Origin of the sequence: Microcoleus sp. N9_A2, from assembly GCF_036701775.1 — a bacterium.
Lineage (GTDB): Bacteria > Cyanobacteriota > Cyanobacteriia > Cyanobacteriales > Microcoleaceae > Microcoleus.
In genome coordinates this window covers 1-57,671 of the sequence record NZ_JAUBRH010000014.1, presented here as the reverse complement: position 1 = coordinate 57,671, position 57,671 = coordinate 1, and the positions used below count along the sequence as shown (strand labels likewise).

Genomic DNA, 57,671 nt, shown 5'->3' with positions numbered 1-57,671 from the left:
AGATTTTGGTGAAAATCGTTTCCGCGCTTCAACGGAATAATAATTTTCCGATTTCAGTGCGAGCTTAATATCTCGCGACGATGCTCGCACCCTTGGCATTATTCCGAATCTAACCAGATTGGATATAAGTCCTCAAAATAATTGGCCGTTAGTTTTTAACTAATGGCCAATTATTTGGGATTTTTGAAAGTTTAATTGCCGATTAGCCAGATCGATCGCCAAAAACCGGTTCGCCAAAAACCGATACAGATGGCACTGATATCAAATAGCTCAAGAATAGTATAATGCAAGAGATCCGCAAGCGGTGCCTAACAAGTCTGAATGGTAAGAGTGCTAACGCCCAAATCCCAGCCTGAATAGATGAGTTAGCGTCAAAACTTAGAGGTAAAAACAGGTGACTTTGGGATGAACTCAAGGTCTTGGAGGCATACCTCTGCTTAGATTCGTCTAAATGATATGGCTAGTATGATATGACTTAAACAGTCGTGTTATGAAGCATAAATGTATCAGATACTGAAAAGGGATCGCTCTAAACCTCCTATCGATCCTGTTTTGTCATCGGCAAAAATGCACGTTTAAGGCTAGATGATCGTCCCTATTTCGCTACTGGCAGAACTTCTGCGAGCTTTGCCCCAACTGCGGGCACAAATTTATTTCAAATCTTCCATGACAGCCCTCTCTCACGCGATGGAAGACTTAGTTTTGGCGGGTTCTGACGACGAACCGCTAGTCATTGCCAGCTTTCAGCAAGAGCGCTTCTACCGCCATGAAGCTCACCGCTATCGACGAATTGCCGCTCTATCTTCTCAGGTATACGTGCTATCATCACCGGAAACTGAGTTTAAAAACTCCTCAGAACATCACGAAACTGTGGCGTTTGCACCGGAGGACGGATTAAGTAAAGAGTGGCACTTAGTGGTGCTGGGGCAAAACTACTCAACTTGCCTGATTTGTCAAGAAAAAATTGTGCCGATCGACAACCAGGACGCTCGCGGGCCACTGTTGATGGATCAAGCTCGCAGATTTGAAGGAATTTGGACGTTCGATCGCGAGGTAAGCTGCAAGGCTGCCGCATTGTTGCTCGATATAATTGTCAATTATCGCCCGGAATTGGCCGAAAAGATCGATCGAGCCCGAACTACTTACAAGCTAGTCAAAACACCGAAAAAAACGAGGAAATCCGCCACTTCCAAAGCCGCCAAACCCGACATAAGTAGGGGAAAAAACTCAAAAATTCCCAATCCCAAATTGAGCGATGCTTTTACCGAACGCTTAGTAACCTACTTGCAAGCAGGCCAGCACAAACTGCTGAAAGCATACAGCGCCATCGCCGCCCAGGAACGCAAAGAACGCCTCATAAACTTAATTACAACGGCAATGCGGCAGTCTCTCAACCCACAAGAAATCGTCGAAGTCGCAGTGCAAGAACTGGGAACTGCCCTGTCGGCAAGCCGATGTTTGATTTATCGGTGCAAGGCCACAGATATTGCAGTCAAAATCGATCGCGAGTTTTTGGCTCCTGGCGCTAGTTCCGTGCTGGAGCAGACTTGGCTGTTGCAGGAAAATCAAATATGGAGCGACGCGGTGGCGCGGCAAGAGCGTGTTTACATTCAAGACACAGCACAACACCCGTTGATTGTCAATACAAAATTCCTGAAAAAAACTGTAAAAAATTGGCAAATAGTCTCTTGGTTAATGGTGCCAGTGCTTTATCAGGGGCGGGTTTTGGGAATGGTGGAAATGCACCAGTGCCGATCGGTTTTACCTTGGGAAGAAGACGAAATTGCTTTAGTAGAGGCGATCGCCACCCAACTCGGAGCGGCCTTAATTCAAGCAGAAACCTACGCTCATTTAGAAGAACTTAACCAACAATTAGAAGCATTAGACCGCACTCGCAGCAATCTAATTGCCATCACCGGACACGAACTCCGCACCCCTCTTTCTACGATTCAAGTTTGTTTGGAAAGTTTGAACTCCGAACCAGATATGCCCGCAGAAATGCGGCAAATTATGTTAGAAACTGCCCTAGGTGATGCCGATAGAATGCGGAAACTCGTGCAGGATTTCTTAACTCTTTCTCACTTAGAAAGCGGGCGAGTCCAATGGAATGTAGAATCGCTGACGCTGCAAGAATGCGTTGATTTGGCCCTCAGCAGCGTGCGATCGGGCGGCGGACTCGATCGACAGTTACCCGAAATTATCGCCGAAGTGTCCGCAGAATTGCCTTTAGTGCAAGCTGACGGAGAGTGGTTGGTGGAGGTGCTCTCCAAACTGCTAGACAACGCTTGCAAATTCACCACACCTCAAGGAAGCGTGACAGTGCAAGCGAAATACAATGGTTCTCGGATGGTGGAAGTGCTCGTAGCCGATACGGGGAGGGGAATAGAGGCGAACAGTTTAAAAGTAGTGTTCGATCGATTTTATCAAGAAGAAGGAGCTTTGCGCCGCAGCGCCGGCGGTACCGGTTTAGGATTAGCAATTTGCAAACAGATTGTTGCCGGCTGGGGCGGTAAAATTTGGGTTGATTCCGCAGGAAAAGACCGAGGAAGTGAATTTCACTTTACTATTCCGATTGTTTAGATTGATAGGAATTGGGCATTGGGAATTGGAAATGGGGCATTGGGCATTGCGAATTGTTGATTAGAACTCACATCTGTCAAATGTCAACTAAATGGTTTGTAGTGAGGACTTTAGTCCTTAGGAGTCATATCAAGTCCGATTTCATCGGACTTGTATAATGGGGCGATCAGCTAAGACCTTTAAACTAGAAGAGGCCAGAAGCCTCCTGAATCGCCTTGAAATCCACCACACCCCTAAACATGGTTCATGGCTTAATATGGAAATCGAACCTGCTGCCCAAAGGATGATGCTTCTCGCGAATTGCGATGTTATGAATATCGCTATGTTCGTTACCCTGATAGGCATAGCCACCCGGTGCTGGAATATCGACTTTCACAGTATCGACGGTATTCGATGCGCGCAAAACGCTCACCAACTTCCCGGATGCCCCGCCCTGCGTCAACTCAATCACACCGATCCCAGGACAACTCCCTTGCGAGGCATGATTGACTGAAACTGGAATCGGTCCCCGTAATGCCACAACCAAGTATTTATTATCTGGTGTTGCTTGCATCAGATCCGGTGCGGGATCGTTCGATAGGGATCGGGGATAATCCGGCGCTGAAGTCGATGCACAAGGACCGATGCCGTTACCCTTCCCATCAGCGGAGGTGAGGTCATAGGAAGTTATCGCCAAGGTTTTGGTATTGAACACCTGAATCCGATTTTGAATTCGATCGGCGGCATGAACGTAGAGACCTGCCAGGGTCTGGGCCATCCCGTGGGCGTCACGGCGCGTTGAAACACCGGGAAGCTGTCCGGTACTGTTCGAGGCTTGACCACTGCTATTACCACCCGTTGCCGTGTTGTTAGGATCTTTGAAAATCACTCGCGGTGCGGGTGTATTCGGTGCATTCGCGGTTTTGCCGAAGGCCTGAGTATCGATGTCATAAATTGTATAGGTCGATTGGGTTGCACCGGCTGCCGAGGTTCCTACGCCCGTATTCAACCACATCTTCTTACCAACTTGCTCACCGCCACAACCTGCGCCATTGAAGAATTGGTTGCTATATTCACCCACGATCGACATAGGAGTTGTTTTGGCATCAGCCACCATCAACCCGCCCCCTGAAAAACTGACAAATACCTTATCGTTATCGGCAGGAACCGGGCAAATAATCATATTCATCGGACGTCCACCGAGAGGGGCATCTGATCCGGTGCCGCAGCCATTTTCCTTACAGAGTCCGTTGGGTGTGAGGTTGCCTAAAGCTTGCAGATTGTAGTTCCCCGTAATGCTACCGATCATCGCTCGACCCTGGCTGTTCTTGCCGAGGTAAACCTTGGGTTGATCCGAGATTTGTAAATTTTTCCCAACCCCTAATGAAGCCGATTTGTTAAACACAGCGTTTATAATTTTGCCACCACGATCGCGTTGAATGTCTATTCGCTCCAGCACTTTACCGTTCAAGTTAGCAATCAGCAATGCTGAACCATTGGTGTTCCAGAATGACATATGGACCGATCGACCTGCCGAGGTCCCGGAAACCCGAAACAGTGACACAGCTTCTTTTGTCTCGCCATCAATAATCCCAACATAGCCGCCATCTGGGGCAAAAACGCTGGCGTTCAGATAACGATTCTGTGGGTCTGACAAAACCCCATGCAACCGCCCAAAACCTGATACATCAGCGAGCGTATTACCCGTCAGTCCATTGGTATCATACTCTTTCAAACTGGTGGGGAAGACATCGTATAAATTGCACGGACCGGTGCCAGGTCGATTACGACCATCACAACCGATCGGTGCAGCGGGTTTGCCAGTTTTGACTTGTCGATTCAAATCCCGACTGTCCCAAATCCAGATCAAGCTTCCGCTGACGCCAGGAGCGCTAGCTCCTGCTTGAGAATTGGACTGATCCGATGCCCAAACTTCATAGTCCATCGCCGATCGGGCTAATCCATTGGGAATATCAAACGCAAATGCGATACCCAATAGGAGCAAAGCACTGACGAACACGACCAAAAAACGCAATATTTTTCGCATGACAATATCCTGCAATGAAAAGTTCAAAACACATATATAACATGAAAATTTTACTTGTTTAGCCCGGAAAAAGATTTTTGTGACACGTATATTCCCAATAGTTCAAGGCTATTGCGTTACTTACAACCCAGATGAAATCTACTCAACCTATGGCCAAAAAGCCACAACTACAATTAGGTTCTCAAGGTAAAGCGGTATTGGAACTCGAACAACTGCTAACCAAGTTACAACTTTATCGGCATCCTGCTAAAGGAATTTTTAACAAAGCAGTTGATTTTTCTGTGAAACTGTTTCAGTTTCGGGTTTTCTTGTCGCCGGACGGTATTGTCGGGCCGCTGACTTGGCAGGCGCTTTATACTTCTGCTCCAGTTAATATGCCGGTACTCAAATTCGGCAGTTCTGGGGAAGCAGTCGCTACTGTTCAGGAAGTTCTCAAAACTTCCAACCATTATGGTGGTAGAATTGACGGCGACTTTGCTACTTTGACGGACAAAGCTGTTCGCGCATTTCAAAAAAGCTTTGGGATTGAGGCCGACGGGATTGTCGATCAAGAAACTTGGACTGCTTTGAGCCAAATTCCGCGCGGCTATGACCCTAATAGGTTCTTGACTTAGGGTTGGCACGGTAAATTGTTCGATCGTGTGTGGGGGGAAATTGGGGGAATGTGCGATTATTCGGGTGCCCCACAAGCACCAGAATAATTGCTGTTTTTTTTTGATTATTTTTTCGGGATTCGTGCTGCCTAATTTTGTTTTCTAACTTTGGTGGAAATTACCAATTATCAATTATTAATTACTAATTATCAATTATCAGAAGAGATCGATCGCCAAAAAACTGTTAACTTTCCTTACAATTTCGACAGCCGTGTCGCCTCATGATGATACGATGCCGTAAAAATCCTTTGGATATGTTTATGGCAGAAGAACTCACTGGACAACCCCCAATCTTCGGCGGCAGCACCGGCGGCTTGCTGACCAAGGCGCTAGTTGAAGAGAAGTACGCGATCACTTGGACTAGCCCCAAGGAACAGGTGTTTGAAATGCCTACAGGCGGCGCTGCAATCATGCGTCAAGGCGACAACTTGCTGTATCTGCCCCGGAAGGAGCAGTGCATCGCTTTGGGCGGCCAGCAACTGCGGGCGAAATTCAAAATCTCGAACTACAAAATCTACCGCGTATTTCCCGACGGTTCTAATGAGTACCTGCATCCCAAGGATGGCGTGTTCCCTGAGAAGGTGAACGAAGGTCGTCCTTACGTCGGTAAGATTGACCGCAATATTGGTAGCAATCCCAATCCGATTAAGGTCAAGTTCACTGGTAAAAAAACCTACGAAGTTTAGGTTTTGAGCTAATCGCTGAGCTATTTTCGGGTAGTATTTCCTGAAAAGCTCAGCTTGCATTTTATAGTTTGTAGTAGCGCTTGGACGGCAGAAGCTTTTTTTGATCGCCCAATCGCCACTGCAAACTTCAAATGCGATTAAAAATTAATAAAAATTAATAATTAAATTAACCATGAATCTGGTAATCAGGCGAGCAACTCATGAGGATATAGATGTTTGCGCTGGCATTACTTATGAAGCTTTTAAAGATATTTCCGATCGCCATTTCTTCCCTAACACAGATTTTCCGACGCAGGATTTCTCAACTGAGATTATTAGCCTTTTTATCGAAAGTCCGGTTTTTTTTGGCATCGTAGCTGAGAGTGATGGTGCGGTTGTCGGCTGCGGTTTTATGGACGAACGCAACCCGATTCGCGGTATCGGGCCCGTCAGTGTCGATCGAGCTTTTCAGGGCCGCGGCGCGGGACGGGAAATCATGAAAGCCGTGCTAGAACGGGGAAAAGACGCGGCAGGCATCCGTTTGGTTCAGGAATCTTTTAATATGGCTTCGCTGTCGCTGTACGCTTCTCTGGGTTTTGAGGTGAAGGAACCTTTCGTGTTAATGGAGGGGAAGTTTCGCAGCCAGCCGCAGTATGGGTTTGAGGTGCGGCCGCTGACTGGTGAGGATGTGGGCGAATGTCAGGCTTTGTGCGAAAAAGTATGCGGGTGCGATCGAACTTCGGAGATTGAAGACGCCCTGAATTTCTTTTCTCCCTTCGTTACTTGCAAACAAGATAGGATTGTGGCTTATACTTGTGCGGTGTCGGCTTTGGGCCACAGCGTCGCGGAAAATGAAGCGGATATGCAGGCTTTGCTCTTGGGGGCTGCTGCGTACAGTTCCGAAGAATTGCTTTCTTTTCACTTGCCGCTGAGGTACGCAAGTTTGTTTCGTTGGTGTTTGCAATCCGGGCTGCGCGCCGTCAAACCGATGGCGGTGATGGCAGTGGGCGAGTATCGGTCGCCGGAGGGATGTTGGCTTCCGTCTTTTGTTTATTGATTGCAAGTAAAGTTAGTATAGCAACCGCCATTCAAGGTATTGACATAAAGCACCTCATGAAGAAACCCCTGAGATCCCCAAGCGATCGCTCTCCAATTTGATTCCTGTCAACTGTCAACTGTCAACTGTCAACTGCTATATATGATGTTTCCCGACTTCTCACAATTTTCAGAACTGGCTAAACAAGGCAATTTTGTGCCCGTGTATCAAGAATGGGTTGCTGATTTGGATACGCCAGTGTCTGCGTGGTATCGGGTTTGTGCCGGTCAACCCTACAGTTTTCTGCTGGAGTCGGTGGAAGGTGGGGAGAAAATCGGGCGTTATAGTTTCTTAGGGTGCGATCCGCTGTGGATTTTGGAGGCTAGGGGATCTCGCACAACTCAAGTTTACCGCGACGGTTCCCAAAAAGTATTTGCCGGCGATCCGTTTGCAGCATTAAACGAGTGTTTGCAGCCCTACAAACCAGTAAAATTGCCACAATTACCAGCGGGAATTGGCGGGTTATTCGGTTTTTGGGGTTACGAGTTAATTAAGTGGATTGAACCGCGAGTTCCCGTGCATCCGGCTGCAGAAAACGATTTGCCGGATGGGTTGTGGATGCAGGTTGATAATTTGCTGATTTTTGACCAGGTGAAGCGCAAAATTTGGGCCGTCGCCTATGCGGATTTGCGGGAGACTGGCGTTGATTTGGCCGAGGCTTATGGGGCGGCGTGCGATCGCGTTTCTCAGTTAGTAAATAAGCTGCAATCCCCGCTTTCCCAGCAATCTACTCTCATAGAATGGACTCCGCCGAGGGACGAGCAAGATGTCGGCTCCACAAATGAAAATACAGAATTAGCTTACACCAGCAATATCACCCGCGACAAGTATTGTGAAAATGTCTTGAAAGCCAAGGACTATATCACAGCCGGAGATATTTTTCAGGTAGTAATTTCGCAGCGGCTGGAGGCGGAATATAGCGGCGATCCTTTTGCACTTTACCGTTCTTTGCGTCTAATTAATCCTTCTCCGTACATGGCTTATTTCAATTTCGGAGATTGGCAGATTATCGGTTCTAGTCCTGAGATTATGGTGAAGGCAGAAAACACTGCCGACGGCAAAAAGATTGCAACTTTGCGGCCGATTGCCGGCACGCGCCGCCGGGGAAAAACTCCCGAACTAGATGATGCTTTGGCTGCGGAATTGCTGCAAGATCCGAAGGAAATTGCGGAACACGTCATGTTAGTTGATTTGGGTAGAAATGATTTAGGCAGAGTGTGCCGAAATGGTACTGTCAAAGTTGATGAATTAATGGGAATTGAGCGTTATTCTCATGTGATGCACATTGTGAGCAATGTAGTGGGAGAATTGGCCGAGGATAAGACAGCTTGGGATTTGTTGAAAGCTGGTTTTCCTGCGGGTACGGTTAGCGGTGCTCCGAAGATTCGCGCGATGGAAATTGTGCACGAGTTAGAAGGTTGCCGTCGCGGCCCCTATTCTGGGGTTTACGGGTATTATGATTTTGAAGGACAGTTGAATAGCGCGATCGCAATTCGGACTATGGTTGTTCAATCGCAGGGTGGCGATAAACATTCGGTTTCTGTGCAAGCCGGTGCTGGTTTGGTGGCAGATTCTAACCCGGATCTGGAGTACGAAGAAACTCTGAATAAAGCCAGGGGTATGTTGCAGGCAATTCGCTGTTTGAAGTAATTAGAAGGAAGAAGGAAGAAGGAAGAAGTCATTAGTCATTAGTCATCAGTCAGTAGTTATTTGTTATTTGTTATTTGTTATTGGTAACAACTGGCAACTGGCAACTGGCAACTGACTGATGACTAATGACAACTGACAACTGGCAACTGACAACTGACAACTGACAACTGACAACTGACAACTGCTTTCCGTACAACGTCATCAGGAAGATGGAAGAAGGAAGGCTTTGTGAGCGCGTACAACCAAAGAAACCGGGTTTTTTAGATAATTTGAGGGTGAAAACGAAGTATTGTCGTAAAAAACCCGGTTTCTGAAAACTCCTGACTAAAAACTACTGTTGCAAGAGGGAAATATGAATTTTTATATAGTTGATGTGTTTGCCGAGTCAAAATATGCTGGCAATCAGCTAGCTGTATTTTGCGGCGCTGGAGTTGCCGAGCTCTCAGAGGCCGAAATGCTGCTGATAGCGAGGGAAATCAATTATTCTGAAACCACGTTTATTCGATCGCCCGATCGGCGAAATAACGGCTACGACGTGCGGATATTCACGCCCAAGAAGGAATTGCCCTTTGCCGGTCATCCGACGTTGGGCACTGCGTTTGTGTTGCAGCAAGAGATAATTGGCGAAAAGGTCGATCGAGTAATGCTCAATTTAGCGATCGGTCAAATTCCTGTCACCTTTAATTATCATAATCAATCCACAGATATTTTATGGATGCGACAAAACCCGCCAACATTCGGTCAAGTTTTATCAGCCGAAACTATCGCCAGCATCCTGAATTTAGAAGTCGATGAAATTGATTTAAAATTCCCGATTCAAGAAGTTTCCACTGGAGTGCCGTTTATCATTGTACCGTTAAAAACCCTCGCAGCGCTCAAAAAAGCTCAAGTTAACTTAGACAAATATTTTGAACTGATTAATACCACAGAAGCCAAAGAAATTTTAATTTTCTGCCCGGAAACCTACAGCGACATTAATGATTTAAGCGTCCGAGTTTTCGCCCCTTCCCTAGGAATTCCCGAAGACCCGGCGACGGGCAGTGCCAATGGCTGTTTGGCTGGATATTTGGTAGAATATGGTTATTGTGGGGAAGCCAAGATTGATGTGAGAGTCGAACAAGGTTATGAGATTAATAGACCTTCTTTGTTGTTGCTGAAAGCTCAAAAAAATCAGGAAGAAATAGAAGTTTTGGTTGGTGGTAAGGTGGTGATGGTGGCGAAAGGAGAATTTGTTTAGATTTAATGCCAAATTCTTAACCGCAGATGAACGCAGATATACGCAGATATGTATAAATTTTTTCAATAGTTCTTGTCAAGAAATCTACTTTCTGAGAGTCAGTTGATTGTTGTTATACCAATTTCATAAAGTAGCGCTAGATATTCCCCCCCAACCCCCCCGCGAGTTCGGGGGGGCTAAGACTTCATCAGCACATCTTTATAAAATTGGTATTACTCAACAGCAGAGACTTTTATTTGCAAGAGGTGAAGTTGTCAGCACTCAAATAGTTTTGCTTGTTTTTAGTATTGCCGTCGATGAATTGCTAGCCTAAAAAAAATGAGTTCAATTTAATTATTTCCCATCAAAATTGCTGAATATGAGGTAGCTCATATTCAGTGCGGGCTGTTATTGTTACAGTGAAAAAGTCATCCATACCAAATACTTTCCCATGCTGCAAACATTTTCGCGGACTTTAAATGTATCCCCTGAAGATTCAGAAGCGCTGCTTTCGCTTCCATTAACTACCTTGCTGGAATCACCGGAGTTAAATCAAGTTTTGGGGAGTCTCGATACTGCTTTGCTCAAAGAAACTTTACCCACTGCTGGAGCTGTTTTAGCGAAAAAGCTGCCGCCTTTTTACGACTGGTTGCAAACAGAACTAGGAATTAAAAATGTCCCGGACAGTCCCGATCATACTACTAAATGGGTAGTGGGTTTTTTGAAGAATCAAGAAAGTTTAACTCGTTTAGTTGAATTGCACAAATCGATTCCCAGCAAAGCATTAGAAAGATCGATCCCTCGCTTAGTTAGCACTTTTGATGAGGTTGAACCCGCCGCGGTTAAGGAAGAGTGGGAAAAAGCGATAGCGGCACTTTGTCTGGTACTCGCCGCCGCAGCGCGGGAAAATCAGCCCTCTGCTACCTGAAGCAATTTGGTCTGAGTTTAAACAAAGCGACTTTTTCGGAAAGTTTGTAATTGAGCGCGATCGATCTGAACGACTACCGGCTTTTTCTTGTTGAGGACGATCGCATTGTGTCTATTTACCAAAAGCAACTGAGCCAATATTGCCACAATCGCGCGCCTTTTGAGAAACTTGCCTTCAAAACGCGCCATTCGGACGATCGCCTCTTCTAGCTTGTAACAACAGTTTTCCCCTTTCTGGGAAATCACAAAAATTGTTCCCGGTATGTAATCGCCTTCATTTGCCCAGAAAGCATACCTTTCGCCTAAAGTAAAGTAGTGAAAAACATTGTTAGCGGTGGAAGTTTTAGCTAACTTTTCCGAAACCCCCAAAGAATTAAAAATTACAGTGGATCTAATATAATCCGGGTATTTTGCGGCTATTTGCTGAGCAACTTTGCCGCCCAAACTTTCTCCGATGACATCCGGCGGATTTCCGCTGTGAAATTGCTGTTTTATCCAATCAATAGCACCCGCAGTTTTCGCCGATTTTAATTGGCGTTCTAGTTTTGCCATAAATACATCGGGCGTATCTTCCAAAACGCGCTCGAAAGGATACCAAGAACCGTAGCCGCGAATCACGAGCACGGGCGGATTGTTCCCAGAAACGGGAAGGCGACTTTCAGCATAAAAACCAGTACCAGAGTCTTCAAAGACTTTTTCTATGATATAATTTCCATCCACAACTTGCCCTAGCTCGTGCCGAACGTAAATTGACGGATTGCTGGGTTTGAAAGTATCGTGTAGTTGGGGTTTGGCAAACTTTTCGTAGATAGCATCTAGCAAGTGCCTTCCTGTAGGGCGATCGACAAAATCCAATTGTATTGATCCGTACTAAACTAAAAACAATCTAAAAAAGGTTAATAGTCAGGACTAAAGTCCTGACTATTAACCTTGTGGAATTCTTACAAAACTCGCAAGGTACTCGCAATACTATCGACAGCTTCCATCGCCCGAATTTCAGCAAGCGCTTGCTGAAAATTACCTTCCCTCACATCGTGAGTCACCACCACAATTTCTGCTAAATTGCCGTGAATTCCAGTTTGCACAATGGACTCCAAACTAACTTTGTGGTTGCCAAAACAAGTCCCTAGTTTACCAATTACCCCCGGAGAGTCGCGCGTCAGAAAACGGGCGTAAAACCGAGTCACAAGTTCCTGCATTTCAGCAATTTTGCAGTAGTGTTGATGAGTGCAACTCAGCAAAGGATGGGGAATCGGAACAGTTTCGGTTTTCAGGATTGCCGCCACATTCAAAATATCCGATACCACCGCGCTAGCTGTGGGCCCCGCGCCCGCACCGCGCCCGTACAGCATCAATTGCCCGATCGCATCTCCCTCGATTAAAATTGCATTATAAACACCGTTGACACTCGCCAACGGATGAGTCTTCGCCACCAAAGTAGGATGCACTCGAATCGAGAGGAGTTCCGCTTCTTCATCCCCATTTTGCTTGGAACTTTGGGATTTTTCCTCAGCAATAGCCAACAACTTAATCACAAATCCTAGCTTATCGGCATAGTCAATATCCGCCGCACTAACTTGTCTGATACCTTCGCAGTGAACATCGGCTAATTTGATGCGTCCGCCAAAAGCTAGCGAGGCTAAAATAGCAATTTTATCAGCCGCATCTAATCCATCTACATCCGCTGTAGGGTCAGCTTCAGCATAACCTAATTGCTGAGCGTCGGCGAGCACTTCGGCAAAGTCTGCACCTTCACTCTGCATCCGCGTCAGGATGTAATTAGTTGTGCCGTTAACGATGCCGGTCACACTTTTGATGCGGTTTGCACCTAAAGATTGTTTGAGGGTTTGAATGACTGGAATGCCACCGCCTACAGCAGCTTCTAACATCACATAAACGCCTTTTTCGTTAGCCGCGTCGAAGATTTCACTACCGTAGCGGGCGATAACTGCTTTGTTGGCGGTGACTACGTGCTTCCCGTTGGCGATCGCTTGCAGAATGAGCGATCGCGCCGGTTCCAATCCGCCAATCAGTTCTACTACAATATCAATTTCCGGGTCAGTTGCGATCGCCTCTAGGTCAGTTGTCAGCACATTTTCTGGCAATTGTAAAGACCGAGTTCGAGAAATATCGCGCACTCCCACCCGATAGATTTCCAATTCCTGCAACAGCGAATGGCGGCCATCTGGGGAGAGCAAAATCTCTGCTGTTCCCGCGCCAACTGTACCCAAACCTAGCAAACCAATTTTGAAAGCCACGACTTTGACCCGTTGAAACTCAATTAAGCCACAACCATTGTAGGCTATTCCTGTACCGGAGCAATCAAAATAGTATTGTAGGGTACGAATTCCCTACCTTATATCAAATCCGTTAGCATCGGAATAGTAAATTCGAGTTCACTGTTCACTGTTCACTGTTCACTGTTCACTGTCAACCGTCAACAGTCAACATCATTCCGGTGTAACCGGAAATGATATTACAAGTCGGATATAATTGCCCTAAAAACAATTGTAGGGCGAGCCAAGCCCACCCTACAAATCAGATTAAATCAGGTAACACATTAATAAGTTTCAACGTGCCAACGGTGCTCTTTCTTCAACTGTTTCTGATAGCCAGCCCAGTCAACACCGTGCTTGCTAGACGCGGCCGACATTCCCTCATCAATTCCGCCTTCCATCCCCTTCAAACCGCAGATATAAGTGTGAGTATTCGGCTTTTGAACCAATTCCCACAATTGGTCTGCGTTCTCTTTAATCCGGGTTTGAATGTACATCTTGCCGCCGTCAGCACTCTTTTGCTCGCGGCTGATGGCATAAGTCAAGCGGAAATTATCGGGGAACTCGCGCTGCAATTGTTCCAACTCTTCTTTATAGAGAATGTTGGGAGTGTAAGCAACTCCAAAGAACAGCCAAGCTAAACCTTTGAACTTGTAATCGGGATTATTTTCTTTAAACATCCGCCACAAATAAGCGCGGAAAGGAGCAATACCCGTACCGGTAGCCATCATAATCACGGTGGCTTCCTCGTCGTCGGGCAACAGCATTTCCTTGCCTACGGGACCGGTGATTTTGACATCATCTCCAGGTTGCAAACCGGTGAGAAAAGTTGAACAAACACCGAACACTTGTTCGCCAGTTTCTGGGCTTTTGTACTCTAGGCGGCGGACGCACAGAGAGACTGTTTTGTCGTCTACATCGTCTCCGTGACGGGTGGAGGCGATCGAGTAAAGCCGAATTTTGTGAGGTTTGCCGTTTTTATCCGTCCCATCGGGAATAATCCCGATACTTTGACCTTCGAGATAGTGTAACTTGCCTCCAGAAATGTCAAATTTGACGTGGCGGACTGTGCCCTCGCCGCCCTCTCTGACCATTTCTTCTGTAGAAATGCACTTACCAATATAGGGATTGGCCGGCTTGTAGAGGTTAACAGGAACCTGAACTTTTTCCTTGGCTTGAGTCATGGGCTTAGTTTTTTCTCCAGATTTCTGACTCTGTAGCCCTGCTTCTGGTGCGACTTTGCCATTAGTTTCGGGAGCGCCATTTAAAGGACGAATGCTGACTATTTTGCCACCCATGCGAATAATCCTTCGCATTTCTTGATTCATGCGATCGTAGGGCACGGAGATAAATACGCTGCCACTACGGCGAATCGGGTGACTTGTTTGGTCAGTTGCTTGATTCTGACGCATACCCTCCACTTCGTAAACAAAGATGCGGCTGCCTGATTCTGAGTTGGCCGCTACACCAGATATGCTTGGGCTGTACATTTGTTGATTTTCCTTCACGATACAGAGTTATAAAGAAAGAGAATGTGACGTTAGACTCAATTTACTTTTTTCTTAAGGCCATCGGGACTAATTGGCCGCGCCAATTTCTGGGCCTCGCCACGCCGGCAGGAGTGTTGAAGTTGCGATCGCTCGCGTATCAAATCCCTACTAGCCGAACGCCGCGCTCACCGAGCCCTATTGCGTTCGGCTGTTGACCTATAGCTATTGTTGTCTGCGTACTGCCAATATTTTACCCGATCGGGGGATCTGCCCCGATAAGTCATTCTGATTTGGGGAGCGCCCGACCAGAGAAAGGAAGATTCGAGCAGTTTAATGAGGTTGAGCTTGTAGGGGGCGAACGCATTCTGGTAAGATTAACCACTAAAGTTAGTATTAATTACTTGCCTTGAAGATTGCTTGGGTCTGCCCGGGCAGGCAGTCAACTCACTGCTGTATGCTGGTGAGAACTCGATCCTCTCGGGGTAGCACAGCAGCACAAAGCCTGCTTGCCGCTACCTGCGGGCTGAAATTTTGTGGAATCTAGACTTGAGTTAGTTAGTAAACATTGATTTTGTTAGAGGGAAACTATGACCAGTAAGCCGGATCGCGTGGTTTTAATTGGCGTTGCCGGAGATTCCGGATGCGGAAAATCTACTTTTTTACGCCGATTGACAGATTTGTTCGGGGAAGATTTCGTGACTGTAATCTGCCTCGACGACTATCATTGTCTCGATCGCAAGCAGCGCAAGGAAACAGGGATTACAGCCCTTGACCCCAGAGCCAACAATTTTGACCTGATGGCTGAGCAAATGAAGGCTCTCAAAGAAGGTCGGGCGATCGACAAGCCGATTTACAACCACGAAACTGGTCTGCTCGATCCTCCTGAGCGGGTAGAGCCGAATCACGTGATTGTGATTGAGGGGCTGCATCCCCTGTACGACGAGCGAGTTCGATCGCTCCTCGACTTCAGCGTCTACCTCGATATCAGCGACGAGGTAAAAATTGCTTGGAAAATCCAGCGCGACATGGCGGAACGGGGCCACCGTTACGAAGACGTGCTGTTTGCGATCAATGCTCGCAAACCGGATTTTACCGCCTACATCGACCCGCAAAAGCAATATGCTGATGTGGTAATTCAAGTGTTGCCGACCAACTTGATCAAAGATGACAAAGAGCGGAAGGTTCTGCGCGTGCAGATGATCCAGCGCGAAGGCATCGCCAATTTTGAGCCTGCGTATTTGTTTGACGAAGGTTCAACAATTAACTGGGTTCCTTGCGGCCGCAAGCTAACTTGTTCCTATCCCGGAATTAAGATGTACTACGGGCCCGATGCTTTCTACGGTCACGAAGTCTCGATTTTGGAAGTAGATGGTCAATTCGAGAATCTCGAAGAAGTTATTTACATCGAAAGCCATTTGAGCAAGACTTCTGCGAAGTATGAAGGCGAGTTAACTCACCTGTTGCTCCAGCACCGCGAATATCCAGGTTCCAACAATGGAACTGGTTTGTTCCAAGTGTTAGTCGGATTGAAGATGCGGGCGACTTACGAGAAGTTGACTGCAAAAGAAGCGAAAGTGGCTGTTAGTGTTTAGAACGCAGACATGAAAGATTTGGGAGGCGCAATTGCGCCTCTTTTTTTGTGGAAAAATGAACCGCAGAGGGCGCAGAGGGCGCAGAGTAGAGTTAGGGGAAGGTGTTTGGAAGTAGAGAGGTTAAGAAGGTTTTTCCGGCTTCATGGAGGTCGCTATCTAGGGAAAAAGTTAGACTGCGAACTCGGATATCGTCATTTTTTATATCTAGTGGCTGTTTGAGGTTTTGCGGGTAGACGATAATTGCATTTTGGCACTTTAAGGCATTGGCGTAAGCAACTATTTGATGAATGTCATTATTGGCTACTTTATCGGGAGCTTTGTATTTTGTATCGAGGACATACTGGACTTTACTTGTTGCAATATCGCACAGCAGTAAGTCAATCCGATCGAAATAGTTTTGGTCATGTGTGACTCGGTGTTGTTGTTTGACAAAAAAGCCTTTGGGTGTATTTGCTTTGAGCCATTTAGCGACAAATTGTTCATATAACTTAGCCATGTCTATGAGAAAAGGGAGCATTTTGCGATCGCCTGTTTCGTGACTGGGCCCTGTGTTATCTAAAAAGAATCGACATAAGGCGTGTAAAAGTTGATAATCTTGATTCAAACGGTGATAATTTCTATCAATACAAGCTTCTGATTTAAAAGGTTTTAATGTAACAAATCCTTGGAGTGCGTGAAAGGCTTTTCGCACAGTGGATGAAACAGATTCACCGCACAAACCGCTGCGGCCAATGATGAAAAGTGTCCAAGCCAGAATTTGATTATCTTCGATGTCGCCTGTTTGTTCGTTATAGTGGCATTTTAGTTTAACATCCCAAGGTTTTTGCAGGGCTGACCGCAAATCGACGCGACCGCGAATGTAGGCGAGTCTTTGTGTTTTGGATAAGTAATCGCGATATAATCCTTTGCGACAGCGTTCTAGAATTTTTTGGGCAAGAATGTTAGCTAATCTCTCGTAACTTTCTTCTAAAGATTGGCACTGAATCGAGCCTTGGGGAAATTTTATCTTAAGGTTGTAGGCATAGTCAATCATTCCGAAGAGGTTGTTTATGGGAACCTTTGGGCGGATGGCGATGTGAAATTCTGGAGTGATAGGAATGTTGCCAACTCTGCCTTTAGATTTTAAGTGCCATTGATATTTTGTTTTAAAGTTGGGAAATTCTATCTCGATTTCCTTGGCATAATTATGGTATATTTTCTGTCCTACTGATTCGGGGATTGAGTCTTGTTCAAAAGTTGCTAATTGATATTCTGTAAGTTCGATAATTCGGCTGAATTTTGCTTTCATAATTGTGGTGGATGCAGTAACGCCACGGTATCGGCGTTAATGACGGCGTTAGATTGTCAATAGCCAAATTTATTCTTAATATTATCCCAGAGGAACTCATCCATTTTTTCCAGGTTATCAAAGAAGTATTCTTCAAGGTATGGCTCAATTTCCATTTGCCAAATATCTTGGATATCTTGAGCTAAGGTTTTTGTCAAAAAGAAGGAGATGCCTAATTCATAGTGTTTGTTGTTAATTGCGCGATTGACATCTTCTAGAATGCTAGTTAATTTATTAACGGGGAAACCTGTTTCCTCTCTGTGGTGATACTGTCGCAGGACTTCATAATTGGGATAAACGGGAATGAATGCGAAGCGGCGACGGAGTGCGTTATCGACTAAGGCAATAGAACGGTCTGCTGTATTCATTGTGCCGATAATGCGGACATTTGTAGGAATCTTAAAGGGTGTACCGCTGGCTAGTATAATAGAGCGTTTTGTATCTTGCCGGTCATCGAGGAGATACATTAACTCGCCAAAGACTTGAGACAGATTTGCGCGATTAATTTCATCAATAATGAGAACGCAAGTGTCTTCACGGGCTTCCGCTTTTTCGCAGAATTCTAGGAATCTACCGGGAACTATTGAGTAGGTTAATTTTCCGTTTTGAGTTATTGGGCGGATGCCTTCGATAAAGTCTTCGTAGGTGTAGGCGGGGTGAAATTGGATTATGTCTGAGAAACCGTCACCGCCGCCGATTAAGTGTTTGGCAAGTCTTTCTGCTATGAAGGTTTTTCCGGTTCCGGGTGGGCCTTGGATAATAGTTTGGCCTTTGCGGTTAAGGGCGTGTATCCATCGGATTAGTTCTGTTTCGTCAAAGCCAGTTTCTTGGGCACATTGGTTCAAAAGATATTCCGGTTGCAACTCTAGTATTTTAACATCGGTATCTATATTCTCAGCTCGGTTGCCGGTGATTTTGTCCTTGTAGGCAAGTCCCAGATTATTTCGAGTCATTGCCCAATTGTCGGGAAAATCGGCACGGGTGTAGATTTCTAAAGCCAGTTCATAACAACTAATCGCCTCATCTATATTCTCAGCCCGGTTGCCGGTGATTTTGTCCTTGTAGGCAAGTCCCAGATTATATTGAGTCATTGCCCAATTTTTGGGAAAATCGGCACGGGTGTAGACTTCTAAAGCCAGTTGAAAACAACTAATCGCCTCATCTATATTCTCAGCTCGGTTGCCGGTGATTTTGTCCTTGTAGGCAAGTCCCAGATTATTTTGAGTCATTGCCCAATTGGCGGGAAAATCGGCACGGGTGTAGATTTCTAAAGCCAGTTCATAACAACTAATCGCCTCATCTATATTCTCAGCTCGGTTGCCGGTGATTTTGTCCTTGTAGGCAAGTCCCAGATTATTTTGAGTCATTGCCCAATTGGCGGGAAAATCGGCACGGGTGTAGATTTCTAAAGCCAGTTCATAACAACTAATCGCCTCATCTATATTCTCAGCTCGGTTGCCGGTGATTTTGTCCTTGTAGGCAAGTCCCAGCATATTTTGAGTCATTGCCCAATTGTCGGGAAAATCGGCACGGGTGTAGATTTCTAAAGCCAGTTGATAACAACTAATCGCCTCATCTATATTCTCAGCCCGGTTGCCGGTGATTTTGTCCTTGTAGGAAAGTCCCAGATTATATTGAGTGCTTGCCCATTTTTTGGGAAAATCGGCCCGACTGTAGGCTTCTAAAGCGAGTTGACAACAACTAATTGCCTCATCTATATTCTCAGCCCGGTTGCCGGTGATTTTGTCCCTGTAGGCAACTGCCAGATTATTTTGAGTCATTGCCCAATCTTGGGGAAAATCGGCACGGGTGAGGATGGTTAAAGCTAATTCGTAACCAATAATCGCCAGGTCTAGATGACTAGCCCTGTTGCCTAAAGGGAACAACTGGAATAAATCACTGAAATTGACCAAATCTATTGCAACATTTCGAGCTTTTTCTGGTGCGGCTTGGGAGAGAATGTTGTGAGCCCAATTGGGGTACATTGCAACTAAGGTACGATTGAGTTTATCTTGGTTAGCCTCCAGGATGGGATAGACGACTTCTCCATCACCATCACTGTCAGAGGTGGCTTGCCATACTTTACCCAAGAAGGCGATATACTCTGCTGGGAATGCGGTCGATAATTTATCCACAATTTTTTATTTAAGCGACTCCGTTCTCAACATCCACAAGTACCTATAATTTTAAACTTAAAAATGTCAAAAAGCAAGTTCTAAAAAAATCTGTGCTAACCCTTAATTATTGTCTTCTTCCTTTCAATAATATTGACATAACTTACGCACTACGGGTCAAAAACCCGGTTTCTGGGTCAATATCTCTGGGTTTTATCCACAATTTTTCGGAGAAACGAGTTTTTTTTGCCTTAGTCCTAATTGATTAAATTATTGTAGCCGATCGCCCTTTCCGACACCATATCTCTGAGATGCGATCGCACTCACCATCCTTACCCTCATCAATAGCCCTCCCAAACCAGTAACACAGGCAAAACCGCTAACAACAGTTCCCGGAAAATTTAAACTTGTGCCGAGTGACTCAGATTTACCAAATTGTGTCTATACTAGATAATTGAATCCGGCGATCGCGACTAATAACGGGTACATTAAGATACAAAGCAGTAGCAGCAATAATGCGATCAAGCAAATCGGGAATTTGCGATCGGTCAACTTGCCTTAAACTCAAAGCTATATTGCGATCGAAAGGAATTTCAACCAATAAGGCATCATCGCTCTCAACTTCTCTCAATAATAGATCGAGAGTAGTTGAATTAATCCGCCCTCTCTCGCTCAGATAGACAATTTCTGCTAATGTAATTGATGAAAAAGCCACCTGATTTCCCTCGGCAGCTATCTCTTATATTGTCGTTCTAGCAGTCACCGAAAGTCGTGAATCGGCAAAGATATACCAGATTACAGCATGAGTATCCGCTACAGCACGCAGCATTAGAAATCCTCCCTTGGGAAATTCGCCCATTCTTCGCTGCGAACTTCATCTATATCAGCGGCAGAAGGTGCAATTCCCAAGTCAGCACATAAACCCCACAATGATTTGCGGGGAGTCTGCCGAACAACTAATTCTCGTTCTATTTCAGGAACAATCCACTTAATCAATCGTAACTTTTCGGCTAGAGACAAGTGCTTAACAAGATTTAAAACCGCTTCAAAAGTCATGTTTTTTATGTTTAAATTGGTAATTCATGTAATTGTAGCATTTTGGCTGCCAAGGACAGCATCACCAGGTTTGGGTTGAGAAGATTCGTTTACCACAGTTCCCGGAAAATTTAAAACTGTGTCGAAACAATCTAAACGTGCTATATTCAATTCCGTAAACCCTGAACTTCCCTATCAGGTATTGCAAATTTATCCACGAGTCAACTGAATGCTCTCTACTTTCAAGAAACTAGCTTCAATTGCAATCATCTTTGCCGCCCTAAAACTTTTACTGAATTATCCGGCTTTCAGAGAAATAGAAAATTATATCGCAAATAGAAACCCAGCAAGTGCCACCTTAGACAATGGAACTCTGCAGCAAAAATCCAGCAGCCCGCCTCCGGTACCTCCCAAAAAATCACCGGAGCAAACATTCGATGTAGTAGTATATGGTGATGAAGTACCGGGGATATGTGCGGCGATATGGGCTAAGAAAACTTTAGGCGCAAAGGGCAAAGTTGCGATCGTGCGATCGAACTACGCAAGTGCTCCTTTGGGCGGCTTACTCACCCGCGGCGGTTTAGCTTACATCGATGTAGATAAAATCCCCGATTGGTACCGCCAACCTTACGCCCAATGTTTTAAGGAATTCTTAGATAAAGCAAATGCGCCCGAATCTTGCTTAGATCCAAAAAAGGCAGATCGAGCTCTCAAACAGATGCTTTCCGCCGCAGGAGTCAAAGTTATTTCCAACTCAACTCTTACTCCCCGCGTCGTAGACAAAAAAATTGAATATGCCGAAGTAAAAGGCAGCAATCTAATAATTAAAGCCAACTCTTTTATTGACGTAACTCAAGACGCCGAATTGGCAAGAAAAGCAGGATTATCTTATTATACAGGATATCAATCTCAAAATATAAAATCCAAAAATGAAACTTTAGCTGTCTCTGTAGTTCCGAGAATTACAGGGATAACGATGTCCGAGTTCCGCAGCATAGAAGATGAAATTCTATACAATAGGCCTTTGGTAAAAAAAATAAAAGAAAGCATTATGAAATATAAAGATCCGGCTAGTACAAAATTCTGGATGAGAAATTTCTGGAGTACGATTTATCAGCCATATACAGACGGCTACGACATTAGAAGCGTAGCTATAGGTGCAGCGTATCACATAGACAGAAAGCTGCCCTTCAGTCAAAATAAAGGATTCTTTTTTGATAAAGGCAATGTCTGCGTTTATAACAAAAATGTGCTGTCTTGGAACGGGTTTCTGTTTAAATACCAAGTTGACCAAATCATGAAGATGGAAGCTAACGGCAGAAAACCGACTCCTGAAATGATTAGAGAAATGTCATTTCTCCAATACTGGCTACAAAAGAAGTCTGGTAAAGATGTGAGAGTATTTCTTCCAGACGAGATTTATATCAGGCAAACTTTGAACGTTCGCGATGTGGTAGATCCGCTGACGGGCCAGGAGATTATCAAAGGGGGAACAGTACCTGAAAAGTCGATCGGCAGTTTTTCCTACGATTTCGATATGCGGGGCGGAGTCAAGAATTTATCTGCGAGAATTCCGCCGCTGCCAGTGTATAATTTTGGCATAGAAAGCGCTTTGGCTAGCAAAGTCAAGAATTTAGCCATTGTCGGGCGATCGTCCGGTTATGTCGGTATGGCGGTATCTGTCGGGCGAATTGCGACGGTGAATATTTATCAAGGACAAGGTGTAGGCGTGGCGGCTGGCTTGGCTAGCAAGTTAGGCGTGCCGCTGAATTCGATTACTTCGGCTGAAACGAAAAAAACTCTGGAGACTTTAACGGGGAAAACGACGTATTTGTCGGGGAGAGATACGAGTTATGGGGTGGATTATAAGGAGGTGAAATAGAGATTAAGAGGATTTTACCGCAGAGAGCGCAGAGCTCGCAGAGAGGGGAGGGATGAGAAGGTTTGTTAGGAGAGGATGAGGCGGCGGATTCCTTCTTTTAAAAAGCGGACATTGAAGTTGATGAGAAGGGCTAGAGGATAACCAGTCATTTTGAGGTAGGAGATAACTTGAGCCTCATGAATAGAAAGTATAGTTTGGACTGACTTTAATTCAACTACGATAGTGTTGGCAACCAGCATATCGTATCTGCCTTCCCCAACCACAACACCTTTATAAGTTACATTTACTGTAGGTTGAGGTTCAAAAGGAATTCCCCGGCGCGAGAGTTCTTCACGCAACGAATTCTCATATACCGCTTCCAAAAACCCCGGCCCCAACTCTTTATGAACCTCCATCGCCGCCCCAATCACCGCATAAGTCAACTCATTAAGCTCCTCTCCCAACTCTCTTCTCTCCTCTTCTCAAACCAATAATCACAATCATAATCCAAAACCCTCCCCACACTCTTCCCTCTGCGCCCTCTGCGCCCTCTGCGGTTCAAACCTCTTCTCTTCCCCCCGCTATGGCACAATCTTAAATAAGATCAAACTCTCAAGCCACCATGACCGCAAACCTACCCCCGCAATACGACCCCCAAGCCACCGAAGCCAAGTGGCAAAAATACTGGGAAGACAACCAAACCTTCAAAGCTGACCCCGAAAAAGGCGGCGAACCTTACTGCGTAGTTATCCCGCCGCCCAACGTCACCGGCAGCCTCCACATGGGACACGCTTTTGAAGAGACGCTGATTGATGTCCTCGTCCGCTATCACCGCATGACTGGACGCAATACCCTGTGGTTGCCGGGAACGGATCATGCTAGCATTGCAGTTCAAACTATTCTCGAAAAGCAACTCAAAGCAGAAGGCAAAACTCGCCACGATTTAGGCCGAGAAAAATTCTTGGAACGGGCCTGGGAGTGGAAAGCTGAATCGGGCAATACTATTACTAATCAATTACGCAGTTTGGGCGTGTCTGTCGATTGGTCGCGTGAACGCTTTACGATGGATGAAGGCTTATCCGCTGCGGTTTTAGAAGCGTTTGTCCGCCTGTACGATGAGGGGCTGATTTATCGCGGTAATTACCTGGTGAATTGGTGTCCGGCGAGTCAATCTGCTGTGTCGGATTTGGAGGTAGACCAGCAGGAAGTTGAGGGCCATTTGTGGCATTTCCGCTATCCTTTGACGGATGGTTCTGGTTATTTGGAAGTGGCGACGACTCGGCCGGAAACGATGTTGGGCGATACAGGGGTGGCGGTGAATCCACAGGACGATCGCTACAAGCATCTTATCGGTAAAACTGTGACTTTGCCCATTCTCGATCGCGAAATTCCAATTTTTGCCGATGAATTAGTTGACCCAACTTTCGGAACTGGCTGTGTCAAAGTGACTCCCGCCCACGATCCGAATGACTTCGAGATGGGCAAGCGCCACAATTTGCCGTTTATCAACATCATGAACAAGGACGGCACTTTAAATGAAAATGCCGGAGAGTTCCAAGGACAAGACCGATTTGTTGCCAGAAAAAATGTGGTGAAGCGGTTAGAAACTGACGGGTTTTTAGTTAAAATAGAAGATTACAAGCACACACTTCCCTATAGTGAACGCGGCAAAGTTCCCGTCGAACCGTTGATATCTACTCAATGGTTTGTAAAAATAGATCCGCTTTCTCAACGCGCGCTAGAAGCATTAGATAAAAGTAATTCACCTGTATTTGTTCCTGACAGATGGACAAAGGTTTATCGCGATTGGTTGGTGAAATTGAAAGATTGGTGTATTTCCCGCCAATTGTGGTGGGGACACCAGATTCCGGCTTGGTATGCTGTTAGCGAAACTCACGGCGAAATTACTGACACGACTCCTTTTGTGGTGGCGAAAACTGAAGCTGAGGCTAGGGAAAAAGCTGCGGCTAAATTTGGGCAAGATGTTGAGTTGGTCAGAGATCCAGATGTATTGGATACTTGGTTTTCTTCTGGGTTGTGGCCTTTTTCTACTTTGGGATGGCCGGAAAAAACTCAGGATTTCGATTTTTACTATCCCACAACTACTCTGGTGACTGGTTTTGATATCATCTTTTTCTGGGTGGCTAGAATGACTATGATGGCCGGACATTTTACTGAAAAGATGCCTTTTGATACTGTTTACATTCACGGTTTGGTGTTGGATGAAAAAGGTCAAAAAATGTCTAAGAGTAAAAATAACGGTATTGACCCGCTGCTGTTAATTGGTAAGTACGGGACTGATGCTTTGCGCTACACTTTGGTTAAGGAAGTGGTAGGGGCCGGGCAGAATATTCGCATGGAGTACGATCGCAAAACTGATGAATCGAAATCAGTCGAGGCTTCCCGGAATTTCACAAATAAGCTGTGGAATGCGGCCCGGTTTGTGATGATGAATCTGGAGGGACAGACTCCGCAGCAGTTGGGAAGTCCGGCTGTAGAAGGCGGTAGTTTGGAATTGTGCGATCGCTGGATTCTTTCTCGCTATCATCAAGTTGTGCAACAAAGTCGCAATTCTTTGGAAACTTACGGCTTGGGAGAAGCGGCTAAGAATCTTTACGAGTTTATTTGGGGCGATTTTTGCGACTGGTATATTGAGTTAGTCAAATCTCGCTTGCAGGAGGATGCTGAACCCAATTCTAAGAAAGTCGCGCAGCAAACTTTTGCTTTTGTGTTGGAAGGAATTCTGAAATTGCTGCATCCTTTTATGCCGCACATTACTGAGGAAATTTGGCACACTCTGACTCAAACTGGCGAGGATGAATGTCTGGCTTTGCAAGCTTATCCTGAAGCGGATATCTCGCTGATCGATCCAGAATTAGAACAGCAGTTTGAGTTGTTGTTCGGGACAATTCGCACTATTCGTAATTTGCGGGCAGATTCTGATATCAAACCGAGTCTGAAGGTGACGGCGATTTTGCAAAGCGAAAGCGAGAAGGAACGCCAAATTCTCTCGGATGGAAGCGTTTACATCAAAGATTTGGCTAAGGTGGAAAATCTGACTGTTACTGCTAGTTTGGATGGAGATTTGGGACAGACAATTGCTGGGGTTGTCGGTACTGTACAAGTATTGATTCCTCTGGCTGGGGTGGTGGATTTGGTGGCTTTGCGCGGTAAATTAGAGAAGAAGTTGAGCAAGGTGGAAGCTGAAATTAAGCATACTGCGGCGCGTTTGACTAATCAGAAGTTTGTGGATAAGGCTACTCCTGATGTGGTTCAGGGGGCGCGGGATGCTTTGGCTGAAGCGGAGAAACAAGCGGAGATTTTGCGCGATCGGCTAAAGTTGTTTTAATAGTTAACGGTTGATTGTTGACAGTTGAAAGTTGACAGCTAAGTTGAGGCGCATCTAAATTCTACAGTCAAGGTAGTATCAGTCTTCTATCTGAGTCCCCATCCTCTCGATCCCCCCTAATTCCCCTTAAAAATGGGGATGCGAGGGGGATCGAGTCTCGGCCACAAGCGAGATATACAAATAACAAATAACCAATAACCAATAACCAACAACCAACAACCAATAACCAATAACAAATAACCAATAACCAATAACAAACAACCAATAACCAATAACCCCTATGCTATATTTAGCCCAAGTACAAAAGAAGGATATTTTAGGTGAAATAAGTCTGCAATTACTGGCCTGTCAAAATGCTGATGAGACTTGGGCTATTCTTCCCGAACAAACTGTCTTGATAGTGCCGCCAAATTGTAATCAAAATGTGTTAAATGAAGGAATGCTAGTATTAGCAGATATTGGCGAAAATCGCCACATTTTGCAGGTTCAAACAGCTACAAACTGGGTGCTAGAATTAGTTGAAAAGTATTTAACCACAGGCTTTACTCCCGATTTTTGGCAGCAAGAAGCCCAGAAAGCAGAAGAGTGCCGCCAATCTCTCACTTTGCAAAGTCAAGAATTGTCTCGGAGATCGATCGAACTTGAAGCCCGCCGCGAACAAATTCAAAATTTAGAAGCCAAACTCCAGCAGGAAAAACAATTGCTGGAAAGCAAAAATCAGCCCTCCGAAGAGAATTTTGATGCGCCATAACAAAGTCCGCCGGCGCGGACTGATATCGAAGCAATATTGCCGGAGGCTAAAGCACTTTTGACTTTATCCAAGCGGCGGGGAGACACAGCAATTTCTGAGAATTGCTGACATAAGCCCGCTTCTGGAAAACATCGTACTGATTCCGTTCGATCGCATTTAAGATTCTGCTGTACAACATCGTAGCAGCCCAAACTGTCCAGCGGATATCGGGACTCAAAACTTTGATTCCGGGCTCGGCGCTGGCGTATAATTTGCGAGCTCGCTGGATTTGAAACTTCATCAACTCCCGCCAGCGGTTGTCAATCACACCGTTGAATAAATCTTCTTCGGTGTAGTTAAACAGCGCTAAGTCTTCTAAGGGCAGGTAAATGCGGCCGCGGCGGGCATCTTCTCCCACATCGCGCAGAATGTTAGTTAACTGCTTGGCTATACCGAGGGCGATTGCTTCTTCCTTGGGAATTTTATTTCCCCAGTGCCAATTCCAGTTGGCAGCCCGGTTCGATTCGTCTACACCCATCACAGACATCGACATCAGCCCGACAGTACCCGCTACTCGATAACAGTAAAGATTGAGCTCTTCAAAAGTTTCGTAGCGGCTGCGGTACAAGTCCATTTGCTGGCCCGCAATCATCTCTCTAAACGGCTGAATGTCGATCGGGAAACGAGACAAGGTATCCACCAAAGCCACGTCGTAATCGTCGTGGGGATGGCCGGCAAACAATGATTCTAGGCGTTTTTCCCACAGATTTAGAGTTTCAGGGGTTGTGGCCTCAGAACCTGGCCCGTCTACGAGTTCGTCGGTGCGGCGGCACCAAACGTAAATCGCCCAGATAGCCCGACGCTTGGCTTCGGGCATGAGTTGAGTGCCTAAATAAAAATTTTTGGCATAACTCGCTGTGACTTGGCGGCACAATTCGTAGGATTCTTCCAAAGAAGCCAGAGTTCTCATGCACTGGAGTTTTGACAGTTGCAGCATCCGAGAATAAGAAATTTAAAGATTAGAACTGACATTCCCCCGTTGAGACAACGGGAGATTCTTTTACGTCTTTAGGAATGACGCATCCGAACCGAGAAACCTGGTTTTTGAACCGAGATTGAGGGTTTTCAGCAAATATTTTGGCTAAAAACCCGGTTTCACGTCGCCCGCGCGCAAATCCCAGTATTTATGAAAAATTCTTAATTTTTCATTTGTTATTGGCCGTTGAAATAGCCTGCGCTGTCAGCTTACCAGAAAGCACAGCACCTTCCATACTCGCAAGATAACGCTGCATTGTATAATCCCCCGTTAGATAGAAATTGCTAATGGGAGTGGTTTGGGTGGGACGGCACTCTTGACGGCCGGGAGTGGCTTTGTAGACGGAACGTGGGGTTTTGACTACGTGATATTTGAGCAGTTTGGCGGGTTCTGGGATTTGGTCGGGAAAGAGTTTTTCTAACTCGACCATTGTGGCTGCGACGATATCTTCGTCAGATTTGCCTATCCAGTCTTTGGCCGGTGCGAGTACCAGTTCCAGCATGGATTTGTCTGGGTTGGCATATTCGCGGCAGGTGTTGCTCATGTCGGCGTAGACGCTCAGCAAGGGCGATCGCGAGAACAGCAAGTGGTCGATATCTGTTAACTTGCGATCGAACCACAAGTGTACATTAATCACCGGTACACCCTCCAAACCTTCGAGCTTTTTGAAATAACCCATTTCGGCCCAAGGTTTCGGCATCATCAACTTCAGCGGGTCAACCGGCATCGCCGAAACGTAAATATCAGCCGTCAGAACTTCTGACTCTGCCCCCTTGACACCCCGAATCTGGAAACCGCGCACCGTGTTGTCATCATTGAGCAAAAATTCCCCGATGGGTGCATTCAGCCGGACTTCGCCACCGCGCTCAGTTATGTAGTCTACCATCGGCTGACACAACCTCTCTGTAGGGGGGCCGTCTAAAAAAGCCATTTTCGAGCCTTTTGTCTCTTGCAAGAAGCGGTTGAGGGCTGTCAGCAGAATGGTTGCAGATATTTCGTGGGGGTCGATAAAATTCAGCGCCTTGGACATGGCGATGAATACTTCTTTTTCGACTCTGGGGGGGACATTTTGCTTTTTGAGCCACTCGGAAAAGGAGTATTTGTCCATTTCTTCGACGTATTTCTGGCCTTGAAGTATCGCCGGAACCAAACCGAGGCCGAAACTGATTTTTTCGCCCCAGGTGAGCATATCGTTGTTTCTGAGGATAGCCACAAGGCCGTTGAAGGGGGCCGGAATATTCGGAAAGTCAAAGCGCGAATAGGTTCCGGGCGTTTCCGGCTGATTGAAAATCATCGAGTGCTCTTTCCATTGCAGCCGGTCTTCGATGTCTAGTTCTTTGAATAGTTGGAGCATATTTGGGTATGCACCGAAAAATATGTGGAGGCCGGTTTCGTACCAGTCGCCGTCTGCATCTTTCCAAGCGGCTACTTTGCCGCCGAGTACGTCCCGACTTTCTAGGAGGATGGGGGTGTGACCCGCATCGGTGAGATATTTTGCACAGGATAGTCCTGCTAAGCCGGCTCCGGCGATCGCAACTCGCATTTAATACTACTGCCCTCTGTTCGCTTCGCCTTAATTATACGTTACAAGTCGTTACATTTTCTCGGCCACCAACGACGAGTCAGAAACCGGGTTTTTCCGACAATCTTGCGCTTTCATCGAAAAACTTGGCAAAAAACCCGGTTTCTCGGCCACGACGAGCACTGCTGTCTCCTCTTCTCTTCTCTTCGCGCCTTATTAAGTTTTGCTATTATAAATTATCAAAACAATTGCTTAAAAAAGTTAAATTCATGGCACAAACAATTCAAGCTAGAAATGTTGCAATAAATGATTTGGAAGCCCAATTCAAAATTGAGTGGGTTGAGGATGACCAATTCTTTCGGGAGTGGCAAGATGATTTGCCAGAAATAACTGATGCTGAAAAACAGCGACTAGACAGAGTGAAAGCAAGTTACAGGAATTTGCTCAAACATCCGCCACTTCTAGAAAATACAGTCAAAATGGTCGTACTGTCTCCGTTTTTAGATTTAGCTGATTTTTATCTTGCTCCTTTTCACGTTACTTCCGAAAAATCTGTAGAAATTATTGACGAAGATGAAGGACTAATTGTCAGGGGACAAATGGATGTTTTGGCTTTGTTTCAGGAGTTTTGGGTAGTAGTTATCGAATCTAAGAAAGCGGCATTTTCTTTGGAAGTCGGTATTCCGCAGTTATTAGCTTATATGTTAGGTAGTGTGACGGGCGATCGACCTACTTACGGTTTGTTAATGAATGGGGCAGATTTTCTATTTGTCAAATTAGTTAAGGGGGAAACACCGCAGTACGCTTTTTCTCGGAAGTTTTACATTTTCAATCCGGGGAATGATTTGTACACTGTGCTGAGTATTTTGAAGCGTCTCGGTGAGTTGAATGTTGGCAATATAGTTTAGCAAGCGATGCCGCGCAACGATGAATCAGAAACCGGGTTTTTCCGAGAATCTTGCGCTTTCATCGAAAAACTTGGCAAAAAACCCGGTTTCTCGGCCACGCAACGACAACTCAGAAACCGGGTTTTTCCGAGAATCTTGCGCTTTCATCCACAAAGGAGGTTGGTTGGGATTCGGGATCGGGTAGGCCGGGAATAGGGAGATATCTCCAATTACCACTAAACAATAGGTACATCACACCCGCAAGTACGACACCGCTAACCACAGCAGCAGTAATCTTCCAAACACTGTAGGGACGTTCGCCTTGAACTTCGGCGGTGCGAGCATTAACTATTACTTGATATTGCTTGTTTTGATAGCGATAGGCGCACATCCACACTGGTAGCAAAATATGCTTAAAAGTGATAGCATTGTAATCTGTAGAAACGCTGTGAACCCGCTGCTCGTCGCCGCCGATATGTCTACAAACATCCCAGTGAATAGCACCCGCCATGATATTTTTAGCAGAGTCAAATCCTAGAGAGAGAGAAACTTGCGATCGCTGTGCTTCAAACCCAGCTAAATAAGAAGAATTGTAAGGGCGCAATGACTCCTTGAGATGCCAAGGTTCCAGTGCATCCAGACGCGGGCGATCGACTGAAGTTGTCGCCGGAATCAGAATATCGTCAAAAGTGCGATCGACTCTGCCAGAAGCAGGCCACCATCTGGTATGCTGGACTTCGCGAGTTTTAGTTTCAGTTTCGCCGTTAGCATTAGTTTCTGTATAACTCTCAGTCACGTAGTAATGCTCTCCCCGATCGCCCTTATAGTAACTCACCGTATAACAGTCGTAAGTCCAAAACGGCAAATAAACCCCTTGAATTTTCTCCTGTTGCGCCATAGATTTCAAAGCAGAAGGAGCAAACCAGCGCTTGCTGAGCCACTTCTGAATGCTTTCTCTGGCTTGTTTATCAGTAACTTCAAAGGGTATAATTCCCTCTGGTTGCACCCTAGGGCTGGCTTTTACAGGTTGCGTCACAATTGGAGAAGCACAAAACGGGCATCTACCCGCTACTTTCGGCGGTTCAAAAGTAATACTTGCTCCGCAATCATTGCATTTTACTTCTAAGGCTGTTGTGGATAAAGTTGTCAGCGCCGTGCGATCGTTTTTTAGATATTGTTCGTAGGAATTCTCCTTTACTTCTTCCGCAGTTTGGGGAATTGCATCTTCCCAGCCGCAGTAAGCACATTTTAGCTTTCCTGCTTGGGGGTTGAACTCTAAATAAGCCCCGCAGCTAGGACAGGGAAAACGTTTAACACCAGGTTCAGAAGTATTCATAATAGTTTATTGGTGATATATAGCATTTCTCAGAAAGATGAGGTGTCACTGGGTATATGGCAAACAGGTCATTGGCCAAACAGGTCATTGGGCATACCTCACGACGCTTGAGAACCGCTATAACTGGTAATTGGCAATCGGTAATCGGGAAAACCTACCAATTGCCAATTAACTAAAGATCCAAAATTTTAGGCTGCTGCTGGTGGGGGCGGGGGCGGTACTGTTGACAACAAAGAGGCTAATTCCGGCACTTGCGATGCTAATTTCCAGCCGTCCAAACCTGCCCGCCAAACTATTACCTGATGTGTCAAACCATTTTGCAGAAGTTGATGCAATTCAAAGGGCCCTAATTGTTGACCGTTGGGGGCAATGTACCACTGAGTTTGTGTTATTGGCGGCGGTGGCGGCGGTGTTGGCGATGCTGGTGATGCTGGCGGCTGCATCATATTTGTCATTTGTTGACCCATTGCCATTCCCATGCCCAATTCTAATGCTTGATTGCCACCGCTGGGGTTATTGGCTGATGCTTCTATAGCATTAGCAGCTTGATATTGGGTATATTGCTGCATATTTCCCAGAAGTCCGATCGAGGCTCGTTTGTCGAGTGCTGCTTCCACTTCAGCCGGCATCGAGATATTTTCAATTAATATCTGAGTTAATTCTAACCCGAACTGCTGGATATTTGGCTGTAGGGCTATGCGTATTTGTTCGCCCATTTGTGTGTAGTTGGCTGCAAAGTCCAGCAAGGGAACGCGGGAATTACCAACCCAATTGGCAAAAGCGCTGACTATTGTATTGCGGAGTTGTTCGCTAATTTCATCTACTTGAAATAGTCCGTCTGTGCTGATTAATTGCTTTAAAAGTTGTTCGGGATGGGAAACTTTAATGTTGTAGGTTCCAAAAGCCCGCATTCGCACTGGGCCGAGTTCTGGATCGCGGATAATTACAGGGTTAGCGGTTCCCCATTTCAGGTTGGTAAATATCTTGGTGTTAAAAAAGTAGACTTCTGCTTTGAAGGGAGAGTTGAAGCCGTAGGGCCAACCTTTTAAGGTGCTAAGAACGGGTAAGTTGCGGGTGTATAGTTCGTGCATTCCAGGATCGAAGACATCGGCAACTTTGCCTTCGCTGACAAAGACTGCTATTTGTCCTGGTCGTACAGTTAGTTTAGCACCTTGTTTGATTTCGTTTTGGTGGCGCTCGAATCGATAGGCAATGGTATCGTTGGTGTTGTCTAACCATTGGATGATATCGATAAATTCGCCGCGAATTTTGTCAAAGAGTCCCATATATTTGTTTTGAGCTTTTGTTAAATTTTAACTTCAATAGGAGCGATCGCTGTTCCCGATCGCCATTGTAAAGTTTTTAGGTGCGATCGCCGCGCTCTGATGGGGGCGAGATCCCTTGCAGACAATTCACAATTCCGGTTCAATTCCAGCCGATCGCAGTTGAGCGCGCAATTGCTCTAATTGGTCTTCGGCGCGATCGGCTCTTTGGCGCTCTTGTTGAGCTATTTGCTGTTCCCGATCGGCTCTTTCAGAACCCGTTAACAACAGATTACCTTGACTGTCCCACCAGCGAAGCCAAGGTAACTCAGCATTTTGATAAGTACCTTGCCAAATTCCCAATTCCACCCCTAACGGTGCGATCGGATAATGGCCGCGATCGTTTGCCTGGACTAAATGATAGCTATTATCTACTAAATGGTAAACTTCAACACTCGCCTCGGTCACTTCATAAATTCCGTAAAATGCCGGACGGATCACATTTTCATAAATCCAGAATTTCCCCGGTTTAGTTTCCTGTTTACCCGATCGCAATAAAGGCGTTCTGTCCCGTTCTTCTGCACCATTGCCCGATACAAATTCCAACACAATTAACGGCGCTACAAATTCTTGCCACATCACGTAAGAACGGCGCAATTGACCGTCAATAGTTGGCGGCACATTGGGGACATAAAACCAGTCTGGCGCTTCTGCACCTTTTTCTAATGGGTCAGTCAACCGCCAATAAATGCCGCTGTCTTGACCGATGCAATAGTTCCCGTCAGCATGAATTATTTCTAAAATGGGAGTAATTGAATCGGTTAGTAAGATGCTTTGGGGATGTTCTTGAAAGTTTTTCACAAAAGTACCGTCAGATTCGGGTAGTTGAGTATGGTCTGGCCAGCCAGTGGGATTGTTTTCTACATCTAGGGAGAATTTCATGGTGTTATTTTGATTGCAGTCATTGTTGAAAGCGAGCTTTTGATTTTGATTGTAGGCGATCGATTTCATAGTTTCATAGTTTTTGTAAGGTGCGCCACAAGCACCCTACCGAAATATAAATCATAGCAATTCCTCTCGCTCTTCATATTCCCCTTGTTCTCCCCGCACTAAAGGTTCATCCTGAAAGCACCCGAAAGTTCTCTCAAAAAAACCGGGGGGCCAGCCTAAATCTTCCGGGGTTTTAGCCTCAGTTGCTGGTGTTATGGGCTGGAAAATTACAATAACTTCCAACTCTGTATCTTTGATACCACCGGGGATTTGCAAATGCAGCATCCCGTCGGAACCAACGCGCGATCGCACTTTAATACTTTGCATAATAATTAACCCCTTAAATTTACTTTATATTCTAGTTTAAAGAGCTTAGGTTGCGCCCTTGAAACCCAAGCCAACACATAATGCTGATTCGACAAAGCTGCCGGTTCGCGCCAACCCAACCTACACCCACCTGCAACCCGCCGCGCCCCCGTCTCATCGCAGCCTCAGCCACGAGTGAGAGAACCGCCCGCAGCCCCGTGGCTCGACAAGGTACAATAAATGCGATCGTACTTAACGCTTATATTGAAAAAGCTAGACACAACGCCACAGGAGACAACGGACGTATGGGAAAAGTAGTTGGCATTGACCTCGGAACGACAAACTCAGTAGTAGCTGTCATGGAAGGCGGCAAACCGGTTGTGATTGCCAACGCAGAAGGGATGCGGACAACTCCCTCGGTGGTTGCTTTCACCAAGGAAGGAGAACGCCTTGTCGGACAAATGGCCAGACGCCAAAATGTTCTTAACCCCCAAAACACCTTTTACGCCGTCAAACGGTACATCGGACGCAAATATACCGAACTGACTCCAGAAGCAAAGCGCGTCCCTTACACAACTCGCCGCGACGACAACGGAAACATCAAAATCAAATGCCCTCGCCTGAAAAAAGATTTCGCCCCAGAGGAAATTTCGGCGATGGTGTTGCGGAAATTGGCCGATGAAGCTAGCCGCTATCTCGGACAAGAAGTCACGGGGGCTGTAATCACTGTTCCCGCTTATTTCAACGACTCGCAGCGACAGGCGACGCGGGATGCTGGCAGAATTGCCGGACTTGATGTGAAGCGGATTTTAAATGAACCGACAGCGGCTTCTTTGGCCTACGGTTTGGAAAGGCGAGAAAGTCAAACTATTTTAGTTTTTGATTTGGGCGGCGGTACTTTTGATGTATCTATCTTAGACGTGGGAGACGGAGTATTTGAAGTCAAAGCAACTAGCGGCGATACTCAATTGGGTGGCAATGATTTTGACCAGAAAATTGTTGATTGGTTGGCTGAACAATTTTTAGAAAAAGAAGGGGTGGATTTACGCAAAAACCGCCAAGCTTTGCAGCGCTTGATCGAAGCATCTGAGAAAGCTAAAATTGAGCTTTCGGGAGTTGGTGTTACTGAAATTAATTTGCCGTTTATTGATGCTAATGAAGATGGGCCTTTGCATTTGGAAACGCGACTAACTCGCGGTCAATTTGAGGGGCTGTGCACCGATTTGGTGCAGCGGCTGCGGCGGCCGGTGAAACAAGCTTTGGCTGATGCAAATTTGAGTCCTTCTCGGATTGATGAAATTGTGTTGGTTGGCGGTTCGACTCGGATTCCTTTGGTGCAGGAAATTGTTCGCAGTTTGATCGATCGCGAACCGAATCAAAATGTGAATCCCGATGAGGTTGTGGCGGTGGGTGCTGCAATTCAAGCGGGGATTTTGGGCGGGGATGTCCGCGATGTGCTGCTGTTGGATGTGACGCCGCTTTCTCTGGGCTTGGAAACTATCGGCGGGGTGATGAAAAAATTGATTCCTCGCAATACTACTATTCCAGTTAGGCGATCGGACATTTTTTCGACTGCTGAAAACAACCAAACTGTGGTAGAAGTTCACATCATCCAAGGGGAACGGGAATTAGGTAGAGATAATAAGTCTTTGGGAAGGTTTAAACTAACTGGAATTCCGCCGGCACCGCGAGGGATTCCCCAGGTACAAGTTGCTTTTGATATTGATGCTAACGGGATGCTGTTGGTAACTGCTTTAGACAAAACTACCGGCAGGGAACAAAGCATTACTGTGCAAGGTGCTTCGACGCTGAGTCAGCAGGAAGTGAATCAAATGATTCGCGATGCGGAACAGTTTGCTCAAGCTGATAAGTTGCAGCGGGAAAGGGTGGAAAAACGCAATCGTGCTGAAGCTTTGGCTTATCAAGCTGAGCGACAATTGCGGGAAGTTGCACTCGATCGCGGAATGCAGTTTGCTCAAAGAAGCCGCCAGCGCATTGAAACGTTAATTCGGGAATTGCGAGACAGTTTGGAACGCAACGACGAGCGGGGAGTTGACCAAGTTGGTTCGGATTTGCAAGATGCTCTTTACGATTTGAACCGCGAAGTTTCAGCTTTTGCTGAGGATGACGATGATGATGATTTCTTTGAGTCTGTGAAGCGGACTTTTACGGGCGATGGTACGAAGCGACGCAGTGATGACAGCAGCTATTATACGAATGCTAAGCCGTACAGGCGATCGACTGTCGATCCAATTCCCGATCGCCCCTACGATCGCGATCGGATGCCAGATCGCGATCGATCCTACGATCGCACACCCGATCGCAGAACCAGCACTAATCGCCCGACTCGCCCCTATCAAAACCAAAGCGACGACTGGGATGATGATGATGATTGGCTGTAATTGAAGGAAGAAGGAAGAAGGAAGAAGGAAGAAGGAAGAAGTAAGAAGGAAAAGAGCAGGTTTTAATTCTAAGAATATATGACGGCTCTTTTCCTGCAACTTCTCAAAGCTTTTTATTTCCCCACTCTTCTATTCGCCTGCGCCTCTGCGGTTTATGCAAAAAAAAATCATTTACAAATCAAATAGGATTGCTATAAATAGGTCATTGCGAAAAAACAATAGTATCTTGTAGGGGCGGGTTTAGCTAAAAATACATGAAACAAGCTAGTTTATAACGGCTAAACCCGCCCTCCCTCCCCATCGAATGTTTATTGATACTCTTCCTTCTATCCGTTACATCCGTTACATCCGTTACACAATCCGTTGCCGAACTTCCTTCTCCAATTATGCAAAACTTTCGTAATTACTATCAAATTCTGGGAGTACCCAGAGATGCTAAGGCTGATGAGATAAAAAAAGCCTATCGACGACTCGCGAGACAGTTGCACCCTGACGTAAATCCGGGGGACAAATCTTCAGAAGATAGGTTTAAAGATATTAATGAAGCCTACGATATTCTTTCAGACATCGAAAAGCGTGCTCAATACGACCAGTTTAGTAAATTCTGGAAACAAAAGGGATTTCAAGGGAAACAAGGCGTAAAACTTCCCAATTTTACAAGTTGGGGAAACAACAAAGTTAGCCGCAAAAAGCCTGCGGAAGATATCGATTTTAGCGATTACTCAGATTTCAATAAATTTCTCGACCAAGTGCTCGGAAGACGCAGGGAAGTGAGAATGGCGACAGCAAATGATGCACCGCGAGTGTCCACTTCGGAACCGTGGAGTACCGGTTCTAAAAAAACGAGTTATGTTGCTAATTCTCGCGAAGATAGAAGGGATTTGGACGATCGCGAAATGCGACGAGAAACAGTCGATCGCGAAATGCGACGCGAAAGTCGGGAAATGGACGATCGCGAAATTAGAAGAGACATTGAGGCCAGGCTGACTCTGCCTTTGGAAAGAGCTTATTCCGGCGGTACCGAGCGCATTCGTTTGGACGACGGGCGGTGGATCGAGGTAAATATGCCTGGGGCGATGGTATCGGGCCAGCAAATTCGCCTGCGAAATCAAGGTATTGGCGGCGGCGATTTGTACTTAAAAATCACAGTTTCTCCCCATCCATTTTTTAGCTTGGAAATGTCAGATATTTGCTGTGAATTGCTGCTGACACCCTGCGAAGCGGTGCTGGGGGGAGATATTGAAGTGCCGACTTTAGACGGCTTGGTGAAGATGAAACTACCACCTGGAGTCACGTCTGGGAAGCGGTTACGGATGGCGAATAAGGGCTATCCGACTGGAAATGGCGATCGGGGAGATCAGCTAGTAGAAATTCAGGTGTTAATTCCGAAGGAAATTAGTGAAGAGGAACGGGAATTATACGAAAAATTGCGGCAGATTGAGACTTTTAAACCGCGTCAAGATTTGTCGGTTTAATGTCTGGTGCTATAATAGCGCACCTTTAATGATGTAAGGTGCGCTATTATAGCACCTTACTACTAATTATGTTAAGCAATTCTTGATAAAATAAGTAAAATTACTGTTGCAATTATTCCTGAACTGGCTGACAATTAACCCTAAGCTAATTTTCCCACAATCAGGAGCAGTTTGCCGCCATGACTCAAATGCCGCCCCAATGCAACAATCTGCAAGAGCAAGTTGACTCTTTACTGCAACTGCTGCGTCAGGAATCGTCTTTGCGACAACAAGATATCACTGCGGTACAATCTTCTCTGAAAAAAGCAACTTCTCCCCAATTTGAGATTGTGTTTGCGGGTGCTTTCAGTGCGGGAAAATCAATGCTGATCAATGCTTTGCTGGAGCGTGAATTGCTCTACAGTGCTGAAGGACACGCGACAGGTACTGAATGCTACATCGCCTACGCTGAATCGGCCCAAAAAGAGCGCGTTGTTCTCACTTTTTCGAGCGAAGTTGAGATTCGCGCTCAAGTTTATGCTCTGTGCGAACAGTTGAATTTAACTACTGAAATCAATATTAATCAAATAGATGTAGTAAAGATTTTATCTCAGGGATGTTCGATAATTATCGAAAAGGAAGGCGGAGAAAATAAATCGGAGCGGGCTAAACAAGCGAAGGCTTTGACTCTGCTTTTAGAAGGATTTGAAGCGAATCGCGAGCGCATTCAAACTGTCGAAAATGCCACGTATTCGATGGAACAGTTTAATTTTTCTAATCTCAAGGAAGCTGCTAGTTATGCCCGTCGCGGTAGCAACAGTGCTGTACTCAAGCGAGTAGAATATTACTGTTATCATCCGCTGCTGGAAGATGGCAATATTATTATCGATACGCCGGGAATTGATGCGCCAGTGCAGCGGGATGCAGAATTGACTTATGATAAGATTGAAAGCCCCGATACTTCGGCAGTTGTCTGCGTTTTGAAAGCAGCTTCGTCTGGGGAAATGACGACGGAAGAAACCGAGTTGATGGAAAAAACACGGGGAAATCCGGGAATTCGCGATCGGCTATTTTACATTTTCAACCGCATTGACGAAACTTGGTACAACACGCAACTGCGACAGCGCTTAGAAAATCTGATTAATTCCGACTTTCGCGATACTGCGAGAGTTTACAAAACTAGCGGATTGTTGGGATTTTACGGGAGTTTGATTCGAGGGACAACAGGGCGCGATCGCTTTGGTTTAAATACAATCTTTGCCACCAGTAAAGGGCGAGTTTCTGGAGATGATAAATTAGATTCAGAATTGCTCGGTAATAGTGAAGAAACTCCGCAATTTGTTAGTGAATTTAATCGCTACTGTGCGAATTCGGGCAAGCTATCTCCGAGCAGATTTCGCATTTCAGTTAACAGCTACGAAACACCAAATGAAAACTACGTGCGGATTCTTGCAGAGCAAGGACAACCATTAATTACTCAATTAATTCAAGATAGCGGCATCGAAGATTTTCGCAAAGCCATCACGCGCTATCTCACCGAAGAAAAGCGCCCGCAACTATTCAGAAATCTCGCTGACGATTTAGAGGATTTGTGCATTCAACTGCGGAAACAATACCAAACAATTCAGCGAAATTTGGACAGCCAGCCCCGCGAAATTGAAGCAATGAAAGCCCAGGAACTTTTGCGGCTAAATCAAGAATTGCAGCAAGTTGGACAAGAATTTCGGGAACATATCGCCGCCGAAGTTAATGATATGATTATGAACAGATGCGATATTTTCGATATAGACTTTCGGCAACTGCAATCTCGGATGATTCGTCGCTTGGATGAATTGTTAGATGGATTTTCGGTTGAGGCGGCTTACGGACGCACTTTGATGACTCATCCGCGCAATGCTACAGCGCCTTTAATTGCTGTTTTAGTGGAAGCGCTTTATTATTTAGCGAATCAGTTGGAAGATATTTTAGTAGAGGCTACTAAGTCACTGGTTGATAATTATTTCCAGTATTTGAAAGACAGTGTTCGTAAGTCGGAATACTATCGATTGCTTTATCGGTTGTTGGGGAATGACGGGGGAATTGAACAGCAGTTAGAGGAGTTGTCGCAGCGGGTTTCTAATGCTTTGGTGAATGCAGCGGGCGTGGAGTGCGATCGCTACGTGCGAGAAAGTCCCCGTTTTTACGACGAAGGCACATTTTCGATTTATCAATTCCGGGAAACATTGCAGCAAACTTCTCAAGGTTTCGACTGCGAAAATATGGTGGACGCCCAACCGGCAATTCGACAATTATTGCGGCTAGATTTTGAGCCAAAAGTATCTAGAACTATTCGGCAAACTTTCCGCCAAACTGTCAACCAAACGCTGAAAGAGCATTTGTTACCGATGGCGGAAAAGCAAGCTGATGATATTTTGCAGAAATACAGTCAAGCCCGCGATTATTTGGAACAAACTTTAGCACAGGAAGCTGAGGAGAAAATTGCTAAGAATCTGCGGCTGCAAGGTGAGAATGAGCAGAAAATCAAAGAGTACGATCTGGCGGTTTCTGGGATTAATGGTTGTTTGCAAGCGATGAAGTTGCACGAGCATTTATTGCCTGTAATTGGAGAAAACAAGAGCGTTGTTGTGGATGGTGAATAATTGTGCTATAATATCCAACAAAGAGCGACTTTTATCCTATGAACATTCGCCAAAAACTTCTCACAATAATCGAGCAACTTCCCGATGAAAAGTTAGCAATACTTCTGAACCTAGCGCTTTTCTTGACAAGAGGGAAAGAATCTGTTCAACCGATGCTTTTATCCCAAGCTTATCAAGATTGGTTGAGTGCGGAAAATGACATTTATGACGAACTATTTGCCGATGAACTTGCGAAGAGGTGATGTAGTGTTGGCTCAAGTGCCAATGCCTTCTACTCAGCTAACACAGTTTAAACTGCGTCCGGCTGTGATAATTTCGGCAGATAATCTCAACCAAATTCTTGACGATGTGATGGTTGTACCTTGTACTTCTAAGACAACTCGCCCTTTGAGGGTGGCTCAACATTTGATAACAGGAGATGAAATTGCATTAGCTGGTATTATAGTGGAGTCTGTAGTTAGATGCGACTCCATTTTTACCCTAAATAAATCAATGATTACTCGCAAACTGGGTTCTCTTTCAACTGAGGCTATAAACCACGTTAATCGCTGTTTACTGGTAGCTTTGGAATTAGAAATAGTAGATTAAATAGGACTTACACGAGGGTGGCAAGAATATGGAAGATAAATTTGATTTTCACAACTGCGGTAATGAGGATGCTTTATCTTTCGGTAACGCAATGCTTAAAGTAGAAAAACTCAAGGAAACAGTAAATAGAGTTTTGCCTGAAAATGGGTTAGGACAAACACTCAATCAGTTCTTAAGCCAGCAAGCCCTAAATATTGATGTACCTTTAACTACCGATCAAACACGTCGTTTATATGAGAACTGGTTTGGTGAAGGTATAGATTGTGAAATTCTCAGAGTGGGTGCTCAGGGCTGGAAGAAAGGAAAGATTAAGCTCAAACTCAATGTCACTATAGAATTTTGCCCAGACGAACCAGAAGTTGAAGAAACACCAGAAAACAACGAGTCAGAAACTACCAAACCCGAATCTCCCCTCGATGATTTGCGCCGCCAACTTCTCAACCAAGAAAACTCAGCCTCCTAATCCATCCAACATCTGCGGTTAAAATACATCATGACTAAAACCCCCAGAATTCGTATTCCCCCAGAAGTCCGAAAATACGTATTTACTCGCAACGAATACCAGTGCCAAAGCTGCGGTCAAACCAAACAAGAAACCCAACTGTCGATCGATCATATCATCCCCCTAGCCCGCGGCGGCAGCAACGACATCAGCAACTTGCAAACCCTCTGTCTCACCTGCAACCAACAGAAAACCGACAAACTAGACCCCCGCTTCCGCCGTCACTTTGACCTGTGATACAGCATTTTTCAGGTAAGTAGGTACTAGCAGAGATAGAGGACACGGCAGTGCCGTTTCCCTACTGCGATCAATTCTCTCTTCTCTTTCTCTGTGTCCTCTGCGCCCTCTGCGGTTAAAAAATCCTACCATCTATAATACCGATAAGGATCGTCCCCATTCTCAAAATCCGTCTTGTAATCCGAGTGATAAAACTCCTGACTCGAACCATTAAACACAACCCCATCCGCCTTAAAACTCGCCCCTAAATTAGCCAAAATCTGAGCATTCGCCCGGGTTTGCCGCCAGCGAGTAAAACGCAGATAAGTCTTAGCATCAGCATTCAAACTATCCGGGTCAATCTGAGAAAAAATCGCCACGCCCTTGCCAACTTGTACCCGACTTAACAAACCGTCAGCACCGATTTCTCCTCCAGACTTAATCAACCAAGTATCATAAAAAGAGCGCGATCGCAAATCCGAACTGCTAAGCCCCTTCACCTGATCCCAACCCGGAACCGCCAGCGAACCCCCGAAACCCTTCGCCTGCTGCAAACCCACGCCCAACGCCGCGACAGGCACTTGACGCGGCAAGAAAAACGCCTTCCCGCCAGCATTCAAATAACCGCGCAAATCTGCATCTTTCAGATTCGCTTCTGTCCCCACAATTGCCAAACCAACATCATTAGAAAGCGAACTAGCGCGCTGATAAATTACCCCCAAACTGTCCAACTTCTTCGCATCCCCATCTCCCCCAATTAAAACAACTTTATCCGGCTTTCCAAGCACCGGAGAAGTCATCCCGTAACTCACAATTTGTTGCACTAACTGCGCCGCCCCACCATCTACAGAATAATGGTCTTCCAAATCCAACTCGTTTAAAATTAGCCGCCCTTTTCCGTAATCCAATTCCATCAGCGGCGAATAAGCTAAATCAAACTCAGATTCTAAAATAGGCCGCCAACTACTGAGGTGCGGCTTCTCAATAGCAGCGCTGCTGACACCGCCTCGATTTCCCCAATGCCAGCCGTACCAAGGCGTACGTGCCGGACTCAATCTTGACGGTTTTTGAATTGTATCTGGGTAAGCTTCCAGCAATGTGCTTTCCCCAGTCCAATCGCGCAAATCAGTTTCATCCAAACTGCTAATTACTGGATGGTTAATATCAATTGGATAGACGCGACGACTAATATGTTCTGCAACCCGCAAACCCTTATTTTGTAGCCATTCTCGGCGCTGGGGAAACACGATTGCTTTGCCGCCATCCCGCACAAAATTCTCTAAATTTCCCGGCATATTTTGCCCGCTAGAAAATGCTTCCCGACCGATAACTAATAATGATGAAACTTGCGAACCGTTCCACGGTATCAGTTCGTGACCTAGCTGTTTTAACATTGCCGATGTTTTGCCAACTGGGTCAAATATTGCGATCGTATCCTTGATTTTGCTGGGAGTACCAAAAACCCGGAAGGCAAAAGTATCGACATGAGTGCGATCGCCTATTTTCGCAGTTAGGCTAATTTCGCCATCAGCCTTACTTGAGATGTCATTTGGTAATTTGATATCGATCGGGAAAAACAGTGTACCTGCCGTGTCAATAGTTCCCTGCTTTTCGCCCTTTCCAACCTCTTTCCCCCCAGCCAAAATTCGCCAAGTAAAAGCAAAATTTTGTTTCGCCCTAGTATCGTTAATTAAGACTACCTGCTTCGCCAGTTTTCCGCCAGCCCAAAAACTGTGGTCTTTCGCAGTAAAAGCTGGATTAGAACCAGCAATCCAAGCCAAAGTCGGGCCGTTATTTTTGATAATTGCCTCGCCGCCAGGACGAATAGTGTAGGCTTCTGGCTGCAAATAATAAAGCATCTTCTTGGAGACTTGCTTCAAATAAACGCCTCGTCTTCCCGGTTTAAATTCTCCAATATCCACCTTAGTTTTGCCAGCATCCGAAACTTGCCAACCATGTCCTTCACTCCAAGGAATCATCCCTCCAGACATTCCAAAAGTCCGCCAACTCCGCCAAGTATTCGTACTGAATAACTGCTGCAACTTTTGAAAAGCTGGTGCAAAATCTAACTCTTGATTAAGATGCCAACTTTTATATTCTTGACCTTTGACAAATTGCTCACGAATTTTATTTTTATATGCCGTAGTTTCTAGTTCATAAGCTTGTTTGCCCAAATAAATTGCTGCAAACTCGGTCATCAAAGGTTCGCTAACAATCACCTTATTAAATCCCGCTCGATTTCGCATCATCGTGGCGTGTAGTGGTGTCCCAAATTCCACGACCATGTATGGCATTTCTCCAGTTTTACTCCACTCAGAAATCCATTCTTCTCTTTCTTGCAATGGAATTATATTCAAGTAAGAATTCAGCGCATAAACATCGCCAAAATTTGCGCCCTGGTGTACCATCACAGGTCTGGTTGGATCGACGGATTTCATACTTGCAAAAGATTCATTTGCCAAGGTTGTAATGTCGCGCAAACGATTCTTATCAAGAGTTCCTGCTACTTCTTTTTTTCCGATGCGACGGGGATTTTGGTCATCAGTATTTCCAAAAAAGTTAGGACTTGTAGCCCACATTAATATTGATGGATGATTGCGATAGCGACGCATTTCTGTCGTCATTCGCGATTTCCAGCGGCCTCTAATTTGGCGGTTATTCCACTTGCCATTTGAAGCGAGTAAACTAATGTCTAAAGCTGGTACCATAACTGGAAAGCCTTTGAGGTCTGCTCTTTCAGAAAACAGTTCTCGGAAGTGCCATTTCCCTCGTTCATCGTGATTCCAAGGCCAGGTTTCTACTATGTTGAAACCTGCTTTCACGTAACTGTCAATTAATTTATCGGAAACTTCTACTGTGCCACCTTCCCAATTTTCGGAATGCAAGATGGGACGCAGGCGAATTTCCGTGCCGTTCAAGAAAAACTTGCGTCCTTCTATCCAAAATTCTCGGAAGCCGAAGGGTTGATCGTATTGTGTATTAATCCCGCTTCCTTTTACTTCTAATTTCAGGGTGTAAAGGTTTGGTTGACCGACATCCCAAAGGCGGGGATTTGGCCAATTCCACTGAACTTGTACGGTTTGAATGGGTTTAGCTTGAACCTTGGCATTTGCGGTGAATTTTTGTTGTACTTTGCCTTTTTCGTCGAGCATTTGCGCGATTAATTCAACTTGACCGTTTTGGGCAACGTCTTTGAGTTCAACATCTAATTTAACTTGCTTTTTTCTGGTGGAAGTTTGGACGAATACGTCGCTAATCAGCGGGCCGGGGGGAAGGCTCAGAAGCCGTACCTCACCGATAATTCCCCGCGATTGCAAGTTGGCTTTTTCTGTGTAGATTTCTGTGGGGCCCATGATGACGGCTTTTTCCTTTTCATCGGATACTGCCACAACTAAAATAGATAGGGTGTTTTGACCTGGTTTTGCTAATTTAGTAATTTCAATCGTGCCGTAGGGCCATTCGATTTGACCGCTGTTAATGCCGTTGATAAAGATGACTGCATCGGTGCTGACTCTGGCTAAGTCGAGAAAAATTCGGCGGTTTGTCCAGTCGCGGGGAATGTCTATATTTCTCTGATACCAAGCTTTTGATAGTTGTTTACTGTTGAAGTTTTCCCAATCTTTGCCGCTGCCGCGAGTGATGATTCCGGGTACGGATTGGTTGTTTTCTTTTTGCCAGTCTCCAGGCACCCAGATAGAACCCCAACTTGGGGAGACGGGGGGGTTTTGGGGGTTGCCAACTGCGGGGACAAATTGCCAAGTTCCGTTGAGATAGATTTGGGATCGTTTGTTGTCGATCGCCCCGACGGCCACAGTGGTAAGATTGGGGAAGCCGATCGATATCGCTGAGTTGCTGACTAAGTTGGGATTTTGAAGCGCGTAACCGACGAATCCAAAGAGGATGGCGGCTGCGAAAAATAATCCGATAATTTTGGCCAGCTTGTGATTCACTCGCTTATTGCTCCCAAAAATTAAATAATCTAATCTGTCCCTTGATCTATGATAGCAGTTGATTCAGTAGTAATCCCACAGCCAATCTGTCTCTGGGAAGATGGCACAGGGCCGACAAATGTGGTTTTGTATAGAAAAAATAAATATTTAGTTTTAAGTTAATTTTCACACGGTTGTTTCATCGACATCAGCAATAGTGCGATCGCGCCATCGCTACAGGTCAACAAAAATGAGTCGCTTTCAGGTCTTGCCCTTACCCATTAAATCTTACAAAATTGCTACATTTAGTGCCGGCACGGCTTTACTGCTGACAACTCTGTTACTGTTTTCCTTCCAGGCAGCTCCTGCAATCTTACTTTTGGCCGCTGCAATGGTTAGCGCTTGGTATGCTGGCTTAAAGTCCGCAGAACAAGAACTAGAAATAGAACGTAAGATTATTTCCAAAGTAATTGACACGACGGCTTGCTTGATTGTAGTTATCGACAGCCAAGGACGGATTGTCCGGTTTAACCAAGCTTGCGAAAAAACTACAGGCTACTCGACAGCAGAAGTCATCAATAAATCTGTTTGGGATGTGTTCTTAATCCCCGAAGAAATAGAGCCAGTGAAAACAGTTTTTACCCAGCTCAAAGTCGAAACTTTTTACAGCGAATATCAAAACTATTGGCGCACTAAGAACGGGGATAAGCGCTTAATTTCTTGGTCTAATACTGTGACCCTAGATGGCAATGGCTTGGTGGAATATGTGATAGCAACTGGCATCGATATTACTGAGCGCAAAGAAGCAGAAATAGCCCTTGCTTTATCTTACGCTCAGCTAGAAAACCGCGTCAAACAGCGCACAGCAGAACTGACAGTAGCTAAAGAAGCTCTGCAAGCTCAAGAAGAACGATTTCGCTGTTTGAGTTCCTGTTCGCCTGTCGGCATTTTTATGGCAGATTTTGAGGGGCGCTACACCTATGCAAACCCTCGCTGTCAGGCTATTTGCGGCTTAAGTTTGACAGAACTTTTAGGAGACGGCTGGGAGAATTGCATTCACCCGGAAGACTGCGATCGCGTATTGAGCAGATGGCTGGATTATACTCGGCAAGGTGGGGAATATGCGATCGAGTATCGCCTGCAAACAGCAGAGGGGATTGTCCGCTGGATTAACGTTTGTTCCTCGCCGATGTTCTCCGACTCCGGCGAACTCATCGGATACGTGGGCACGGTGAGAGATGTCACGGAAAGACAACAAGCGCAAGCAGCTTTGGCTAGCAGCGAACAGCAACTGAGAACGCTGCTAGAAAATACGCCAGATATCATTATCCGCACGGACAAAGAACTGCGTTATATGTATGTCAATCAAGCAGTTGAAAGAAGCCAAGGAAAACCAATTTCATTCTTCCTGGGTAAAACCAGTCAAGAAATAGGAATGCCGCCGGAACTGTGCCAGATGTGGGATGAAACCCTGCACAAAGTGTTAGAAACGGGTCAAGAAGAAATCATCGAATTTCAGGCATTTTCAACCAGCGGCCTCCGAAGTTATCAGTCCCGCATAGTTCCCGAATTTGACAAAGCAGGCGTCGCAGAATCAGCCTTAATTGTCGCCCGCGATATCACAGAAATAAAACTTGCGGAAACTCAAAGATTGCAGTTAACAATCGAGCAAACAGCAAGGGAAAAAGCGGAAATAGAACAGCAGCGCTCGGCATTTTTAGCTGAAGTCAGCAAAATGTTGGCTGCTGCGTTTGACGGGGAAACGGTGTTGCAAAAGGTAGCAGAATTAGCAATAAATTCGATCGCGGACGGGTGCTGCATTCATTTGACCGAAACCGACTCAAAAGTGCGTCTAGTCGCTGCAGCTCACGCAGAACCCTCTATGGTTGAGACTATTAATAACTTCAGCATCCGAAGTTTGAGCGCCGACAATGCTGTTAACGGCTATCCGCTGGTAATTCGCAGCGGAAAATCCGAACTAATTGCCGAAGTGGATGAGGAGATTTTAGCAGCAGGAGCCGAAAATGCTGCAGAATTGGAAATACTTCAATCGCTCAATATCGGTTCTCACGCTTGCGTACCGCTGAGGGCGCGCGGGCGCGTAATGGGTTCGATCAGTTGCTTTACCTCGAAGTTTGGGCGCGGCTACAGTGCAGAAGACATGGCAATGCTAGAAGATTTAGCATATCGCGTGGCGATCGCCCTAGACAACGCCAGACTTTACACAGAAGCGCAGGAAGCACTATCTCAAACATCGCAATCCTTCGCCTTAATTGACTCGCTATTAGAAGCATCTCCCCTAGCGATTTGCTTTCTGGATCGCGAAATGCGCTTCATCCGCATCAATCACGTCTTAGCAGAACTCAACGGTTTGTCAGCCGAACAGCATCTCGGTAAAGATTTCCGGGAATTGTTGCCAGAATCCGCCGCCAAGTTCACACCGATAATTCAGCAAGTTTTAGAAACCGGTCAGCCTGTTTTAAACGTAGAAATTAGCGGCGAAACTCATGGGAAACCGGGAGATTTAGGCTACTGGCTCGCCAACTACTACCCAGTCAAAAATGAAAAAGGAGAAATAATCGGAGCAGGTCTAATTATCACAGATATTACCGCAGCAAAACAAACAGAATTAGCTTTGCGGGAAAGCGAAATGCGCTGCCGCAGCGTGGTAGAATCTAACATGATCGGCATCGGTTTCTGGGATGTCAGCGGCGAAGTTACGGACGCTAACGACGCCTTGCTGGAAATGATCGGATATACGAGGGAAGACTTAGTTTCGGGACATATCCGCTGGCTCGAACTCACGGCGCCGGAATATCTAGAACTCGATCGCATCGCCATCGCGCAAGTCGAAGCAGAAGGAAGTTGCGCGCCTTTTGAAAAAGAATACCTCCGCAAAGACGGCACGCGCTTCCCAGTTTTAGTCGGCGGTGGAAACTTGCAAGGATACACCGACAGAGGCTCGTTCTTCGTGCTCGATATCACCGATCGCAAACAAGCCCAAAACCAGCTCCGAGAAAACGAAATTCGCATTCGCCGCCAACTAGCAGAACTCGACTTAGTTTACAACACCACACCGGTCGGGCTGTGCTTTGTCGATACCAATTTGCGCTACATCCGGATGAACGAATGCCTCGCTGCGATCAACGGCCGCACGATCGCAGATCACCTCGGGCGCACCATCAGAGAAGCGATACCGGAAATCGCCGATATGGTAGAGCCGATTTACCTGCAAGTGCTGGCGACGAAAACCCCCGTGCTCGACTTGGAAATGAAGGCCGCAACCCTGCAGCAGCCGGGAGTTGTGCGGGATTGGCAAGTCAGCTTTTACCCGGTCAGCGATGAATCGGGAACGCTGTTGGGAGTCAGCAGCGTGGTTGCCGAAATTACCGATCGCAAGCAAGCAAAACGGGTAATCCAGCAAAGCGAAGCTTTATTCCGGCGGCTGTTAGAGTCCAATATTTTCGGAGTCGCGATCGGCGATTTTACCGGCCGCATCGCCTACGCCAACGACTCCCTGCTCAACATGGTCGGCTACACCCGCTCAGACGTGCTCTCGGGTCAAATGCGGTGGGACAGGATGACCCCCCCCGAATACCTGCACCTCGACGCCAGGGCGACGCAAGAACTGCGGGCGTCGGGAGTCGCAACTCCTTTCAAGAAAGAGTACATCCGCAAAGATGGCAGCCGCGTGCCGATGCTGATGGGCGGGACGACTTTGTGCCCGGACGATCGCGAACCAGAGACGATCGTCGCATTCTACATCGACTTAACCGAGATATCGCGGGTGGAAGCAGAACTCAAAAACAATCAAGAACGGCTGCAAATCGCTCAGCAAGCAGGCAAAATCGGAACTTTTGAATTGAACATCCAAACCGGCGAGGTCGCCTGTACGCCGGAGTTAGAGGCTTTGTACGGGCTGCCGGGCGGCAGTTTAGACAGCTATCAAAGTTGGCTGGAAATGGTGCATCCAGACGATCGCACTGTTACCGAACAGCAGGTGCAAGCTGCGGGGGCTTCCGGGGAGGAATTAAACATAGAGTTTCGCATTTGCCGCCCGGACAAAAGCGTGGGCTGGATTGCTTGCAGGGCTAAGGTGTTTCAGGACGAGATCGGTTTGCCTCTGCAGATGATCGGGGTGAACGTCGATATCACCGATCGCAAAGAAGCAGAAGCAGCGCGATCGCACATCCATCAAACTTTAGAAGCCTTGATTCAGGCCTGTCCCCTAGCAATTACCGTTTTGGACTGCGACGACGGGACTGTGAAAATGTGGAACCCAGCATCCGAGAGGATTTTTGGCTGGCATGAATCAGAAGCCGTAGGTCAATTTGTGCCCAGCGTTCCCGCAGACAAGCGGGAGGAATTCACGGCTAATTTGAAAGGAATTCGCCAAGGAAAGGCGATCGCCGGCATGGAAACCCAGCGCCAAAGGAAAGACGGCAGGTTGATCGACATCAGTTTGTGGGCAACTCCAGTCCGCGACAGCAACGGCAATATCAACTGTATGTCGATCATTGCCGACATCAGCGATCGCAAGCAAATCGAGACCCAACGCGCTCAGTTGCTTGATCGCGAACAGACCGCGCGGGCGGAAGCAGAAGCTATCAGCCGCCGGAAAGACGAGTTTCTAGACTCTCTTTCCCACGAATTGCGAACGCCTATAAATGTGATTCAGGGGTGGGCACAGATCCTGCGCGCCCACCCCTACAACCAAGATAAATTAGCTTGCGGTTTGGAAGCCATCGAGCGTCAGTCGAAGGTGCAGATCCAGCTAGTGGAAGATTTGCTCGACGTTTCCCGGATTATTCAAGGCAAGCTGGCTTTGAAACCCGGCTGGTTCTACATGGTAAAGACGATCGAGGCGGCTCATAATTCAGTTCGTTTGACAGCCGAGGCCAAGTCTGTCACCGTTTCGTTAGAACTTCACCCTGCAGTCGGCTTGATGTGGGGCGACGCCCAGAGGTTGCAGCAGGTAGTGTGGAATTTGCTGAGTAACGCCGTCAAGTTTACGCCTTCGGGGGGAAATGTGGAACTGTGCTTGTCTGCGGTGGCTGTTAGCGGTTCCTCATCACCCAATTACGTGCAAATTACTGTCAGCGATACTGGAAAGGGCATTCCTGCTGATTTTCTGCCCTACGTGTTCGATCGCTTCCGACAAGCAGACGCCTCGAAAACTAAGGCTGAGGGCGGTTTGGGACTGGGATTGGCGATCGTCGAGCACTTGGTGCAACTCCACGGGGGCACTGTGACTGCGGAAAGTCCCGGTAAAGACCAGGGTGCGACATTTACGGTGACACTGCCATTCAAACAGCCTCGTAGTAAGCAGCGGCAGTTGAGAGGATAAAGGAAATCCGATCCAATGCCTCCGGGTATTTTGACTGGTTTAAAGGTGTTGGTAGTTGACGACGAACCCGACAACCGCCAGTTTTTGATGCTGGCGCTGCAACAGTGCGGGGCGACTGCGACGGCGGCTGCTTCGGCTGCGGAGGCGATCGACATTTTGCAGCAGTCGCCGCCGGATATTTTAGTCAGCGATATCGGTATGCCCGTTGAGGACGGCTACTGGCTGATCCGCAAAGTGCGATCGTCCGCATCCGACAAAATTAAGCGCTTGCCGGCTGTGGCGCTGACAGCTTATGCTAGCGAACAAGACCGAGAACGGGCGATCGCCACTGGTTACAACGAACACTTAACAAAGCCGATCGATCCCGCTCTCTTCGCCGCCGTTTTAGCCAAGTTAACAAATTTGCAGTAGGGCGATCGGGTTCGATGAACGCACAAATAAGATCATTGCCGTTTGATTCGGATTTGTATGATTTTAAATCTTGTAGGGAACGGGTTCACCAATAATAATTGCCCATAATCTACAATCTCATAAACCCGCCCCCGCTGGCTTTTAATTAACAACATGATGACCGATACACACAAAGTAATTAGAAAATTTATCGCACTTTTTCCCAGTAAAAATAAATCAAATTTCCAACAGCTAGAAACCAAACTGACAGAAGCAAATTTTCGCATCTGCGTCCAATCTTCGCGAGTAGTTGGCTATATTGCAATACGGTTCACTTAACACTATTTATGCCCCGGAGATCCCCTAAATCCCCCGAAAGCAAGGGGGACTTTGAGAGCTTTCTTGTCCCCCCCCTTTTTAAGGGGGGTTAGGGGGGATCTGTCTTAAGTGAACCGTAGTTGGCTATATTGAACCGGGCGGAAAATTTCACAGTTTTTAGGGCGCGCCAATTGCCGGGAAAGGCACGCTAAAGCAGTTAAAATAGGATGATCAGCGCAATTGATTTACACCCATGCCCATTTATCACTTCAACCGCCTAACCGCCAAATTTTTCAGCAAGCTGCCGCTGCGAACGGTTCTGATTGTTCCGTTTGTTTTGCAAACGGTAAGTGTAGTTGGGCTAGTGGGCTATCTTTCTTTCAAAAGTGGTCAGGAATCAGTCGAGGATCTAGCGCATCAGCTAATCGAACAAGTAGGAGAACGAATTAGCGATCGCCTCACGGATTATTCTGGGCTATCCTCAATTAACACTTTTTTGACCAGGCTGCAATTCTCGGCTTCAGGACAAACTTTTATTATGGATCGATCGGGCAATCTGGTTGCCACATCCACACTAGAAACACCCTTGGTGACGCCAACAAAAAAGCCACCGACGCCATTGCTAGCCACCAACAGCAAGGATGCCCGAACGCGAGATATTGCTCGACAACTCGCCAACCGATTTGGCAACTTCCGCACGTTGCAAACAACCGAGAAATTTACCCTGGCGAGCAAGGGCGATAGGCAGTTTGTCCGCGTCACTCCCTATCGAGATATCCGTGGCTTGGATTGGTTGATTGTGGTGGTGGTGCCAGAGTCTGATTTCATGGCTCCGATTCAAGCAAATACGCGCAATACATTATGGTTGTGTGCCGGTACGATGGCGATCGCGAGTGCGATCGGATTGTTGACTTCCCGTTGGGTAACAAAGCCAATTATGCGCTTGAATACCGCCGCCAAAAATGTTGCAAAAGGACAATGGGATCAACCTTTAGAAATTACACGCTTGAATGAAGTCGGAGATCTCGCCAATTCCTTTAATTTTATGACAGCGCAACTGCAACAGGCTTTTGCAGACCAAAAATCTTTAAATGAAGCTTTAGCGCAAAGAGAGAGCCAACTCAAGCACTTTCTCGAAACCATACCTGCGGGAGTATCTATCCACGATGCCTCGGGTAAAGTCGTGTACTTCAACCACACTGCCCAGCATTGGCTCGGCGTAGAAACTATTCCCGATGCGACTTTAGAAGAAGCAGTAGAAGTTTATCAAATCTACCGCCAAAACCAGCTTTATCCCACTGAAGAACTGCCCGCATTCCGAGCACTGCGCGGTGAAACGGTATTCCTTGAAGATGTAGAACTTTATCGAGATGGGCAATTTATTCCTTTTGAGGTGCGCGCCACACCAATTTTTGACGAAGGCGGAAACATTATTTATGCCATCAATGCTTTTTATAACATCGCACAGCGCAAACAATCAGAAAAAATATTAACTGACTACAATCACACTTTAGCAGCCGAAGTGGCCGAACGTAGCGGCGCCTTAGCTCGTGCTAACGAACTATTACAATATGAAATTGCCGATCGCCAATTGCTCGAACAAAAACTTTACACTTCTACTGAGCAATTTGTGAAAATATTTGAGTCGATTACAGATATTGTATTGATTTTTGATCTTCAAGAAGAAACCATCCAAATTATACCCACTAAGGGAATTTTTCAATACAACTATCAGACGAATCAGATCGACTCCATCATCGAACAATTTTTTCATGAGGCCAGGAAGGAGATTTATTTTGCTCAAGTTCGACAGGCATTGGAAACCCAACAAACTATAAGTTTTGATTACAGTCTGCCGATTAATAACCAAGAAGTTTGGTTTGCTGCTAAAATTTCGCCGCTGTCGGATAGCTCTGCGGTTTGGGTAGCGCGCGACATTAGCGATCGCCAGTTGGCGGAATCCCGACTGCTGGAAGCCCAAAAAATTGCTCGTATTGGCAGTTGGGAACACGATATCGCCACAGCAACAACCACTTGGAGTGAAGAACTCTATCGCATTTATGAGCTCGATCCGACTCAAAAACCGCTGCCCAGTGAACAATTAATCGAGCGTTTTCATCCAGAAGATCGATCGCGCTATCTGGCAATGGTGCGCGATCAAGCGATGAAGGGACAAAGCTTTGAAATCGATCTGCGGCTGATCCGAAGAGATGGCTCGCTCAGTTACATTGAAGTCCGAGGGAAACCTGTTTATGATGAAAAAGGGCAGTTGATCCGTTTGTTCGGCACTGTCTTAGATATTAGCGAGCGCAAACAAGCCGAGTCCGCTTTGCGAGAAAGCGCACAGAGAGAACAAGCCATCGCCCGATCGATCGATCGCATCCGTCAGTCCTTAGATATTGATACAATATTCAAAACCACAACCTCTGAACTGCGACAAACCCTAAAGTGCGATCGTGTCGGCATCTATCGTTTTAATCCTGATTGGAGCGGGGAATTTGTTGCCGAATCAATGGCTCCGGGCTGGATATCTTTGATGCAAAAACCCGACGATCTTAATTTGCCAAAAACTTTCGTAGAAGACTCTCGCTGTACCGTGAAAACTATGCAAGCCGGCGGTACACCAGTGCTGGATACCTATCTACAAAGAAATCAAGGTGGTATGTATGCTAGAGGCGTTCCTTACCGCATAATTGAAGACATATACAGCGCTGGCTTGAGTCCTTGTTACCTCGAACTTTTAAAACAATTTCAAGCTAGAGCCTACGTTATTTTTCCCATATTTTGCGGCAGTCAACTTTGGGGTTTGCTCGCCAGCTATCAAAATTCTGCACCCCGCACTTGGCGCGAAGCAGAAATCAATATTGGGCTGCAAATTAGCACTCAATTGGGAGTCGCCTTACAACAAGCTCAATTGCTCGAAGCCACTCAACAGCAAGCAGTACAGCTCCAACAAGCCGCCTGGGCCGCAGAAGCCGCCAACCTTGCCAAAAGCACTTTCCTGGCAAATATGAGCCACGAACTTCGCACCCCGCTAAACGCAATTCTGGGATTCTCCCAATTGATGCAGCGCTCTACCAACCTCACTCGCGAACAACAGGAAAATATCCGCATTATCAACCGCAGCGGAGAACACTTGCTCGCTCTGATCAATCAAATATTAGATTTAGCCAAAATAGAGGCGGGACGCATTACAATCAACCCAACAGACTTTCAATTAAGCAGCCTGTTAAACGATCTGGAAGAGATGTTTCAACTCCAGGCAATGGAGCAACAATTGCAGTTAATATTTGACTGCTCTAGCGAAGTTCCCGAATACGTGCAAACCGATCAACTTAAGTTGCGCCAAGTCTTAATCAATCTCCTCTCTAACGCCATTAAATTTACGAAACAAGGAGTAATTAGGTTAACAGTAAGTGCATTTATAGACCGTGAAAATCAGCAAGTACCAATCAGTAATTACCAATTACATTTTGAAATAGAAGACACGGGTTCCGGCATTGCTGCTGATGAGTTAGATAAACTTTTTCAAGCCTTTGTGCAAACCAAAACAGGAACCAAATCTCAGCAAGGAACAGGCTTGGGGCTGGCTATCAGCCAACAGTTTGTCAAGCTGATGGGCGGCGTGATTACTGTACGCAGTGAAGTTGGACGCGGCACCACCTTCGCGTTTGATATCCCCATCAGCGCCGTTGATGCCCCGGCGACTCAACCCGTACAGCCACCGCGTCGGGTGATAGCGCTGGAACGCAACCAGCCACGCTATCGTATTTTGATTGTGGACGATCAATCGGACAACCGCCAACTGCTGATCAAACTCCTCGCTGGCTTTAACTTTGAACTCGAAGAAGCCAGCAATGGCATGGAAGCTATTGAAATGTGGTCGAGTTTTGAGCCACACTTAATTTTTATGGATATGTGGATGCCCGTGATGGATGGACATGAAGCGACCAAACGCATTAAAGCCACCGTTAAAGGTCAAGCTACGGCAATAATTGCCGTGAGTGCCGGTAACGCCGAGGAAGCGCCAACCGTTACTGTATCAGATAATTGCGATGACTTTATCCACAAACCCTTTCGAGATACAGAAATTTTTGCCACCCTGCACAAACATCTGGGAGTGCGTTACATTTACGATGAACCGGAGAGTATTCCCGAGTCAAGTCAAATCGAGGCTCCGACTCCAGAGACTCTTGCAGCTTTACCCGCAGATTGGCTGGCAGCTTTAGAGAAAGCCACAATTGAGTGCGATTTAGAGTTAATTCTGATTCAAATTGAACTAATTCGCGATCGCAATGACGCTTTAGCTAGTGCTCTAGCCGCATTGGCTAACGAGTTTCAGTTCAATCAAATACTAGCTCTCATCCATCCCGAACCAAAATAATAAGGATATGAGATAGGTTTGTAATGAGTACGATCGTCCTCATAAAACCCCATCGGGCGATCGTACTCACTACAAACATATAAAGGTTATTTTACAGCACTAGATATGAATTACGAACCAACTCCCGTCTTCAAAGGGAATATTTTAATTGTTGATGATATTCCGGCTAATTTGCAACTTTTAGCTCAAATACTCTCGCAGCAAGGGTACAAAACACGCACCGCACCCGACGGCAAACTAGCGCTGCGGTCGATAGAGTTAACTCCTCCTGACTTGATTTTGCTGGACATCATGATGCCCGGTATGGACGGCTACAAAGTCTGCCAAGCATTGAAAGCTTCTCCCACAACCAAGGACATTCCCGTTATTTTTATCAGTGCTTTGAATGAAGTATTAGATAAAGTCAAAGCCTTTGAAGTTGGTGGTATAGATTATATCACAAAACCGTTTCATGAACAAGAAGTTCTCGCCCGCGTCTCAAATCAACTCGTCCAGCGCCAGTTGTTCCAACAAACACAATCCTATGCCAAGGAACTCGAACAAACCGTAACTGAACTAAAGAAAACTCAAGCTCAGTTAATACAGAAGGAAAAAATGGCTTCTTTAGGTCAGCTAGCGGCAGGAATTGCTCACGAAATCAACAATCCCGTCAGCTTTATCTACGGCAATATTGCTCTAGCGGCGGAGTATGCACGAGATTTGCTTCGCCTCGTTGAATTATACCGACATTACTACCCCCACCCCGTTGCAGAAATTATCGGCGAATTGGACGAGATTCAACCCGAATTCATCGCAGAGGATTATCCAAAACTGCTAAATTCGATGACAGAGGGTGCTTCTCGGATTAGCGAAATTGTGATGTCTTTGCGAAAATTCTCCCACCTTGGCGAACAAAAGTACAAGCCAGTGGATATTCATGAAGGCATTGACAATACTTTAGTTATTTTGCAACATCGGCTAAAGGGAGCAAACAAAGCTGGTGAGATAGAGGTCATTAAAAACTACAGCCAACTGCCAAGAGTCACCTGTTACGCCAGTGAGTTAAATCAGGTGTTCATGAACCTGCTAAGTAATGCTATTGATGCCCTGGAAACTCAACCTTCTCCCCGAAAAATTACCATCAGCACTTCAGTAGGTTTTGAGTCAGAAGCTGCGCTGCACAATCACGATTCAAAATTAGTCACTCGAAACAATCAATCCGTTGTGATTCACATTGCCGATAACGGTTGCGGGATGAGTGAGGACGTGCGCCACCAGATATTTGACCCATTTTTTACTACGAAGCCTGTAGGCCGCGGTACTGGATTAGGGTTGGCAATCAGTCACGATATTGTAGTGGAAAAACATCGAGGTCAAATCAGTTGTATTTCTGCTCCGGGTCGAGGGACAGAGTTAATTTTTCAGATTCCGATATCTGTTAAAGCATTTGACAGTTGACAGTTGACAGTTGACAGTTGACAGTTGACAGTTGACAGTTGACAGTTGACAGTTGACAGTTGACAGTTGACAGTTGACAGTTGACAGTTGACAGTTGACAGTTGACAGTTGACAGTTGACAGTTGACAGTTGACAGTTG

General features: G+C 46.1%; 39 protein-coding genes. 23 read left to right on the top strand and 16 right to left on the bottom strand.

The genetic code is table 11. The features are described from left to right. Positions 1 to 585 precede the first annotated feature (585 nt). Entirely contained in the window at positions 586 to 2,580 is a 1,995-nt protein-coding gene (locus tag QUA44_RS11260; RefSeq protein ID WP_333250394.1) for a DICT sensory domain-containing protein, read from the top strand. A gap of 244 nt (positions 2,581 to 2,824) precedes the next feature. Here QUA44_RS11260 and QUA44_RS11255 read toward each other — a convergent pair whose 3' ends face one another. After that, positions 2,825 to 4,621, bottom strand: a complete 1,797-nt coding sequence (locus QUA44_RS11255) for a hypothetical protein (RefSeq protein WP_333309690.1) — start codon at positions 4,619 to 4,621, stop codon at positions 2,825 to 2,827. Positions 4,622 to 4,755: 134 nt separating this feature from the next. Here QUA44_RS11255 and QUA44_RS11250 point away from each other — a divergent pair, with 134 nt between their 5' ends. The 6 genes from QUA44_RS11250 to QUA44_RS11225 all read left to right on the top strand — a co-directional run bounded on the left by QUA44_RS11250 (position 4,756) and on the right by QUA44_RS11225 (position 10,814). Beyond that, entirely contained in the window at positions 4,756 to 5,220 is a 465-nt protein-coding gene (locus tag QUA44_RS11250) for a peptidoglycan-binding protein (RefSeq protein ID WP_333250392.1), read from the top strand. Positions 5,221 to 5,519: 299 nt separating this feature from the next. Next, complete coding sequence (locus tag QUA44_RS11245; RefSeq protein ID WP_194012030.1) at positions 5,520 to 5,945, top strand: photosystem I reaction center subunit II PsaD; 426 nt, start codon at positions 5,520 to 5,522, stop codon at positions 5,943 to 5,945. A gap of 172 nt (positions 5,946 to 6,117) precedes the next feature. Next, a complete protein-coding gene (locus QUA44_RS11240; protein WP_333250390.1) occupies positions 6,118 to 6,981 on the top strand; it encodes a GNAT family N-acetyltransferase in 864 nt (287 codons plus the stop codon). 141 nt (positions 6,982 to 7,122) lie between these two features. Then, the gene (trpE, locus tag QUA44_RS11235; protein WP_333250389.1) at positions 7,123 to 8,670 is read left to right on the top strand and encodes an anthranilate synthase component I; all 1,548 of its coding nucleotides are present in this window, start codon (positions 7,123 to 7,125) and stop codon (positions 8,668 to 8,670) included. Between the two features lie 352 nt (positions 8,671 to 9,022). Beyond that, positions 9,023 to 9,907: a PhzF family phenazine biosynthesis protein gene (locus QUA44_RS11230; protein WP_333250387.1), complete on the top strand. Its 885-nt coding sequence runs from the start codon at positions 9,023 to 9,025 to the stop codon at positions 9,905 to 9,907. A 430-nt stretch (positions 9,908 to 10,337) separates the two neighbouring features. After that, positions 10,338 to 10,814: a hypothetical protein gene (locus tag QUA44_RS11225; protein WP_333250385.1), complete on the top strand. Its 477-nt coding sequence runs from the start codon at positions 10,338 to 10,340 to the stop codon at positions 10,812 to 10,814. A 17-nt stretch (positions 10,815 to 10,831) separates the two neighbouring features. Here the strand turns inward: QUA44_RS11225 and QUA44_RS11220 are convergent, their stop codons facing one another. The 3 genes from QUA44_RS11220 to petH form a co-directional block, all read right to left on the bottom strand. Next, positions 10,832 to 11,668: a hypothetical protein gene (locus tag QUA44_RS11220; protein WP_333250383.1), complete on the bottom strand. Its 837-nt coding sequence runs from the start codon at positions 11,666 to 11,668 to the stop codon at positions 10,832 to 10,834. A gap of 86 nt (positions 11,669 to 11,754) precedes the next feature. Beyond that, on the bottom strand, positions 11,755 to 13,071 hold the full coding sequence (locus QUA44_RS11215) for a homoserine dehydrogenase (protein WP_333250381.1): 1,317 nt from the start codon (positions 13,069 to 13,071) through the stop codon (positions 11,755 to 11,757). Between the two features lie 302 nt (positions 13,072 to 13,373). Beyond that, positions 13,374 to 14,579 (bottom strand): ferredoxin--NADP reductase, encoded by a 1,206-nt coding sequence (gene petH, locus QUA44_RS11210; RefSeq protein ID WP_333250379.1) that lies wholly within the window; start codon positions 14,577 to 14,579, stop codon positions 13,374 to 13,376. A 587-nt stretch (positions 14,580 to 15,166) separates the two neighbouring features. Between petH and QUA44_RS11205 the strand changes: the two genes are divergently transcribed. Next, positions 15,167 to 16,171, top strand: a complete 1,005-nt coding sequence (locus tag QUA44_RS11205) for a phosphoribulokinase (RefSeq protein ID WP_333160071.1) — start codon at positions 15,167 to 15,169, stop codon at positions 16,169 to 16,171. A gap of 91 nt (positions 16,172 to 16,262) precedes the next feature. Here QUA44_RS11205 and QUA44_RS11200 read toward each other — a convergent pair whose 3' ends face one another. The 4 genes from QUA44_RS11200 to QUA44_RS11185 form a co-directional block, all read right to left on the bottom strand. After that, positions 16,263 to 17,459, bottom strand: coding sequence for a 5-methylcytosine restriction system specificity protein McrC (locus QUA44_RS11200; protein ID WP_333250377.1), 1,197 nt, complete (start codon positions 17,457 to 17,459; stop codon positions 16,263 to 16,265). A gap of 56 nt (positions 17,460 to 17,515) precedes the next feature. Beyond that, complete coding sequence (locus tag QUA44_RS11195) at positions 17,516 to 19,633, bottom strand: AAA family ATPase (protein ID WP_333309682.1); 2,118 nt, start codon at positions 19,631 to 19,633, stop codon at positions 17,516 to 17,518. Positions 19,634 to 20,039: 406 nt separating this feature from the next. Continuing rightward, positions 20,040 to 20,327, bottom strand: coding sequence for a PIN domain-containing protein (locus QUA44_RS11190; RefSeq protein ID WP_333250371.1), 288 nt, complete (start codon positions 20,325 to 20,327; stop codon positions 20,040 to 20,042). 113 nt (positions 20,328 to 20,440) lie between these two features. After that, the gene (locus QUA44_RS11185; RefSeq protein WP_333250369.1) at positions 20,441 to 20,668 is read right to left on the bottom strand and encodes a hypothetical protein; all 228 of its coding nucleotides are present in this window, start codon (positions 20,666 to 20,668) and stop codon (positions 20,441 to 20,443) included. Between the two features lie 208 nt (positions 20,669 to 20,876). On the opposite strand from QUA44_RS11185, the gene QUA44_RS11180 reads away from it, so the two are divergent. Then, on the top strand, positions 20,877 to 22,529 hold the full coding sequence (locus tag QUA44_RS11180; protein ID WP_333250367.1) for an FAD-dependent oxidoreductase: 1,653 nt from the start codon (positions 20,877 to 20,879) through the stop codon (positions 22,527 to 22,529). 65 nt (positions 22,530 to 22,594) lie between these two features. Here QUA44_RS11180 and QUA44_RS11175 read toward each other — a convergent pair whose 3' ends face one another. Next, on the bottom strand, positions 22,595 to 22,972 hold the full coding sequence (locus tag QUA44_RS11175; RefSeq protein ID WP_333250365.1) for a GxxExxY protein: 378 nt from the start codon (positions 22,970 to 22,972) through the stop codon (positions 22,595 to 22,597). A 158-nt stretch (positions 22,973 to 23,130) separates the two neighbouring features. On the opposite strand from QUA44_RS11175, the gene QUA44_RS11170 reads away from it, so the two are divergent. Then, positions 23,131 to 25,857 (top strand): valine--tRNA ligase, encoded by a 2,727-nt coding sequence (locus QUA44_RS11170; protein ID WP_333250363.1) that lies wholly within the window; start codon positions 23,131 to 23,133, stop codon positions 25,855 to 25,857. Positions 25,858 to 26,137: 280 nt separating this feature from the next. Continuing rightward, positions 26,138 to 26,608, top strand: a complete 471-nt coding sequence (locus QUA44_RS11160; protein WP_333250361.1) for a hypothetical protein — start codon at positions 26,138 to 26,140, stop codon at positions 26,606 to 26,608. Positions 26,609 to 26,654: 46 nt separating this feature from the next. Here the strand turns inward: QUA44_RS11160 and crtB are convergent, their stop codons facing one another. Continuing rightward, positions 26,655 to 27,584: a 15-cis-phytoene synthase CrtB gene (gene crtB / locus QUA44_RS11155; RefSeq protein ID WP_194065592.1), complete on the bottom strand. Its 930-nt coding sequence runs from the start codon at positions 27,582 to 27,584 to the stop codon at positions 26,655 to 26,657. A gap of 208 nt (positions 27,585 to 27,792) precedes the next feature. Next, on the bottom strand, positions 27,793 to 29,166 hold the full coding sequence (gene pds / locus QUA44_RS11150; protein ID WP_333250359.1) for a 15-cis-phytoene desaturase: 1,374 nt from the start codon (positions 29,164 to 29,166) through the stop codon (positions 27,793 to 27,795). 248 nt (positions 29,167 to 29,414) lie between these two features. Between pds and QUA44_RS11145 the strand changes: the two genes are divergently transcribed. Further along, entirely contained in the window at positions 29,415 to 30,053 is a 639-nt protein-coding gene (locus QUA44_RS11145; RefSeq protein ID WP_333250357.1) for a restriction endonuclease subunit R, read from the top strand. A gap of 109 nt (positions 30,054 to 30,162) precedes the next feature. Here QUA44_RS11145 and QUA44_RS11140 read toward each other — a convergent pair whose 3' ends face one another. The 4 genes from QUA44_RS11140 to QUA44_RS11125 form a co-directional block, all read right to left on the bottom strand. Beyond that, a complete protein-coding gene (locus QUA44_RS11140; protein ID WP_333250355.1) occupies positions 30,163 to 31,368 on the bottom strand; it encodes a hypothetical protein in 1,206 nt (401 codons plus the stop codon). Between the two features lie 188 nt (positions 31,369 to 31,556). Further along, positions 31,557 to 32,654, bottom strand: a complete 1,098-nt coding sequence (locus QUA44_RS11135) for an SPFH domain-containing protein (RefSeq protein ID WP_333250353.1) — start codon at positions 32,652 to 32,654, stop codon at positions 31,557 to 31,559. Between the two features lie 126 nt (positions 32,655 to 32,780). Further along, complete coding sequence (locus QUA44_RS11130; RefSeq protein ID WP_333250513.1) at positions 32,781 to 33,572, bottom strand: Uma2 family endonuclease; 792 nt, start codon at positions 33,570 to 33,572, stop codon at positions 32,781 to 32,783. 120 nt (positions 33,573 to 33,692) lie between these two features. Beyond that, positions 33,693 to 33,947, bottom strand: a complete 255-nt coding sequence (locus QUA44_RS11125; RefSeq protein WP_333250351.1) for a hypothetical protein — start codon at positions 33,945 to 33,947, stop codon at positions 33,693 to 33,695. Positions 33,948 to 34,231: 284 nt separating this feature from the next. Between QUA44_RS11125 and dnaK the strand changes: the two genes are divergently transcribed. The 7 genes from dnaK to QUA44_RS11090 all read left to right on the top strand — a co-directional run bounded on the left by dnaK (position 34,232) and on the right by QUA44_RS11090 (position 41,748). Beyond that, the gene (gene dnaK, locus QUA44_RS11120) at positions 34,232 to 36,328 is read left to right on the top strand and encodes a molecular chaperone DnaK (RefSeq protein ID WP_333250512.1); all 2,097 of its coding nucleotides are present in this window, start codon (positions 34,232 to 34,234) and stop codon (positions 36,326 to 36,328) included. Positions 36,329 to 36,714: 386 nt separating this feature from the next. Next, positions 36,715 to 37,803, top strand: a complete 1,089-nt coding sequence (locus tag QUA44_RS11115) for a J domain-containing protein (protein WP_333250349.1) — start codon at positions 36,715 to 36,717, stop codon at positions 37,801 to 37,803. A 179-nt stretch (positions 37,804 to 37,982) separates the two neighbouring features. After that, the gene (locus tag QUA44_RS11110; protein WP_333250347.1) at positions 37,983 to 40,421 is read left to right on the top strand and encodes a dynamin family protein; all 2,439 of its coding nucleotides are present in this window, start codon (positions 37,983 to 37,985) and stop codon (positions 40,419 to 40,421) included. 38 nt (positions 40,422 to 40,459) lie between these two features. After that, positions 40,460 to 40,663, top strand: a complete 204-nt coding sequence (locus QUA44_RS11105; protein WP_333250345.1) for a hypothetical protein — start codon at positions 40,460 to 40,462, stop codon at positions 40,661 to 40,663. Beyond that, entirely contained in the window at positions 40,626 to 41,009 is a 384-nt protein-coding gene (locus QUA44_RS11100; protein WP_333250343.1) for a type II toxin-antitoxin system PemK/MazF family toxin, read from the top strand. The genes QUA44_RS11105 and QUA44_RS11100 overlap by 38 nt, the downstream gene beginning before the upstream one ends. Positions 41,010 to 41,037: 28 nt before the next feature. Then, positions 41,038 to 41,472 carry a KGK domain-containing protein gene (locus QUA44_RS11095; RefSeq protein WP_333250341.1) on the top strand — a complete coding sequence of 145 codons (435 nt, stop codon included), beginning with the start codon at positions 41,038 to 41,040 and terminating at the stop codon, positions 41,470 to 41,472. Between the two features lie 30 nt (positions 41,473 to 41,502). Then, positions 41,503 to 41,748, top strand: a complete 246-nt coding sequence (locus QUA44_RS11090; RefSeq protein WP_333250339.1) for an HNH endonuclease — start codon at positions 41,503 to 41,505, stop codon at positions 41,746 to 41,748. A 125-nt stretch (positions 41,749 to 41,873) separates the two neighbouring features. Here QUA44_RS11090 and QUA44_RS11085 read toward each other — a convergent pair whose 3' ends face one another. Beyond that, positions 41,874 to 45,677 carry a sugar-binding domain-containing protein gene (locus QUA44_RS11085; protein ID WP_333250337.1) on the bottom strand — a complete coding sequence of 1,268 codons (3,804 nt, stop codon included), beginning with the start codon at positions 45,675 to 45,677 and terminating at the stop codon, positions 41,874 to 41,876. A 229-nt stretch (positions 45,678 to 45,906) separates the two neighbouring features. On the opposite strand from QUA44_RS11085, the gene QUA44_RS11080 reads away from it, so the two are divergent. The 4 genes from QUA44_RS11080 to QUA44_RS11065 all read left to right on the top strand — a co-directional run bounded on the left by QUA44_RS11080 (position 45,907) and on the right by QUA44_RS11065 (position 57,532). Continuing rightward, positions 45,907 to 51,003, top strand: coding sequence for a PAS domain S-box protein (locus QUA44_RS11080; protein ID WP_333250335.1), 5,097 nt, complete (start codon positions 45,907 to 45,909; stop codon positions 51,001 to 51,003). A 15-nt stretch (positions 51,004 to 51,018) separates the two neighbouring features. Then, positions 51,019 to 51,414: a response regulator gene (locus QUA44_RS11075; protein ID WP_333250333.1), complete on the top strand. Its 396-nt coding sequence runs from the start codon at positions 51,019 to 51,021 to the stop codon at positions 51,412 to 51,414. A 550-nt stretch (positions 51,415 to 51,964) separates the two neighbouring features. Further along, complete coding sequence (locus QUA44_RS11070) at positions 51,965 to 56,095, top strand: ATP-binding protein (RefSeq protein WP_333250331.1); 4,131 nt, start codon at positions 51,965 to 51,967, stop codon at positions 56,093 to 56,095. A gap of 105 nt (positions 56,096 to 56,200) precedes the next feature. Continuing rightward, positions 56,201 to 57,532 carry a response regulator gene (locus tag QUA44_RS11065; protein WP_333250329.1) on the top strand — a complete coding sequence of 444 codons (1,332 nt, stop codon included), beginning with the start codon at positions 56,201 to 56,203 and terminating at the stop codon, positions 57,530 to 57,532. The last annotated feature ends 139 nt before the right edge of the window (positions 57,533 to 57,671 follow it).

Excerpts from the sequence above, each read along its gene's own strand:
- QUA44_RS11260 (WP_333250394.1), top strand. The coding sequence starts at position 586 with ATGATCGTCCCTATTTCGCTACTGGCAGAACTTCTGCGAGCTTTGCCC.
- QUA44_RS11250 (WP_333250392.1), top strand. The coding sequence starts at position 4,756 with ATGGCCAAAAAGCCACAACTACAATTAGGTTCTCAAGGTAAAGCGGTA.
- QUA44_RS11245 (WP_194012030.1), top strand. The coding sequence starts at position 5,520 with ATGGCAGAAGAACTCACTGGACAACCCCCAATCTTCGGCGGCAGCACC.
- QUA44_RS11240 (WP_333250390.1), top strand. The coding sequence starts at position 6,118 with ATGAATCTGGTAATCAGGCGAGCAACTCATGAGGATATAGATGTTTGC.
- trpE (WP_333250389.1), top strand. The coding sequence starts at position 7,123 with ATGATGTTTCCCGACTTCTCACAATTTTCAGAACTGGCTAAACAAGGC.
- QUA44_RS11230 (WP_333250387.1), top strand. The coding sequence starts at position 9,023 with ATGAATTTTTATATAGTTGATGTGTTTGCCGAGTCAAAATATGCTGGC.
- QUA44_RS11225 (WP_333250385.1), top strand. The coding sequence starts at position 10,338 with ATGCTGCAAACATTTTCGCGGACTTTAAATGTATCCCCTGAAGATTCA.
- petH (WP_333250379.1), bottom strand. The coding sequence starts at position 14,579 with ATGTACAGCCCAAGCATATCTGGTGTAGCGGCCAACTCAGAATCAGGC.
- QUA44_RS11205 (WP_333160071.1), top strand. The coding sequence starts at position 15,167 with ATGACCAGTAAGCCGGATCGCGTGGTTTTAATTGGCGTTGCCGGAGAT.
- QUA44_RS11200 (WP_333250377.1), bottom strand. The coding sequence starts at position 17,459 with ATGAAAGCAAAATTCAGCCGAATTATCGAACTTACAGAATATCAATTA.
- QUA44_RS11185 (WP_333250369.1), bottom strand. The coding sequence starts at position 20,668 with ATGACTTTTGAAGCGGTTTTAAATCTTGTTAAGCACTTGTCTCTAGCC.
- QUA44_RS11180 (WP_333250367.1), top strand. The coding sequence starts at position 20,877 with ATGCTCTCTACTTTCAAGAAACTAGCTTCAATTGCAATCATCTTTGCC.
- QUA44_RS11170 (WP_333250363.1), top strand. The coding sequence starts at position 23,131 with ATGACCGCAAACCTACCCCCGCAATACGACCCCCAAGCCACCGAAGCC.
- QUA44_RS11160 (WP_333250361.1), top strand. The coding sequence starts at position 26,138 with ATGCTATATTTAGCCCAAGTACAAAAGAAGGATATTTTAGGTGAAATA.
- crtB (WP_194065592.1), bottom strand. The coding sequence starts at position 27,584 with ATGCTGCAACTGTCAAAACTCCAGTGCATGAGAACTCTGGCTTCTTTG.
- pds (WP_333250359.1), bottom strand. The coding sequence starts at position 29,166 with ATGCGAGTTGCGATCGCCGGAGCCGGCTTAGCAGGACTATCCTGTGCA.
- QUA44_RS11145 (WP_333250357.1), top strand. The coding sequence starts at position 29,415 with ATGGCACAAACAATTCAAGCTAGAAATGTTGCAATAAATGATTTGGAA.
- QUA44_RS11140 (WP_333250355.1), bottom strand. The coding sequence starts at position 31,368 with ATGAATACTTCTGAACCTGGTGTTAAACGTTTTCCCTGTCCTAGCTGC.
- QUA44_RS11135 (WP_333250353.1), bottom strand. The coding sequence starts at position 32,654 with ATGGGACTCTTTGACAAAATTCGCGGCGAATTTATCGATATCATCCAA.
- QUA44_RS11130 (WP_333250513.1), bottom strand. The coding sequence starts at position 33,572 with ATGAAATTCTCCCTAGATGTAGAAAACAATCCCACTGGCTGGCCAGAC.
- QUA44_RS11125 (WP_333250351.1), bottom strand. The coding sequence starts at position 33,947 with ATGCAAAGTATTAAAGTGCGATCGCGCGTTGGTTCCGACGGGATGCTG.
- dnaK (WP_333250512.1), top strand. The coding sequence starts at position 34,232 with ATGGGAAAAGTAGTTGGCATTGACCTCGGAACGACAAACTCAGTAGTA.
- QUA44_RS11115 (WP_333250349.1), top strand. The coding sequence starts at position 36,715 with ATGCAAAACTTTCGTAATTACTATCAAATTCTGGGAGTACCCAGAGAT.
- QUA44_RS11110 (WP_333250347.1), top strand. The coding sequence starts at position 37,983 with ATGACTCAAATGCCGCCCCAATGCAACAATCTGCAAGAGCAAGTTGAC.
- QUA44_RS11105 (WP_333250345.1), top strand. The coding sequence starts at position 40,460 with ATGAACATTCGCCAAAAACTTCTCACAATAATCGAGCAACTTCCCGAT.
- QUA44_RS11100 (WP_333250343.1), top strand. The coding sequence starts at position 40,626 with ATGACGAACTATTTGCCGATGAACTTGCGAAGAGGTGATGTAGTGTTG.
- QUA44_RS11095 (WP_333250341.1), top strand. The coding sequence starts at position 41,038 with ATGGAAGATAAATTTGATTTTCACAACTGCGGTAATGAGGATGCTTTA.
- QUA44_RS11090 (WP_333250339.1), top strand. The coding sequence starts at position 41,503 with ATGACTAAAACCCCCAGAATTCGTATTCCCCCAGAAGTCCGAAAATAC.
- QUA44_RS11080 (WP_333250335.1), top strand. The coding sequence starts at position 45,907 with ATGAGTCGCTTTCAGGTCTTGCCCTTACCCATTAAATCTTACAAAATT.
- QUA44_RS11075 (WP_333250333.1), top strand. The coding sequence starts at position 51,019 with ATGCCTCCGGGTATTTTGACTGGTTTAAAGGTGTTGGTAGTTGACGAC.
- QUA44_RS11070 (WP_333250331.1), top strand. The coding sequence starts at position 51,965 with ATGCCCATTTATCACTTCAACCGCCTAACCGCCAAATTTTTCAGCAAG.
- QUA44_RS11065 (WP_333250329.1), top strand. The coding sequence starts at position 56,201 with ATGAATTACGAACCAACTCCCGTCTTCAAAGGGAATATTTTAATTGTT.